The organism is Streptomyces sp. NPDC107546 (assembly GCF_055639175.1).
Genome location: NZ_JBVKBA010000020.1, coordinates 1 through 54,850, shown reverse-complemented (window position 1 = coordinate 54,850; position 54,850 = coordinate 1). Strand labels below are relative to the sequence as shown.

Here is a 54,850-nt window from a genome sequence, read left to right as displayed (position 1 = left end):
AGCAGATCACTGTGGACCTGGCCACCGAGTGGACGTCCCTGCACCGGAGCGGCGCGCCCGACCTCTACCCGGAGCGGCTGCGCGACGAGATCGACGACGTGATGAGCCTCGTGTACAAGGACGTCAACAACGGGGTGTACCGGGCCGGTTTCGCCCACCAGCAGAAGGAGTACGAGGAGGCGTGCACGGACGTGTTCGGCCGGCTGGAGTGGCTGTCCGAGCGCCTGGCCGGACAGCGCTACCTGGTCGGTGACACGATCACCGAGGCCGACATCCGGCTGTTCACGACGCTGGTCCGTTTCGACGCCGTCTACCACGGTCACTTCAAGTGCAACCGCTGGAAGCTGGCGGAGGACCCGGTGCTGTGGGCGTACGCCCGCGATCTGTTCCAGACGCCCGGTTTCGGAGACACCGTCGACTTCGACCACATCAAGCGGCACTACTACCAGGTGCACACGGGCATCAATCCCACCGGGATCGTGCCGCTCGGACCGGACCTGGCCGGTTGGCTCACGCCGCACGGCCGGGAGGACCTCGGCGGGCGTCCGTTCGGTGACGGGACACCGCCGGGACCGGTACCCGCGGCCGAGCGGGTTCCGGCCGAGGGGCGGCCCTGAAGGCGCCTGGACACGTACGCACAAGGCAGGGACACACAAGGAGGGAAACGTGGCCCACGACAAGAAGAAACCGAAGCTTCCGCTCGTCTACCGGCCTGTCGGGTTCGCCCTCGGCTGGGCGAGCGGGGCCCTCGCGGGATACGCCTTCCGGGCGACGTGGAAGGCGATACGTCACGAGGACGACGCGCCCGACGCGCTGGACCGGGACCGCGGCTGGGGCGAGGTGCTGCTCGCCGCGGCGCTTCAGGGCGCCCTGTTCGCGGTCGCGCGCAGCCTGGCGGACCGCACGGGGGCGAAGGCGATCGAACGGTCGACGGGCGTGTGGCCGGGCGGGGACAAGGGCGGCCGGGACTGAGTCTGCACGCACGGCCCAACCACCTCGCTCCGGCGCCGGGGCCGAGCGTCGCACGCCCGGTTCCCGGCGCCGGGGCCGAGCGTCGCACGCCCGGTTCCCGGGGCCGGGGCAGCGCTCCCGTCTCCGAGCGCCGGGACCGAGCACCGTTCCCCGGCCCCCGGCGCCGGTCCTGTGCGTCGCCCCGGTGAGGCCGGCCCGGCCTCACCGGGGCGCGGAAGTCGTCGGCTCACCCCTGCTTCGGCGCCGTGGCCCTCGTGCGCCGCACGGTGAAGGAGTGGCCGGCGGGGTCCGCGTAGCCGCGTTCCTCGAACGGGCCCGGCGCCTCCTTGGCCTCCAGCGGGCGCCCGCCCAGGGAGACCACCCTGCGCTCGGCCTCGTCGAGGTCCTGCGCCAGGAAGTCGAGGTGGACCTGGAGGGAGTTCTCGGGGCGGGGCCAGCTGGGCGGGGTGGCGTTGACATCGCGGCGGAACGCCATCCGGAACCCGTCGGCGCTGCGGATCTCCACCCGGTTCGCGGTGGCGTCGGTCTCCTCGGCGCCGAGCAGGTCCTTGTAGAACGCGGCGAGTTTCTCGGGCTCGGCGCAGTCCAGGACCACGACGCCCGCCAGTACCGTGGGCATGCTTCCTCCTTCGGGCGCGGGCCGGCGCTGTCCCGCCCGCATACGCTCCCGGGTATCCGCCGCCCCCGTTTTCAGTCCGTCACGACCCGCTCACCGCCCGGCGCCGGTGGGCCTCCCGAGCTCCGCCAGCCGCGCCGCCGCGGCGGACAGCAACAGGCCGAGCGCGACCGGATAGGAGCCGTGACCCATGTCGGCGACGAGATGGCGGGCCGTCGCCGCGATGTTCGGGTGCGTCTCGGCGGGCAGCCGGGCGTAGGTGGTGCGCCACACCTCCGTCTCCGCCTCGCGGGCCGTGCGCGGAAGCGACGCGTTCGCCGCGTCGAGGGCGGCGAAGGCCAGGGCCTGGTCGACGAACGCGTGGTAGATCCGTACGGCCTCGCGGTCCGGGAACCCGGCCCCGCGCAGTACCCCGAGGATCGTCTCCACGGCCTCGATCTCGTGCACCCGTCCGGTCACCCGGTAGGCGCTCAGGACGGACGCCTGTGGATGGGCGAGAGCCCCCGCGTGCATGCGCAGTCCCAGGTCCCACAGGTCGGCGCGCCACTGTCCGGTGGGGCGCCACACGCGCAGCGTCCGGCCGATGAGTTCGTCGGCGATGGCGAGCAGCAGGTCGTCGGTGTCCCGGAAGTACCGGTACAGCGCGGTGGGGTCGGCGCCGAGGGCGCGGCCGAGGCGGCGCACGGTGAGGGCGTCGGCGCCGTGTTCCTTCAGCAGCCGCATCGCGGTGTCGACGATGAGTTCCTCGGTCAGGACGACACCGGTCTTGGTGGGACGCCTGCGCCGGCGCGCGGCGGGTGGGACCACTCGGTCGGTCATGGGCTCTCCCGACTGCTGTCCAGGGGCGTCCGGCGGCCCGCAGGGGCCCGGCGGCGGCCCTTCGTTCCGGGTGCGGGCACCTTATGTCAACAGCGTTGACCTGTTAAGGGCCCGAGCAGTTTCATTTCCGGTCACCGGGGCTCATCCGGGCCCCCCGGTGCGATCGGAGCCCGTCATGACACGGACCCCCTACGGCGCGGACCCGCCCGCGCATCCCTCTCTCCGCAAGTCTCTGGGCGTGGTGGACGGCGTCGCCATCGCCGCCTCCAGCACGGCGGCCACCACCAGCATCGGCATCGGGCTCGGGGTGACGGCCGGTGTGGTCGGGCTGCATCTGCCGGCCATCATGCTGCTCGCCTTCCTGCCGATCCTCGGCATCGCGGGCGCCTACTCCCGGCTGAACCGGGTGGAGCCCAACGCCGGCAACGGCTATGTGTGGGTGGGCCGTTCACTCACGCCCTGGCTGGGGTTCCTGGTCGGCTGGGTGAACATCGTGGCCACGGTGGCGTTCCTCGCCTACACCACGGCCGTCACCGGTTCGGCGGTGCTGCAACTGGCCGGAGAGGCCGGGCTGCACCGGGTCGCCGGGCTGGCGCTCGACCCGGGTTCGACCGCGCAGACGACGGCGGTGGGCCTGCTGCTCCTGGTCGCGGTCACCCTGACCGCCGTCACCGGTGTCCGCACCGCGGCCCGGCTGCAGAGCGGGCTGCTCGTCTTCGAGTACGCGGTGCTGCTGGGCTTCTGCGGCTACGGCATCGTCACCGGCCCGCACCCGTTCCGGCTGAGCTGGTTCGACCCGTTCGCCATCCCGTCGGCGTCGGCACTCGCCCAGGGGTTGCTGCTGTCGGTGTTCTGCTACTGGGGCTTCGAGGCGGCGTTCAGTGTGACCGAGGAGGTGCGCGATGCGCGGGACGCCTCCCGCGCCGGCATCACCACGCTGCTGACCATGCTCGCCTTGTTCCTGCTGGGCTCGGTCGCCTTCCAACGAGTGCTCTCGCAACAGGAGTTGGCCGGTCACGGCGCGCAGGGCCTGGCGTACTTCGGGGACCGGCTGGCCTCCCAGCCGCTGGCCGCGCTGCCACTGGTGGCGCTGATGTTCTCGGCGGTGGCCTCGCTGCAGGCGGGGGTGATCCCGACGGCGCGTGCCATGTTCGCGATGAGCCGGGACCGGACACTGGGGACCGTGTGGGCGAAGGTCAGTCCACGGTACGGGACGCCGGCCGCCGGAACGCTGCTGATCGGTGGCCTGGCCGCCGCGGTCGCCGCGCTGTCGCTGGTCATCCCCCGCCTCTCCGACATGATCATGGCGACGGTCAACGCGGTGGGCATCGTGGTCTCGCTCTCCTACGCTCTCACCGCGCTGGCGGCGGCCGCCCGCTTCCGGGGGCTGCTGCGACAGGACTGGCGGCAGGGGGTTCGGGCCGTGGTGCTGCCCGCGCTGAGCGCCCTCGCGCTGCTCGGGCTCGGCGGCTACCTCGGCTGGTCCTTCTACACCTCCACCGATCACCTCGCGCTCCGCGCGGACAACGGCTGGTTCCTGCTGCTGATGCCCACGCTGATGGTGGCCTCCGGCTTCGCGGCGGCCGCCTGGGCCAAGTGGGTGCGCAGATCGCCGTACTTCCGCACCGGGCACGGCACGGACGCCGACGCGCCCCAACTCCTCGTCACACACAGCTGATCACCGTCCCCTCGTCAAGAAACGGACATCATGCAGGCCGATCTCCTCTTCACCGGCGGTCCCGTCCTCACCTCCGACGGGCCCGTCACCACCTCGGTCGCGGTCGTGGGTGACCGGATCGCCGCCGTCGGCGACCCCGCGGCGCGGGAACTGACCGGTCCGAGGACCGAGGTCGTCGACCTCGCCGGACGACTGCTGCTGCCCGGCTTCCAGGACGCGCACATCCATCCGGTGCCCGCCGGCCTGGAGATGGCCCAGTGCGATCTCACCGGGACGAAGACCGCCGAGGAGACCCTCGCCGCGGTACGGGCGTACGCCGAGGCGCACCCCGACCGCGAGTGGATCACCGGCGGGGGCTGGTCCATGGAGGCCTTCGAGGGCGGTGCCCCGACCCGCGAGCTGCTCGACGCGGTGGTTTCGGACCGGCCGGTGTACCTGCCCAACCGGGACCATCACGGCGCCTGGGTCAACAGCCGGGCCCTGGAACGTGCGGGCGTCACCCGGGACACTCCGGATCCGGCCGACGGGCGGATCGAGCGCGACGCGTCCGGGGAGCCGACGGGCGTGCTCCAGGAAGGGGCGATGCGGCTTGTCGGCCGGCTCACGCCCGCGGCCACGGCGGCCGACCGGCTCGCCGCGCTGCTGCACGCCCAGCGGCATCTGCACGCGCTCGGCGTCACCGCCTGGCAGGACGCGCTGGTCGGGGACTTCCTGGGGATGGACGACCCCTCGGATGCCTATGTGACGGCAGCACGGGAGGGTTCGCTGACCGCGCGGGTCGTCGGTGCCCTGTGGTGGGACCGCGGGCGCGGCGCCGAGCAGATACCCGAACTCCTCGAGCGGCGGGCCGCGTCGAGCCAGGGCAGGTTCCGCGCAGGAAGCGTCAAGCTGATGCTGGACGGGGTCGCCGAGACCGGCACGGCGGCGCTCCTCGACCCGTACCTGGACGCGTGCGGCTGCGCCACCGCCAACCGCGGTACCAGCTTCGTCGACCCCGGCCGGCTGCCGGAGTACGTCACCGAGCTGGACGCGCTGGGCTTCCAGTGCCACTTCCACGCACTCGGCGACCGCGCCGTACGGAACGCGCTGGACGCCGTCGAGGCGGCCCGCAAGGCCAACGGGCCGAGCGACACGCGGCCGCATCTGGCGCATCTGCAGATCGTGCACCCCGACGACGTGCCCCGCTTCGCGCAGCTCGGCGCGACGGCGAACATCCAGCCGCTGTGGGCGGCGCACGAGCCGCAGATGGACGAGCTGACGATCCCGTTCCTCGGGCCCGAACGGGCCGGCCGGCAGTATCCGTTCGGCGCGTTGCTGCGGGCCGGGGCGACCCTGGCGGCGGGCAGTGACTGGCCGGTGAGCAGTCCCGATCCGATGCAGGGCGTCCATGTCGCCGTCAACCGGGTGCTTCCGGGCGGCTCGCGTCCGGCGTTCCTGCCCGAGGAGCGGATCGGCCTCACGGACGCGCTGACGGCGTACACGGCGGGGTCGGCGTACGTGAACCACCTGGACGACACCGGGACCGTGCGCCCGGGCGCGCTGGCGGACCTGGTGGTGCTGGACCGCGACCCGTACGCCGGGCCGCCCGAGGCGATCGGCGAGACACGCGTGGCGCTCACCTATGTCGGGGGTGCGCGCGTGTACGCGGCGCCGGACGCCTGAGGGCCGCCGGGGCTTCGAGTGTCAGCGGGCCGCCCGGAACGTCCGCCGTGGACGTTCCGGGCGGCCGGTCCTGCTGGTGGACCGACCGCGCGCTCAGAAGATGAGCACGGGCTTGATCGTCTTGCCCGCGCTCATGTCCCGCACCGCCTGGTCGATCTCCGCGAACGGATAGGTGCCGATCAGGCGGTCCAGCGGGAGCCGCCCCTCCTTGACCAGCTGGACGAGGGCCGGGATGAGCGTCTGGGTCTCGCTGTCCCCCAGGGTGATGCCCACGATCTGCTTGCCGGGCAGCAAGCCGTTGACGTCCATGGCTACTTCGGTGCCGAAGGGCGGGGCGCCGACGACGACCAGAGTGCCGCGCGCGGCCAGCGCGTCGGCGCCCTGGCGCAGCACGGCCACGCTGCCGGTGGTCTCGACGACACCGTCGGCCCGCGCAACCGCCGGGAACTGCTGATCCTGCTGACCGACACCGGACGCGAGCTGCTGGCGAGGGTCGCCTCTCCGGTGCGGGAGCTTGAGGAGCGGATGGTCCGCGACCTCACGTCGCACCAGGCCGACCAGTTCCGTCAGGCACTGTCGAAGGCCTGGCACGCGTTGTCGTAGGTCCGCCGCGGCCGAACGAGAGTCCGCCGCGACCTTCACCCGCGACTCGCCCTCAATTCGAAGACATATGTCAATCGAACATGCTCAAATTCACTCTACCGAGGGTAAGTTGCGGGCTGGTGCGAGGAGTTGGCGGGGGGAGGCGATGTCGACGTGGGGCAGGATCCCGCACCGCTGACCCGGCATCTGCGCATCCACCGGGACCGCGGTCACACGGTGCTGGAGTTCCACGGTGAGATCGACATCCTCGCCGCGGTGGAGATCATCCCGTTCCTGGACTCCGCGACCATCCGGCGCGCCCCGCGCATCGTCATCGACCTGCGTCCGGTGGAGTTCTTCGACTGCTCCGGGCTGCGCCTGCTGTACCGGGCCCGGCGCCGCGTGCTCGCACAGGGCGGCACACTGCATCTGGTGTGCACCCATCCGCTGACCCTGCACATCCTGCGCCTGACCGGGCTCGCGGCCGTGCTGCCGCCCGCGGCGTCGCTCGAGGAGGTGCTGGGCGAGTCGGAGTCCACCGGATCCTTCTAGCCCCGTTCGGGACGCGGCGGAAACGGAGAGCGGCGGGACCTGTCCGATCCGGGCAGGCCCCGCCGCTCTTCCACGCGGCGCGAAAGCGCCTCAGAAGGACCTGCGTGCGCTCCTGCGCAGCACCACCAGACCCGCGATCACCAGGACCGCTCCGGCCGCGGCCGGCCACAGGTGCGCACCGGTCTCCGCCAGGCCGCCACCCGAGACCGACTGAGGCGCGATCCCCGGCGCGGTGGTGGAGGGGGCAGCGGCCGGGTCCGTGGAGGAGGCGGTGGACGGAGCGGCTGAGGTCGCATCCCCGATGGCGGCCGAGGTCTCCGCGGGACGCGTGGCAGCGCCGGTGGGGTGCCCTTCCGAGGCGCTGCGCGGCTCGGCGACCGCGCCGCCGCCGACCACCGACGGGGACGCGGGGACCCCAGGGGTCGCACCGCCGTCGGCGCCACCCGCGCCTGCGGCCGGCGCCGTGGAGCCCGGCGCGGCCGTCCAGGGCTGCGCCGACTGCGGGCCGGTGGTGCCGGAGCCGTTTCCGGCACCGCCACCGGGTGTGGCGGCCGGGGTGGATGCCGTCCCGCCGCCGGGCGCGGTGGTCGAGCCGGACCCGGCGTTGCCGCCGCCGGACGGGGCGTCGGCGGACGGTGACGGCGTGTTCTGCGGCTGGTCACCGGCGTCGCCACCGCACCGCCTGCCCGTGTTGACGCAGTCGACCACCTGGTTCATCAGCTCGTCCGTCATGACATTGATGAAGTCGTCGTGGTCGGTGATCGGCTTGTGCAGCTGCTCGGGGAAGCCGTCCACCGCGTAGGCGTTCCTCACCTGGCCGTTCTCGACGACCGGCTGCGGCACGTCGTACACCAGACGCATCGTCAGCTGCGGGATCGCCTTGAAGCCGTTCGGGCAGGTGCCCCTCCCGTCGGCGAAGGCGACATGGGTACGGTGGTTGGCGCTGTCGATGTTCTGGCCGTCCCAGCAGCTCTGGAACGCGAACGACCGCACCACCTCGCTGCCCTGCGGGCAGATCGGGTACTTGTCCGTCAGCTGCACCTTGTCCTCGAAGCCGGTGCAGCTCCAGTGCGCGTTGGCGTTCTTGGGCCCGTTGGTGAAGGCCTTGGCGTCACCGGTGATGATCCGCAGGAACCGGGGCATGGCCACGACCTTGCTCGTCGGGCTGCCGGCGAACCTGATCTCGGCCTGCCGGGCCACCAGGATCCGGCCGACGTTGCCTTCCTTGCCGCCGCCGTCGGCGTTCTGGTCGAAGTCCTGCGTGCCGTCCTGCACACGGAGCACCGGCCAGTAGTACGACGACTTGTCCTGCTGGTTCTGACAGCTGGTCTGCGCCGCTGCGAAAGCGTCGTTGGTGGCGAAGGCGTCGTTCGACTGGTTGCCGACGTAGTCGTGAAGATGGTGCGCGCCGTTCTTCACGCCGGGCGCCACGATCACGTTGTCGGTGTTGTGGTTCTTGTTCTCATTGACACCGCACTTGGTCTCGAACGAACCGGTGGCGCCACCGGCCTGCTGCACGGGCTTGACGACGTTCGGCTGCACGGTCCGGATGTCCACGAAGTCGGAGGCGACGGGCCCGCTCGTGCCCGTCTGACCGCCGTTGCCCTGCTGCCCGCCGTCGTTCTGACCGTTGCCGCTCTGCTGGCCGCCGCCGTTCTGCGCGTTGCCGTCGTTGTTCTGCTGTCCGCCGTTCTCGCTCTGGCCACCGGCCGAGGGCTGCGCCTGGTCGGCCGGTACGCCCGTGCACGCGGTCATGCCGTCGATCGCGCCGGGGGCGGTGCCGCCCGCCCGCTGGTAGTCGGTCTTGATCCGGTCGATCACCGCGGCGCGCTGGTCCTTGAGCGGGCCGAGGATGGAGTTCTGGACGTAGTTCGTGTCGTCCGCCTGCGCCTGGCGCGTCGCCCCCAGCCGGTCGTAGGCCTCCGTGATCTGCTGGTCCAGGGTCGCCAGTTCCGTGTCGACCTGCGGCTTCACCGCGGCCGGCACGTCGGTGAGCTTCTGGCCGACGTCCGGGCAGTCGATGGTGACGGTTCCGGCGGCAAGGACCCGGTCGCCGCCGCCCTGTTCCGAGCCGCCCCAGCCGCCCTCGGTCGCCGAGGCGTAGACGTTCGCCGCTACCAGCCCCCCTCCGCCCAGTATCAGCGCGACAGCTGCAAACGTCGCCCGTCGTGCGCCCGTTGGACGTCTACGCGAATTGCGTCTCAAGGCAGTGCTCCTACACGTCTTGGCCGGCTCGGCATGGTAAGCCCCCTCCCGGTACGTGGCGAAACCCGGCTGTGTTCAACCGCATCGGAAATTCACAGCGACCTCATGGCCGCGCCGTCCGCTTCCCCAACCGCGCAACCCCGCGTTCGACCAAGGCACCTGGCGGGCAACCGCTTGTCAGAAGGGAGGACTGTCGAGATGACGACGTCCACGAAGCAGGCACCCTCATCGGTGGCCGCGAGGCGGCGGATGCCCGGCTGGGGCAAGGCCGTCGTCGCGCTCGTCGCCCTGCTCGCGGTGTTCTTCGCCGGGCTGCGGCTGAGCGTGTTCCCGGGGCTGCGTGACCTGTTCGGCACGGACACGCACGACCGGTCCGGACCCGCACTGCTGAAGTCCATCCAGGACATGAGCCGTTACCAGTCCGCCTCAGGCAACTTCCAGGTGGTCGTGGACCTGGAGAAGGACTCCAGGTTCCTGCCGTCGGCGATCCGCGGCACCCGCACCCTGTACGTCGGCGCGGGCACCGTCGACGCCTACGTCGACCTGGGCAAGGTCGGCGAGCAGGACATCCGGGTCAACGGCGACCGCACGTCCGCCACCATTCGGCTGCCTCACGCCGCCCTGGGCAAACCCGCGCTCGACGCCGACCGCTCGTACGCCGTCTCCAAACAGCGCGGCCTGCTCGACCGCATCGGTGACTTCTTCTCGGACAACCCCGGCAGTGAGCAGGCCGTGCAGAAACTGGCCGTCCAGCACATCGCCGAGGCCGCGAAGGAGAGCGAACTGATCGGCCGCGCGGAGACGAACACCACCAGCATGCTCGACGGACTGCTCAAGTCCCTCGGCTTCAAGGAGGTGAAGGTCTCCTACGGCACCTGAGCCCCCGTCCTGTGTTCGGGGCTCTCAGCCGGTCAGGATGGCCGGCAGGGCGAGCACCCCGAGCAGGGCCGTGCCCATCAGGACCCATGCCACGTAGTCCCCGACGTGCCCGGACTGCAGCCGGCGCAGTGGCAGCGTCCACGCCCGGAGGGCGAGCAGTCCGGGGCGGGTGACGGCGAGTGCGGCCAGGGCGAGGGCGAGGACCGTGGAGACGAGCCCCAGCAGGACGCCGGCCGCCGTCCAATGGACCGCGACGGCCGCACCGCCCGAGCCGGCCTCGTTCACGGAGCGCGCCACTGTCTGCGCGAAGCCCGGGACGACGCCCACCGCGAGCGACGCGGCGAGGAGCACGGCGGGCACGGCCGTCATGGTGTCCGGGATGCGGCGCAGCCGGTGCCGGGTCTCGGGTTCCTCCCCGGTGCCGGTGGTCTCGTACGACGAATCGACCTGTGGCTGAGGCCCGAGCCCATAGAAGACGCGCGCCGCGACCCGCAGGACCGCGCCGCCCGTCACCGCGGACACGGCGACGTAGAGCACGGTCAGCGGCCCGCCCGCCTCCTCCAGGACCGCCTTGCCGAGGGAGGTGCCGAACGGGGGCAGTCCGGCGAGCGCGAGTCCGCCGAGCACGAACATCACCGCGACGCCGCGCAGCGGACGGCCGCTGCCGTGCAGCGCCGCCTCGTCGACACAGCCGAACCGGTCGAGCAGGAGGCCGGTGCAGGCGAACAGGGCGGCCTTGGCTCCGGCGTGGCCCAGGATGTACAGGGCGACCCCGTCGTCCGCCTCGGGCACGAGGGTGCCGACACCGACGAGGAACAACCCCATGTGGGCGATGGTCGAGCAGGCGAGGAGCCGTTTGATGTGCCGCTGTTGCCAACACATGACGGCGCCGACGACGCCGGTCAGGATGCCGAGGACGACCAGGGCCCGCTCAAGGTCGGCCGCCGGAATCCCGCCGGGCCCCGAGAAGACGGTGGTGCAGACGCGCCAGACCCCGTACAGGCCGAGTTCGACCATGACGCCGGACAGCAGCATGCACACCGGGGTGGGTGCGACGGCGTGCGCGTCGGGCAGCCAGAAGTGGAACGGCACCGCGGCGGCCTTGACCAGCAGCCCCGTCAGGACGAGGACGAAGGCGGCGAGGGTCAGCGCGTCGGGTCCACCGTGGGCATCCAGCCCGCGGCCCAGCTTGGTCATGGCGAGTTCACCGGTGCGCGCGTAGAGCAGTCCGATGCCCATGAGCATGGCGTAGGCACCGAGGGAGTTGACGATGCCGAAGGTCAGGCCGCCCTGGACGGCCTTGGCCTCCTCGACCCGGTAGCCGGTCAGGGCGTAGGCCGCCGTGCCCATCAACTCGAAGAACACGAACGCGTTGAACAGGTCGCCGGTGCTCGCGAAGCCGCACATGCCGCCCTGGAACAGCAGCAACAGGGCGGGGTAGGAACCGGCGTGCCCACGGGGCGGCTCCTCGAAGTAGCGCCAGGAGTAGACGAGGGCGGCCAGCGTCAGCACGGAGGCGAGAGAGGCCATCCCGAGCCCGGGGCCGTCCCCGACGAGGACGATGCCGACGCTCTCGCCGCCCACGGGCGTCCAGGCACCGACCCATTCGGTCAGCGGTGGCGAGGAGTTGAGGAGCAGCCAGATGGCGAGTGAGGCGGTGCCGGCCGAGATGACGCACCCGGCGCTCTCAGCGACGACGCGCGGCAGCCGGCGTCCACAGGCGACCAGCAGTCCCGCACCGAGCAGCGGGACGGCGACGAGCAGCGGCAGCAGGTGGTTCATCAGCCGCGCAACTCCCGCAGTTCGTCGGGGTCGACCGTGCCGTGGCGCTTGGCGACCTGCATGACGAGGGCGAGCAGCAGGGCGGTGACGGTGGCGCCGACGACGATGTCGGTGAGGGTGAGCGCCTGTACGACCGGGTCCACGACGGGCCGTGAGCCGGGTTTGACGTCGGAGAAGACGGGCGCGGTGCCGCCGTCGCGGAAGCCGACGGCGAGCAGCAGGACGTAGGTGGCGGACTGGCAGACGGCGAGGCAGCCGACCGCGTGGATCAGGTTGCGGCTGGTCGCGAGGCCGTAGCAGCCGGTCAGAAAGATCCAGACGGCCACGAGGTACGGCAGTACGCTCATCGGTTCCCGTCCTCCTCCTCGATTTCGACGGCCTGGTCCAGGAAGCGTGCGAGCAGGACGACGATCGCGCAGGTCACCTCCATGCCGATGGCGGCGTTCAGCACCGGTACGGTGCCGCCGGACGACAGCGTGTTGAACGTGCCGTACGGCAGGAGGGTGTTGGCGAGGAACGCCGTGCCGGCGAGGACGCCCGCGAGCCCCGTGACGAGGTAGCCGGAGGCGGAGAGCGCGTCACCGATCTCGTACACGTCGATCGGCCGGATGCGTTCCAGGGCGCGGTAGTCGGCGCCGAGGTAGAGCAGGTGCAGGCCGGTCGCGGCGACGACTCCGCCCTGGAAGCCGCCGCCGGGGCTGAGCTGGCCGTGCGCGATGACGTACAGGCCGGTGAGGACGGCGACCGGCAGCACGATCAGCGCGTAACGGCGGACGGATGGCGCGACCGCCTCCGGTTTCGGCGTGGCGCGCTTCTCGTCGCGGGTCTGGCGCAGCAGGACGACCGTGCCGAGGACGGACGCGAACAGGATGCTCATCTCTCCGAGCGTGTCGAAGGCGCGCAGGTCGAAGTTGACGGAGGCGATGGTGTTGGCGGTCTGCCGGGACAGGGAGGCGTGGACGGCCCGGTCGCCGTAGGGGTGCCAGGAGCCGCCGAAGGAGGGCAGGCCGAGGCAGGCGGCGACGAGGAGGGCCGCGAGGCAGGCGCCGCCGAGAACCAGCACGATCATGCGGGCGCGCCGCGTCACCGCTCCTCCCCCTTCCCGTCCTTGGGTCTCCTCCTGACCTTGCGCACCGAGAGCATGATCAGCAGCGGGGTGACCGCGGACCCCACCGCAAGCTGCGACAGGCCCACGTCGGGGGCCTGCACCACCGTGAACAGCACGGCCAGACACAGGCCGAGCAGCGCGAGGACGAGCGCCTGGCGGGCGGGGTCGCGGGTGGCGACGGCCGCGGTCGCCGATGCGGCGACGAGCAGCAGGGCGACGACGATCAGCGGGTCATCCACGGCGGCTCCCGAATCCGCCCGCGAGCGCCCGGGAGGCGATGAGGTTGCCGCTGATCAGCAGTGCCCCGACGACCAGCAGCTTGACCATCGCCCGCCCGGGCCCGGTGACGGCGCACAGCACCAGCACCACCACGGCCCCGTATCCCGCGACGGCGAGGGTGATGCCCCAGGCCTGCGGCGGGTCCTCGGCCAGTTCGTCGGCGAGCAGCCGGGCGAAGACGAGGGTGCCGACCGGCCCCAGCAGGGCCAGCAGGAGCGCGAGGTCGACGTACGACGTGCGCCCGAACCCCTGGGACAGCAGCAGCAGTCCCGGGCAGGCGACGGCGCTGGACAGGTTCTGGGCGACGACCCGGCGGCGCAGCGGTCCGGTCGAGACACCCCACACCGTGGCGCCGACGCCCGCGCCGAGTGCGATCGTGGCCGTGAGCGTCCAGCCGTTCACCGGGCGCCCACCGCCCGTCGTGCGGCGCGTGCGACAACGGCGCTCAGGAGTGCGGCCGCCGCGCCGACGGCCCACTCCAGGGTGTCGACGGAGCTGATGAGAACGATCCAGAGCATGGTGAGGCCGCCCCACCAGAGGACGATCTCGAGGGCGGCCCGGAATGTCGTACGCGCGTTCATGCACCGCCTCCGTCCACCGTCGCCATGGAATGTCCGGAATGTCATCCAAGCACCGTGCGGGCCCCGGGAGGTGGCGGCGCGCGCGGGTGGCTGCTGCTCGGAGTGCCCCGCCTACGGGCGGGGAAACCGACGGCTGTACGCCTCAGGCTCATCAGTGGTGAACGGCTGTCCCGGCTTGCACACCGCCGGGCTTCGATGCCGCCGCAGTGGGTAACCAGCTTCGCTTGGAGGGAAGTTGACACCGGGAGGACGCGATGGCACATCCGGCGTTGCGCGCACTGGCCGCCAGGTCCGGTCTCCGCCGGGCACAGACGGCCCCTGAGCGGGAACGGCGGCCGCTGCCGCTTCCGCTGCGGCTGCTGGCCATGGCCCTGGCCTTCGTGGCGATGGTGGCGTTCGCCGCCGCGCTGGCCCGGCTCACGCTGGAGCCGTCGCCCGCGTCGCGGGCGCTGGTCCACAGCAATCTGCATCCGGGGCGCTCCCTGCGCGCCTATCTTGAGCAGCCCGGGGCGCGCGACGCCGTGCGGCAGATCGGCGGGAACATACTGCTCGGTGTTCCGTTCGGGATCCTGCTGCCGGTACTGGCACCCGGGGCGCGGGGCATCCTGCGCGTGGGCTTCGTCACCGCGTGCGTGATGCTGCTGGTCGAACTGGTGCAGGGCGCGGTCGTCACGGGGCGGGCCTTCGACATCGACGACGTCATCCTCAACACCGCGGGCGCGCTGCTCGGCCATCTGCTGGTGGGGCGCCGACTGGGGCGGGCCGTGCACGCGCGCAAGCCGCGCAAGGCCTGAGGCGACGGCGGCCTCGCGCCGAGTCGTCGCACCAGGTCGTCGTACCGGCTAGTGCTGTGGCCGGAAAGGTTTGCCGGAAAGTTCGCGGCGTCCGGTGCGGTGCATCGCAAGGCGGAGCGTCGCCCGCGTACTGGATGCATTCGGGCGATGCGACAACGCGGCGAGGTGCCGTGCCGAGCGTCGCGAGCCGGTGAACCTTTCCGGCCACAGCACTAGCGCGGCGTCCAGTGGAACTTGCCGCCGCCCACCCAGCGGACCAGGTCCGGGTCGTCGCAGTCGTGGACCAGGACGCCCGCCTCCGCGGCGAGCGCCAGCACGTCGGTGAGCGAGCGCGCCGCGCCGACCACCTCGCCGTCGACCTCCACGATCCGGAACGGCGGGTCGCCCGGCTGGACCCCGAGCACCACGATCCGCGGACGGGAGATGTGGGGACTCGCGATTTCGGTCATGCAATCGAGGGTAGAGCGGTCCGGGCGCCGAGGCGGCCGGACGCGCCCGTCGTGCGCGCCGCACCCGGCTGGGCAACGCTTGAGGAGGGAGGTGCCGATGGACCCCGTGACAGCGCTGGACCGGATCGCGTTCCTGCTGGAGCGGGCCCAGGCCCCCACCTATCGCGTACGGGCCTTCCGCACCGCGGCCGCCGTGGTGGCCGCTCTGCCCGGGGACGAGGTCGCCGAGCGCGCGGCCGCCGGGACGCTGGAGTCGCTCAAGGGCATCGGCCCCACCACCGCCCAGGTGGTGCGGGAGGCGGTGGCCGGGCAGGTCCCCGGCTACCTGGAGAAGCTGGAGCAGGAGGGCGGGGCCGCGCCGAAGCGGGGCGGCGAGCGGCTGCGGGCGCTGTTGCGCGGCGACTGCCATCTGCACTCGGACTGGTCGGACGGCGGCAGCCCGATCGAGGAGATGGGCCGCACGGCGGCGCGGCTCGGACACGAGTGGGCGGCGCTCACCGACCACTCCCCCAGGCTCACCGTCGCCCGCGGGCTGTCCACGGAGCGGCTGCGCCGGCAACTGGACGTGGTCGCGGCGCTGAACGAGGAGTGGACGCCCTTCCGGCTGCTGACCGGCATCGAGTGCGACATCCTCGAGGACGGCTCACTGGACCAGGACCCAGAACTCCTGGACCGGCTCGACGTCGTGGTCGTGTCGGTGCACTCCAAGCTGCGCATGGACGCGCGCGCGATGACCCGCCGCATGATCGCGGCCGTCCGCAATCCGCTGGCCGACGTGCTCGGCCACTGCACCGGAAGGCTGGTCACCGGGCGCGGGCGCCCGGAGTCGGAGTTCGACGCGGACGCGGTGTTCGCCGCGTGCGCCGAGTCCGGTACGGCCGTGGAGATCAACAGCCGGCCCGAGCGGCTGGACCCGCCGCGGCGACTGCTGCGCCGGGCGGTCGAGGCGGGAACGCTGTTCGCGATCGACACCGACGCCCACGCGCCCGGGCAACTGGACTGGCAGATCAACGGCTGCGCCCGGGCCGAGGAGTGCCAGGTGCCCGCGGACCGTGTGGTCACCACCTGGACCGCCGAGGAGCTGCTGGCCTGGACCCGTGAGCGGCGGGTACCCGCGCGTGTGGCCGGCGCGGCGCGTGGTACCCGGCCCGGTACGTGAGGGAGGAGAGGACTGAACATGGGACGGGCGGCCGTGTTCGACGTGGACGGCACCCTCGTCGACACGAATCATCTGCATGTCACGACGTGGTGGGAGGCGTTCCGGCAAGCGGGTCACCAGGTGCCGATGCACGCCATCCACCGGGCGGTGGGGCTGGGCTCCGAGGACCTGATCGCCCATCTGCTGGGCGGGCGGGACCGGGACGAGATCGACATGCTGGTGGCCGCGCACACGACGCTGTACGGCACGTACTTCGACCGTCTGCCGCCGTTCAAGGACGCCGGGCGGCTGCTGCGGCGGCTCGACCACGACGGCTGGAACGTCGTGCTCGCCACCTCGGCGAGCGGGCGCGAGCTGTCGGCGCTGAGGCAGGCGATCGGGGCGGACGACGCGATCGCGGCGACGGCGAGCGCGGACGACGTGGCGGCGGGCAAGCCGTCGCCTGAACCCGTGGAGCACGCCCTGGAACTGGCCGGGGTGCCGCCCGAGCAGGCGGTGTTCGTGGGCGACACGGTGTGGGACATGCGGGCCGGGACACGGGCCGGAGTGACGTGCGTCGGCCTGTTGTCCGGGGGCATTCCGAGCGCGGACCTCCAGGAGGCCGGGGCGCGCGCCATCTACCGGGATCCGGCTCATCTGCTGGCCATGCTGGGGGACAGCCCGCTGGCCCCGGATACGTAGTCGGTGGACCGCACGCATCGCACAGTGACGCACATCACCCCGGGCGGCTGGATTTTCCGGAAGACCGACCGGTAGTTTTCTGTTGAACAAGCCGTGGGAGCGCACGGGACAGTGTCCCCGGGCCTCACCTTCCGCCCACAGGGACGATCGTCCGGCTGAAGCCCTGTGGAGCATCTCGCCGAGAGGCGACCACCGTGCGCGCCCACCACAGACTGCCCCGACCGGCATTCCCCCGTCCGGTCGGGGCTTCTCCTTCCCCGCGCACGCCCGGTTTCCCGCACGCCCCGTGACGGCAACCGACGTCCCGCCCCGTGACGGCAACCGACGTCCCGCAGGGACGGCACCGGCTTGACTTCGAGCGCACTCCAATTCGTAGCGTCCTCGCATGAGCACTGCACAGCACAGGATCGGTTCGGGTTTCGACGCCAAGAGCACCGCCGACGACGTACTTCGGGGCATCGACCTCAGCGGCAAGCTCGCGGTGGTGACGGGCGGCTACTCCGGGCTCGGCCTGGAGACGACTCGGGCGCTCGTGAAGGCGGGCGCCCAGGTGGTGGTCCCGGCGCGGCGCCGGGACGTGGCTCAGGAGGCTCTGGCGGGGCTCGACCGGGTGGAGGTGGACGAGCTCGACCTCGGTGACCTTCAGAGCGTGCGCGGGTTCGCCGAGCGGTTCCTCGCGTCGGACCGCATCATCGACATCATGATCAACAACGCCGGGATCATGGCCACCCCTCAGACGCGGGTGGGACCCGGCTGGGAGGCGCAGTTCGCCACGAACCACCTCGGCCACTACGCGCTCGTGAACCGGCTGTGGCCGGCGATCGCACCGGGCGGGGCACGAGTCGTGTCCGTGTCGTCGACCGGCCACCACAGGTCCGGGATCCGCTGGGACGACCTGCACTTCAAGCAGGGGTACGACAAGTGGGAGGCGTACGGCCAGGCGAAGAGCGCGAACGTCCTGTTCGCCGTGCATCTGGACCGGCTGGGCCGCGAGCAGGGGGTCCGCGCCTTCTCGCTGCACCCCGGCGGGATCCTCACCCCGCTGCAGCGTCACCTCGCCAAGGAGGAGATGGTCGAGCGCGGCTGGATCGACGAGAGGGGCGCCCTGGTGGACCCGGACGCCTTCAAGACACCCGAGCAGGGCGCGGCCACCCAGGTGTGGGCGGCGACCTCACCCCGACTGGCAGGCATGGGCGGGGTGTACTGCGAGGACTGCGACATCGCGGAGCCCGCACCGGCGGACGGCGGCCGCAGCGGGGTGAAGGACTGGGCGATCGATCCGGAGCAGGCGGCGCGCCTGTGGGAGGTGTCCGCGGAGCTCACGGGCGTCGACGCGTTCGCGTCCGGCTCCTGAGAAGGAGGAGTCGGGCCGCTCGGCACCCGCGGACCTGACCGCGCCGCCGACCCGTGGAGCCCTTTTTCGCTCCGGGGTCGGCGGCGCGGCCGGTACGTCGGGGACGAGGCGGTCAGTCCGGGGACTCGTCCGGTACGGGGCCCTCGGGGTGGACGGAACCCGCGTGCGGGGCGCCCTGCCTGCCGGTGCCCGCCTCGTCCGTGTCGGGGACGTCCGGGGCATCGGCGCCGCCCTGTGCGGGACGGGCGTCCCACCGGTCCTCACCCTCATGGGCCTGCTGGTCCGGCATGTCCCGCGGAACCGGCTCCACGGTCTCGCCGGGACCCTCATACCCGTGCTCGGTCACGGCGATCACTCCATTCCTCTCATTGCCGGCACGGCGGGCCCCGCGCGGAGCGGGGCCCTTCCGGGCGAGGCGTCGAGTACCGCGGGGAGGGTCCGCGAAACCGGCGGTGCGGGGTTGACCAGGGGAACCGGCGGAGGGTTGAGGGGCGGCCGTGACCGACGGGCATCCCTCCGGGCGGGGCCACGGCAGCCCCACGGCGGCCACCCGTCGGCGCCGTCACCCGGCCGCGTACACGTCCTCGGCATAACGCCCCGACGCGATCAGCTCGTCCAGCCACCGTCCGGAGTCCCCGCGCGGCACCCGCTCTGCGTGGAGCGCCCGGAACGCCTCGCGCACGCCCGGAGCCATACGGGAGCCGTCCCCGCACACGTACACGCGGGCCCCGGCATCGAGCAGCCGCCACACCTCGTCGGCCTCGGCGGCGATGCGGTGCTGCACGAAGGCCACCCCGTCGACGGGCGCCGCACTGAACGCGGGGCGCAGCGCGACCGCACCGGCGGCCTCGGCGGCCCGCAACTCCTCGGCGTGCAGGAAGTCCGCGTCCGGCGCGTCACAGCCGAAGTAGCAGACGGCCGGGGCGAGCCGGGCCCCGTCGGCCAGCGCCCGCACCCGGTCAGCGATCGCACCGCGGAACGGGGCGAGTCCGGTACCGGCCGCGATCATGACGACCGGACCCGAGTGGTCGACACGGAAGGCCTCACGGCAGGGCTGGAGGCGTGCCAGGACGGTGTCGCCGGGCTCGACCGTGGCGAGGTGCCCGGAGCCGACACCCCGGTAGGTGCCGTTCCCGGAACGGGCCGGGGCGTTGAGGAGCGAGACCATGAGGTCGATGTGGCCGGGGTCGACCGCGGGCGAGGAGGACACCGAGTAGTGCCGCGGACGCAGCGGCGTGAGCAGGTCCAGCAGCGTCGGCCAGTCGAGGGCACCGTGCAGGGCCGGGTACGCCTCGATGACCTCGACGAGTGTGCGCGGGTCGTCGGTGAGGGCCGCCAGCGCGGCACGTTCGGGAGGGCACGGGTTCGCGGCGGTGAGCGCGGCCAGCTGGTCGGCGTTCGGGCGCTCCAGCAATTCCACGTGGTGAGCGAGGAGCTGGCGTACCGTCAGTGGACGGTCCACGGCCAGGCCGTCACGGCGCGGTCGGGCCGCGCGGATGTCCAGGACCGTGTCCAGGTCCACGCCGAGCGCGGTGGCGGCCCGCTCGACGAGCGCCTTGTCGTTGACGGGCAGCACGGCCACATGATCGCCGGTGCGGTAGGTCGTGCCGTCGGGCAGTGCGAGGCGCACGAACCGCTTGCGCCGGGGGTGGCCGGGCGCGGTCAGGTCGTAGGCCTCGGTGACCGTCATGGGAACCAGGTCGTGCCGCGCGGCGAGCGCGTGCAGGGGGCCGCCGGTGAGGGTCCGGACCTCGTAGGCCCGCGTCGGCTCCGCGGCGGCGGTGGCGTCCGGGTCGCCGTAGCGCTCCAGGAGGGCGGTGCGCAGGCGCGCCGTGAAGGCGCGGACGGTGCCGCCGAGGTCGCCCGAGGCGTCGGCCGCCGCGCGGTCCAGCAGGCGGGTGCCGCCGAGTTCGGCCAGGCGTTCGTCGATGCGGGTCGGGACGTGCTGGTAGGTGGCGGCCCAGGTGCGGTCGCCGACGCCGAGGACGGCGTAGGTGACGTCCGTGGCGTCGGCCGCGTTCTCGGACAGCCAGGTGGCGAAGGCGGTGGCGTCGTCCGTGGGCTGCCCGTTGTAGGAGGCGGCGGTGATCACGACGGGACGGTCGGTGGGCAGCCCACCGGCGTACGCGTCGAGGGGTGCGACCTCCGTCTCACAGCCGACGGCGGCGGCCTCGTAGGCGAGTTGGCCTGCGAAGTCACGGCAGGTGCCGTAGTTGCTGCCGTGCAGGAAGAGTGCGCGGGTGCCGGGGCGTACGCGGGCGGGCAGGGGGGTGTCGTCGGGCGCGGACTCCGTACGGGGCCGGTGGGCGCCCGGCAGGGGCGGGTGCGTCCGGTCGGCGGCGGTGCGCGGCGACAGGGTGAGGGTGAAGCCCTCGGGCTTGAGGGTGAGGGTCTCCTTGACCGTGAGCCGGTAGTCGGCGTGGTCGTGGAGGCGGTAGCGGTGCACCAGCATCGCCAGCAGCATGGTCGCCTCGTGCAGCGCGAACTGGCGGCCGATACAGGCCCGTTCACCGGTGCCGAACGGCTTGTAGGCGTGCGGTGAGCGGGCGGCCTCGGCCTCGGGTGTGAAGCGGGAGGGGTCGAACAGTTCGGGGTTGTCGCCCCACACCGGCTGCCGGTGCAGCACAGGGGTGAGGACGGTGACGGACTGCCCGGCGCGCAGCGGGATGCGGCCGCCGAGCAGGGTGTCCTCGCGGGCGTGCCGGCCGAAAGCGGCGGCGGTCGGCCACAGTCGCAGTGCCTCGTTGAGAACCTGGCGGGTGTAGGTGAGCCGTCCGATGTCGTCGTACTCCGGTTCCGGGTCGGCGGCGTCGCCCCACAGGGCGTCGACCTCCCGCTGGACGAGCTGGAGCACGGCCGGGCTCTTGGCGAGGTGGTACAGGGCGAACGACATCGCGCCGGACGTGGTCTCGTGGCCGGCGATCAGGAAGGTGATCACCTGGTTGCGGATGTTCGCGGCGTCCAGGGTGGTGCCGTCGCCCGGGTGCCGCGCCGTGAGCATGAGGCCGAGCAGGTCCTCGGCCTCGCCCTGCTGGCCCCCCGCCCTGCGTGCGGCGATGACGTCGTCGACGACCCGAGCGAGGTGGGCGGCGTCGTCGCGGAAGGCCGCGTCCGCCGCCGTGTCGTCGTCGCCGGGCAGCCGACCGAGCCGGGTCATGCTCCACTCCAGGCAGCGGACCATCGACTCGACGAAGGGGTGCGGCTCGTCGCGTTCGAAGGAGCCGAAGTCGTAGCCGAAGCCGGCGAGCCCGATGGTGTCGAGGGTCATGCGCGTCATGTCGTCAGGGACGTTCACCGGCCGGCCGTCGCGGCCGGCCCGGTCCCAGGACTCGATCAGCCGTCGCGCCACGCGCAGCATCACCGGGTGATAGGTGCGCATCGAGCCGAGGGCGAAGGCGGGCATCAGGATGTCGTGGGCCCTTGCCCAGTTGGACTCGTCGTTGTACGCGGTGAACAGGCCGTCCCCGGCGAACTCGCGGACGTTCTCCAGGGCGGGGCCGACGGCCTTGGCGAAGCGGGCCTCGTCGGCGAGGTCGGTGACCAGGTCGAGGTCGGCCACGAACAGAACGTCGCGCCCGTGCAGCCGGCGCACCAGCACGGGACCGTACCGGCGCATCAGCTCCATGGCCTGCTGGATCGGCGTGCGACCGGGGCCGATGTCGGAGATGTCGGCCACGGGGACGCCGTGCGGGGCGCCGATGGTGGTCTGCTGGTGCGTTGTGTGTGGCATGGCGCGACAACTGCCTTTCGCGGTGCGGAACTCCTGCCACCAGCTTGGTCGCCGGCCGCCGGGGGGCCGTGCCGTGCGACTACATGAATCCGCAGTGGAAAGAGCCGGCCGGGCCTTGCCAAGCCGGCCGTGGTGCGCAAGACGGCGTTGCCGGACACCGCCTAGGGCCGACCGGTCGATCTCGGACCTCTCATGCGGGTCGCGGGTCCCGGCCCCTCGTGCGCGCGCCTAGGATCCGGGGCCGTGGCGAAGACGTTTGAGGAAATCGTGGAGATGCAGCGCGCGGCGAAGGAGGCCCAGGTGCGGACCGCCGGACTGCGCGAGAAGTACGGCCCGCCCACCGCCACGCCGTGGACCAAGCAGCAGACCGACACCTACGAGACCGCGTGGCGCGCCTGGCGCGACCTCGACCGGGACCTTCAGGCCGAGCTCACCGAGTACGCGAAGTCCCACGGCCGGACGCGCGCCGATGTCGAGGCGGAGGTGGTGGCACAGGCGGAGGAACCGCCTGAGAGCGCCTAGAACAGGCCACGGCGGCCCGGCCTGCTGTCATGTGCGAGCGAGGTCTGCCCGCCAGTCGTTGGATCCGGCCCACTGCCCCTTGGGGTACTCGAAGTCGACCTGTCCGAGCAGCTCGAAGCCGGCCTTGCGGCAGACCGCGTTGGAGGCTGGGTGGTCCACGCGCGGGAACGCGTGCAGATACCGGTGGGCCCCGGTGGCTCGCGCCGCCTCGACCACCGCGCGGGCCGCCCGGACGGCCAGGCCCCGTCCCTGGAACTCGGGCAGCACGCCCCACCCGGTCTCCCACACCGTCGCGTCACGCCACGACCGCTCCCAGAAGCCGATCGACCCCGCCGTCTCGCCGCTGTCCGCCAGCGTGATCCGGTACATCCGGCCCGCTTCGAGAGCGAGATAGCGCCGGTGCCGCGCGGCGAGTCGCTCCTCGGTCTCGGGGCCGCCCAAGTGCTCCGTCATCTCCGGGCTGTTGGTCCTGCGCAGCAGCCAGAAGTCGTCCTCGGCCCAGGGCTCGAGCCGCACCTGTAGCGCGTCCGTGGTGTCCATGGCGCTCACCTTAGGGCCAGGGTCTGACAACGGCCCCGCACTACCCGGGGTCACGCCTGTGACCTGGGCGTCTATCGTTGATCGCGGAACGTGGTGAGGGGGCGTGATGGACTCGGAACCTCAGGCCTCGGTCGTGTGGCGGAACCGGGCGCTGACGCTCTTCGACCGGATCCCGATGCCGGTCGCGGTGTGCGACGTGCACGGGGCGATCGTGCTGGCCAATCCGGCGATGGCCACCGAGTGGGGTGCGACACCGGGAGGTCTGCGCGGGCGGAACGTGCTGGACCGGTTCCGGCCGCGGGAGCCGACCCAGATCGAGCGCATCGCGCAGGCCCTGCGGTTACGGCACCGTTCGCGCTACCCGGTGTCGGTGTGCTGGGACGCCGCCGACGGGGTGCGGCGCCACGGTGAACTGACCGCCGACCCGGTCAGCGACTCGGTCGAGGCGATGCCCGCGCTGCTGGTCCTGGTACGCGTGCTGGGCGAGTGCCCGGAGCCGGACCGGGCGGCCGCCGCCCCGCCCGCCAGCCCCGTCGAGGCCCGCATCCTGGCGCTGCTGGCGGGGGGCGCAACCACGGCCCGGGCGGCGCGCGAGACCGGGCTCACGGTGGACGGCGTCACCTACCATCTGCGGCGCCTGTCGCAGCGGTGGGGCGCGGCGAACCGTACGGAGCTGGTGGCGCGCGCCTATGCGCTGGGCGTGCTCATGCCCGGCGTGTGGCCGCCGGAGGCGGCCGGCTGCTGAGCCGCGGGTCGCGCCGCACCGCCGTCCGTACCGGCCGTCCGGGCCGTCCCCGCCCCCTCCGGCGCGCCGAAGCGCGCCAGGCAGTGCCACACCATCTTCAGGTCCTGCGGCTCGTACCGGCCCCTGCGCACCGCATCACCGATGATCCTCGGATCGAGGTACCCGCTCTCGGCGATCCGCTCCCCCAACTCGACGTACCGAGGGCCGCGGTAGTCCGCGTGCCGGCGCAGCTCCGCCACGGAGAGCCGGTACCCGGGGTGCCACTCCACGGCGCACGGCAGCCGGCGGGCAGCGGCCTCGACGGAGGTGTTGCGGTAGCTCGCGTCCAGGACCAGCGCCTCCACGTCCCGCTCCAGCAGGACCGGGCCGTGCACATGGGCCTCGATGTAGTCGTTGAGGGCGTCCTGGCGGTCGGCCTCGGCCAGCTCGACGAGGTGCATGCCCGCGGCCACCCCGAAGTGGCACGGCTCGGCCGCACTGTCGGGGTAGCAGAACGTGGCCCGCTCCAGCGTGGCGGTCGTCAGCCGGAAGTGCGAGGAGCCGAAACGGGGCGCCGCCCCGACCACCTGGTGGCGGAAATTCAGCGCGCCGTACACCGGCCTCTGGTGGGCGGGTCCGGTGTCGTAGGCGCCGCCGAAGATCCGGCTCTCCCAGCGCTGACGGTCACCGCCGGGGTGCGCGGTGAGCCCCCCGTTGCTGGTGCCCGTGACGAACTGCGAGCGGTACGCGCCGTCCACGGCCAGTGCTCGAAGGATCGGCCGGCCGTCACGCGCGAGCCGGTCGGGATGGAAGTTGAGGGTCAGCCGCAGGTCCCGGGGTACCGGGGGACCCGAGGAGAGAGCCGCGACGTGCCGCAGCGCCCGTTCGGCCGCCGTACCGGCATCGGATACGGCTCGCTCGTCTCCCCTGAAATCCATTGGCCACCCCCCATGGAACCGACTACTTTAGGCGGAAACCTAGGACCTCTAGGCTTCCAGGCTTCTGTTACCCGAGCAAGGACTCCTCATGAGATCGCTCACCGAGCAGGACATCCGCAACTCCTTTATCAACTGCTCGAAGGGGGAGGCGAAACGCCTGGCGATACCCCGCGACCTCGACGAACGCCCCTGGGACGACCTGGACTTCCTGGGCTGGCGGGATCCGGGGGCACCGGATCGCAGCTATCTGGTCGTCGAACGCGCCGACCGGCTCGTCGGCGTCGCTCTGCGCTTCCCGTCCTCGCAGCGTGGCTTCCTGCACCGCAGCATGTGCTCGCTGTGCCTGACCACCCACCCGGGCAGCGGCGTGTCCCTGATGACGGCCCGGAAGGCGGGCACGGCGGGCCGGGAGGGCAACTCGGTCGGCGTGTACATGTGTACCGACCTCGCCTGTTCCCTGTACGTGCGCGGAAAGAAGGTGCCCGAGGCCGGGGGCCGCTTCCAGGAGAGCCTCACGGCGGAGGAGCAGATCGCCCGGATGATGGCCAACCTGTCCGCGTTCCTGGACAAACTGGGCACCTGACCGCGCACCGAGTCGCCCCCCGGGCGACGCCCGCCGTGCCTGTTGTGTACGTTCGATGCCTGGGTGCCAAGGGAAAGGCGTTGGGGATGCGGCATGTCCATGATGCCTGGGCGCAGGTCGCCGCCCGGATGGCCAGGTGGCGGCGGGAGCCCGAGGTCGTCCAGGCGGTGCGTTCGACCGCGGCGGCGACCGTCGCGTACGTCGTCGCCCTGCGCCTGAGCCCGGAGCCGGCTCCCCTGACCGCGCCCCTGACCGCGCTCCTCGTCGTGCAGGTGACGCTGTACGCGACACTCACCACCGGTGTGCGCCGGGTGAACTCCGTGGTGGCCGGAGTCGTCATCGCGATCGCCTTCAGCATCCTGGTGGGCCTGACCTGGTGGAGCCTCGCCCTGATCATCCTGGCCTCGCTGGCCGTGGGGCATCTCGTACGGGTCAGGGAGTTCGTGCAGGAGGTCGCGATCAGCGGCATGCTGGTCCTCGGGGTGACCCAGGTCGGCAGCACCGCCTGGGCCCGGGTCGTGGAGACGCTCATCGGCGCGGCGGTCGGCCTCGCCACCAATCTGTTCATCGCTCCCCCGGTGTGGGTCGGGGTCGCCGGCGAGTCCATCGACGGGCTCGCGCGCCGGATCCGCCAGCTCATGCTGCGCGTCGGGGAGGAGGCCGCGGGCCACACGCCGGCCGCGCAGGCGACCGCCCGGCTGCACGAGGCGCGCCGGCTGGACCATGACATCGTCCTGGTGGATGCCGCGCTGCGGCAGGCCGAGGACAGTCTGAAGCTCAACCCGCGGGTCCGCGAGGGCCTGCTGCACCGGATCGTGCTGCGCACCGGACTCGACACGCTGGAGATCGTCACGGTGGTGCTGCGGGTGATCTCCCGCACCCTCGCCGACCTGGCGAAGGAGCGGGAACCCGATCCGCTGTTCGAGTCGGAGATCGGGGCGACGCTGGACCGGCTGCTGTCGGAGATCGGCGACGCGGTGGTCAGCTTCGCGGTGCTCGTCACCACCGATGTCAGCCGCAGCGCCGAGTCCGCGGAGGCCCGGCTCGCCGAGGAGCTGGTCACGGCGGGCGCGACCCGGGACAAGCTCGCCCAGCTGCTGCTGGAGGAGGTGCAACGCGACAGCCGTCAGTGGCAGTTCCACGGCGCGGTGCTGACCGAGGTCAACCGCATCCTGGACGAGCTGGACATCGAGCACCGAACCCGGCGCCTGCTGGAGGAGCTGGACCGCGGCACCCGGGAGCAGCGCGAGCGCAACCCGCGTCTGGCCAGGCTGTGGGACCTCGTGCGCGAGCCCCGGTTCACCCGGATGCGTGATCGGCGCCGGCGCCGGAACCGCACGGGGCCGCCCCGGCGTTCCAGGTAGGACGGGCCACCGGACGCGAAGAGGGGCGGGGCGCATGGGCGCTGTGCGGATCGACGGGAACCAGCTGCGGCTACCGAGGGGTGTGCGGGTTCGCTTCATGCGGACGCTGCGGCTGCCGGAGAAGGGCAGCGTGCGGGGCCGGATCGCTGCGCCTGCCGAGTGCCCGCTCGGCGAGCGCACCCCGAGGCCGGTGTCTTCCCCGTCGACGGCGTGAGCGGGAACTGCGGCTTGCCGGCGACCCCTTCCCCTCACCGGTCGCGGTCTGTGCGCTGCCGCAGCGGTGCGCGCGGGCAGGTCCGGGCAGCCTGCGCGAGCAGGGCGTGCATGCGTTCGGCGAGCTGCGGGACCGTGCCCACGGGCTCGGGGAAGGGCAGGCGTACGTCGCCGTGGTCGCGGGCCCGCTCGATGCGCAGCGTCAGCCCGTGCCGGTCGACGGCGAGCGGCTGGACGCGTACGGCGCCGTGCAGGCTGCCCGGATCGACGAGCCGGGTCAGCCGCTGGACGGCGTCCGGGTGGGCGTCGGCGAGGTGGGTGAGCAGCCGGGCCTCGGCGGCGACGAGCGGGTCGGGCTCGGCACTCGCGTACTCGTCGAGGTCGACGACGACCACGCCGTTCGCCCGTCGCAGCGCGATCCGGGTCGGCCGCAGGGCGAGCTGGTCCCCCTCTGGCTCGACCTCGCCCGCGAGCCAGAGCCGGGCGCGGATCCGGGACCGCACGGGGACGGGCGCGACATCCGCGAACTCCAGCACCACCGAGGGCTCTCCCCGGGGGGCGCACAGGGCGGCCGTGAGCAGTGCGCTTCCCTCGGGCGGGCGGAGCAGCACCCGGCCGTCGGCAACGACGGAGTGTGCGCCGGTGAACTCCTCCCGTCCGTCCCGCGCGGTCACGGCGCAGGACCATGCGGCGGCGAGCACCGAGCGGGCACGCTCCGCCGCGACCGGCGCGGCCGTCCAGGCGTGACGGTGACCCATCCCCAACCTCCTTAGGTAAGCCTTGCCTAACCTATCGGAGATCAGGGTGTGCGCCAACCAGGCCCCGGGGTCCCCACGGAACCGTCAACGGTGCGCCGTCCAGTGGGCGGGGCGTGTGACGGACGCCGGGAGCCTGGTGCCCGCGCTCCCCCGCGCCGCGTTGATCTGCGGCTGGGTCAGAAAGAAGGCGCCGGTCAGATCGGCGTCCGTGAGGTCCGCGTCCCGCAGATCGGCGCCGATCAGATCCGCGTGGCGCAGGTCGGCGCCCGTGAGGTCGGCGGCTATCAGACAGGCGCCCCGCAGACTGGCCCCGCGCAGGTCGGCTCCCTTCAGACGAGCGCCGATGAGATCCGCGCCCCGCCGGTCCTTCGCACGGCGGCCGGTCCCGGCGCGGACCAGCTCACTGGTGCGCAGCAGCAGCACGTTGACCTCCTGCCGGTGCGCGCCCACATCCAACTCGCCCAGTTCCTCGGGGGTCCGGCGGGTCAGCCGCTCGGTCTCCTCCAGCATGCGGCGCAGATCGGCGTGGACCGGGCGGGCCGCGGGAAGGGTGAGCGCCTCGGTCAGGTACCAGAGCAGCTCGTGGAGTTGCCGCACGACGGGGAACACGCCGAACATCTGCCGGGCGTGCTCCCGGTCGCCCGAGCGCCAGTCCCGCCCGCCGAAGGTGATCTGCGAGACCTTCTGCCCGGCACCGAAGCAGTCGTAGACCGTGCAGCCGGAGAAGCCGCGCGGCCGCAGCTCGGAGTGGACACCGCAGCGGAAGTCGCCCTGGAGGTTGCGGCACGGCGTTCCGGCGTCCTTGTCGACCGCGAAGTCGGCGGAGCGGGAGAAGGGCAGCGCGACACAGCACAGGGCGAAGCAGGAGCCGCAGTCGCCGCGCAGGTCGGAACGGTCGGTGGAGGGTGCGTGCATGACGTCACCCTAATCGGGGGTTCCCGTGCCGGGACGGCACCCGCCCGGCGGCCGGTGAGTGGCCCTGGGGACACGGCGCACGTACGGTCGCCTCATGGACAGCACGGCAACGGAGCATCGCGGAGCCGGAAAAGCTCACCGTTGAGTTTCCTGGCCCGTGGGGGTCCTCTCACTCGTACGAAAACAAACTCCGCTACCACAGAGGCAGACCTCGTACGACCCCTGGAGAGACGTCATGTGCACGCACCGGCCCGAATGCCCATCGGCCGACCGCCCCGACCACGACGCGGCGGTCATCGTCTCCGCCCACCCCGAACAGGGGTGGTACCGGCTGTGCAACGGCACCATCGTCTTCGACGACACCGGCGAACTGCTGCCGGACGGACGGTCGGTGGCACCGCTGCGCACGACCGGCAGAGTGGACGGTGCGAACGCCTGAGTGGCCGCGGCCAACAGCTGAACGGTCGACCAACGGCTGAACGGCTCCAAGGCCACGGCCGGTATCCCGCCGAACCGCTCCCCCGCGGCCTCGGTCCGGGCCGTGAGGAAGGACCGGGCGTAGGGCTCCGGGTCCTCGTCGGTCAACGCCTCTATGCAGGGTGTCGGAGGGGTGACCTCATGACCTCGGTCCACGTCACCCACTACGTCGTCGACGGCCCTGTTTCGTGGCCGATCACCGGGCTGGCGCCGAGGGCGCGCACAAGGGGTGACGCGGCCTCGCAGGCCGAGCCGCCGCAGGAGGGGGCGACGGCCGCCACGCGGGGGTGCGGATGCGGCGGGCATCCGTGACCGGTGCGGCCGGACGCCCCAGGGCGGCGTCAGACCTCGTCCCGCGCCAGCGCCAGCAGGCGGTCCAGGACGTGCGGGCCGCCCGCCCGGACACCGTCGTGTTCGAACTCGTCCGTCACCCAGGTGCGCAGGCCGCGGATCGCGCGGGCGGTGTCCAGCGCGTGGGCGGTGTCGACGTACATGTCGTCGTGGTAGATCGCCGCCGCCACCGGCACCTCGTTGGCGGCGAGGCGGGCGCGGTCGTACAGCGGTGTCCAGTCGGTGCGTTCGGCGAGCAGGTGGGCGGTCTCGCGCAGGGGGCGCAGCGCCGGGTCGGTGTCGAACATCCAGGGGTGCACGGACTCGCCCGTGAACAGCACCGGCCCGTCGCCCGTGAGCGTCTTCGCCGCGTCGAACTGCGGGAACTCGGCCCGCACCCGCTCCGCCGACCAGGCGGTGGGGCGCTCGTCCTGGCCGTAGATCGCCTCATGGACCAGTGCGTACAGGGGGTGGCCCGCGAACGACAGCAGGTGGTGCACCTCCTCCTGGAAGGCGTCGGAGAGCGCGAGGCCCTGCGGGGTGCGGACGAAGGCGTCCTCGAGGAGGAAGTGCAGGCGGTGGCTGCCCTCGCCGCCGCCGAGCAGGATGCCGAGTGACTGGAACGCCTCCACGGTGAGCCGGTAGCCGCCGTTCAGGACCGGCTCGTGCCGCAGCAGGTACTCGGCGATGCGGCGGGCGCGCTCGACGTCCTGCGGGTAGCGGGCGTAATGGGCGGCGACCTTGCGTTCGATGCGCGGGTAGGCGGCCCGGTAGACGTCGTCGGCGTGCGCGTCGAGGGCGGGCAGTCCGCCGGTGATCAGTGCGGCGCGCAGGCCTTGGGGGGCCGTCGACAGATAGGTGACGGTGCAGAAACCGCCGAAGCTCTGCCCGAGGACCGTCCAGGGAGCGCCGCCGGTGACCTGGGGGCGGATGGTCTCGCAGTCGCGGACGATGGAGTCGGCGCGGAAGTGGGTGAGGTAGTCGGCTTGTTCGCGGGGGCCGCCGCGCAACGGGAGGGTCTGCCGGTTGGCAGGCGTGGAGGCACCGGTGCCGCGCTGGTCGAGCAGCAGGACGCGGAACTCCTGAAGGGCGCGGCCGAGCCAGGCCTGCTTGCCGATGAAGCGGTGCGCGCCGAAGCCGGGTCCGCCCTGGAGGTAGAGCAGCCAGGGCAGGTCGTCGTCCGCCTTGTCGCTCGCCACCACCTCCCGCGCGTACAACTCGATCGTCTCGCCGTCGGAGTCGTCGTGGTCCAGGGGCACGGTGAAGCGGCGGTCGGCGAGGACGATGCCGGGCTGGCGGTAGCTGTGGTTCAAGGGGGCTCTCCGGGACGGACGGATTCCAGGCCGGGTCCCAGTCCAGCACATGCTCGCCGGGCGCGGGCGTCCGGGATCAAGAAATCCGTACCGACCGGTCGTTCAGCCGGTTTCCCGGGGGCGCCGGGTGCCGCTCAGCGCGCGGACAGACTGGAGTTGCGCACCACCAGTTCCGGCTGGAGCACGACCCGCCGGTGTTCGTGCGGGCGAGTCCCCCTCTCGGCCGCCTCGGCCTCGGTCTCCTCCAGGAGGAGTTCCGCGGCGAGGGCGCCCATGGTGACGGCAGGCTGCCGTACGGAGGTGAGCGGCACGGCGGCGGCCGCGGCGAACTCGATGTCGTCGTAGCCGACGATCGCGAGGTCGTCGGGGACACTGACGCCGGCCGCGAACATGGCCTGCAGGACGCCGAGGGCGAGTAGGTCGTTGGCGCAGAACACGGCAGTCGGGCGGTCGGCGAGCCCGAGGAGCCGGGCACCGGCGTCCCGGCCCGCGGCGACGTCGAGGCGCTCGGTCGGCAGTTCCCGCAGCGCCTCGGGGCCGAGCCCGGCCTCGGCCAGCGCGTTGAGGGCGCCGGTGCGGCGGTCCCTGACCTGGTTGAGGCCGGGCGGCCCACTGACGTAGGCGATGAAGCGGTGCCCGGCGTCCACGAGGTGCCGCACGGCCAGGGCGCCGCCCGCCACGTCGTCGACCGACACCGAGCACTCGGTGGTGCCCTCGGCGACCCGGTCCACGAGCACGAACGGGATGCCGTGGCGACGGAACGTCTCGATGTTGCGTCCGGTCGCGTCGGCGGGGGTGAGCAGCACGCCGCGCACCCGTTGCTCGGCGAAGAGCGACAGGTACTCGGCCTCCTCGGCGGCGCTCTGCGCACTGTTGCAGACCATCACGCCGAGCCCGGCGTCCCGGGCGGCCCGCTCGGCGCCGCGGGCGACGTCCACGAAGAACGGGTTGCCCATGTCCAGGACGAGCAGGCCCATGATCCGGCTGCGCCCGGCCCGCAGCTGCCGCGCCGACTCGCTGCGGACGTAGCCGAGGCGGTCTATCACGGACAGCACGCGGGCGCGCGTCTCGGAGGCGACGGTCTCGGGACGGTTGATGACGTTCGAGACCGTGCCCACAGACACTCCGGCGGCGCGGGCGACGTCCTTGATACCCACCGACTGGGCCATCAGGCGGGAACCTCCAGGGAGACGAGGGGCGGCGGGGCGGGCTTCACACTATCGTCACCGCCCCGCGCGGCGGATCCGGTCACGAGGGCAGGGAGAAGTCGACGACGTGGAGCGGCGAGGGCGTCGTGCCGCTGGACTTCTCCTGGTACATGAAGGACAGGGTGTTGTCCGCCTTCACCCGCATCTCGTCGATCACTACCTCGCCGAAGGCGTTCAGGCCGCTGCCGTCGTACAGCAGCGTCCAGTCCGAGTGGCCGGAGGACTTCGACGCGCCGGCGATGCGCCCGTAGGGGAAGACCGCGTAGGCGTTGTCGTACGTGTCGAGGACCAGTTTGGTGCGTTGGCTGGAGTTCAGGGGGGCCGGGATCTCGGTCTTCTGCCAGGTGCCGGATGCGTTCTTGCGGACGTGGAAGGCGCGCCCGCCCGCGGTGCGCTCGGCGACGTAGTCGGTCGTGCACTGGCCGAAGCGGCCGGGGACGTAGCTGATGATCGCGTGCGGCAGGCCGGCCGAGTCGGTGAACTGGCTCTCCTGGTTCATCAGGGAGTGGTCGGGGTTGAGGGGGTCCACGACGAGCCCCGCGTCCGTTACGGCGACCGTGTCGGAGGTTCCGGTGGTGGCGACGAGGGCGCCGGCGTCGTTGCGCCAGGTGCGGCCGCGGTCGGTGGAGTAGACGTAGCCGGTGTCGTGGTTGGTGATGCCCCCGCTGGAGCACATCACGGCGGCGTTCTGCTCGCGCCAGGTGAAGAAGGAGTGCAGGCGGCCGCCCGCGTCGTAGTCGATGCCGTGCAGGTACATGTTGCGGGCGGTGCTGGAGCCGTGGGAGCTGGTGTAGGTGCCGGTCGAGCCGGTCCACTCCCCGAGCGCCTTCCAGGACGAACCGTCGTACTCCGCGAGGGCGTTGCGGCCGTTGCCGGAGATCCCGACCCGGTGGCTGAGCTGCAGCTTGCCCTCGGGGGTGGAGATGAACTGCGGGTAGGTGAACTGCGAGGTGAGCGCGAGTCCGTCGAGGGAGGTCTGGATCGCGCCGAAGACGGACGAGGTCCAGGCGGTGGTGGCGGGGGTGTCCATCAGCCCGGCGACGGACTTCACGTAGAAGTAGCCGTCGCTGTGCGAGTCCATGTTGACGTGCAGGCGGCCGTCGATCCTGGAGACGCCCAGGGAGATGACGTTGTGCGAGTCGTCGCTCTTGAGCTGGTGGGAGAGGGTGACCGTGGACCAGGTGCTCGACCCGAGCCTGCGGCGGGCGACCACGGCGTTGCGGGTGGAGGTGTACCAGGCGGCGTACTGGTAGCCCTGGTAGGTGAGCAGGCCGTTCTTCTGGAAGGAGTTGTTGTTGACCAGGCCGTCGTACGACACGAAGTAGATCGCCTGGCTGTCGAGCGTGGTGGTGCCGGTCCTGGTGACCGAGGGGCCGGGGGTCGCCGCCTGTGCCCTCCCCGGAGCCACCACGGCGCTCAGCAGGGCGGTCGCCGGCACGGTGCGTCGTCTCATGGGTAGGTCTCCCGGGTTCAGGCGAGGTGGAACACTTCGGTGAGGGGCTTCATGGCCTCGTCGGGCCGGGCGCCGTCCAGCGACTCGAAGAACGGCGCCATCTCGGCCTGCCACCGGGCGTTGACCTCGGTCGCCTCCATGCCGGCCAGGGCGGCTTCGAAGTCCTCGGTCTCCAGGTAGCCGACGAGAAGGCCGTCGTCCCGCAGGAAGAGGGAGTAGTTGTGCCAGCCGGTGGCCGAGAGCGCCTGAAGCATCTGCGGCCACACGACGGCGTGGCGTTCGCGGTACTCGGCGATCCGGTCCTCACGGACCTTGAGCAGGAAACAGACGCGCTGCATGAAGTACCGCTCCCGCTGTCAGAAGTTGAACTGGTCGATGTTCTTGCTGTCGAACACGGTCGGCTTGCCGAGGTTGATCACGCCGTCCTTGCCGATGGTGTACGTGGTGTCGCCGGCCTTGAAGGTCTCGCCCTCCTTGCCGGTGATCTGCCCGGACGCCAGGGCGATCGCGATGCGGGCGGCCAGGTCGCCGAGCTCGGCCGGGTCCCACAGCTCGAACGCCTCGACGGTGCCGTTCTTGACGTACTGGCGCATGTCGTTCGGGGTGCCGAGGCCGGTCAGCTTGACCTTGCCCTTGTACTTGGAGCCGGACAGGTACTGGGCGGCAGCCTTGATGCCGACGGTGGTCGGGGAGATGATCCCCTTCAGGTTCGGGTACTGCTGGAGCAGGCCCTGGGTCTGTTGGAAGGACTGCTGGGCGTCGTCGTTGCCGTAGGCGATCTTGACGAGCTTGACGTCCTTGTACTTGGGGTCCTTCAGCTCGTCCTTCATGTAGCCGATCCAGGTGTTCTGGTTCGTCGCGGTCTGTGCGGCGGACAGGATCGCGATCTCGCCCTTGTAGCCGATCTGCTGGGCGAGCAGCTGCACCTCGGTGCGGCCCAGGTCCTCGGCGGAGGCCTGCGAGACGAAGGCGTTGCGGCAGTCGGGCTTGGTGTCGGAGTCGTAGGTGACGACCTTGATGCCGTTGCTCATGGCCTGCTTGAGCGCGGTGCACAGGGCGCCCGGGTCCTGCGCGGACACGGCCATCGCGTTGACCTGCTGCTGGGTGAGCGTGTTGACGTAGGACACCTGGCCGCTGGTGTCGGTGGCGCTGGACGGGCCGACCTCCTTGTACTTCGAGCCCAGTTCCTCCAGGGCCTTCTTGCCTCCGTTGTCTGCGGAGGTGAAGTACGGGTTGTTGACCTGCTTGGGCAGGAAGCCGACGGTCAGGCCCTTCTTGGTGGCGGCGTTCGGGTTCGCCCTGGCACCCGAGTCGGCGGGGGCGGCGCTCTCGCTCGCGACGTCCTTCTTCGTGGTGCCGCCGCAGGCGGTCACGGCGAGCGCGAGGGAGGTGACGGCGGCGAGGGCGGCGCAGGTGCGGCGGATCGAGGACTTGCGCATGACGGAGGGTCCTTTACGAGGGTGGGTGGAGGTTACGAGGCCGGAGTCGAGGCGGCTCGGCGGCCCGCCCTCGCTACGGATATCTGGCGTGCGACCCGGGGGCCGAGCACGGAGACGACGAGCAGGACGCCGGTGACGACGATCTGCGACTGTGCGGAGACGTTGACGAGGCTCATCACGTTCTGCAGGGCGCCCAGCAGGAACACTCCCGCGATGGCGCCGCCGAGCGTGCCCTTGCCGCCGTCGAAGTCGATGCCGCCGAGCAGGACGGCCGCGACGACGGACAGTTCGAGTCCGGTGGCGTTGTCGTAGCGGGCGCTGGCGTAGTGCAGCGCCCAGAAGATGCCGGTGAGGGAGGCCATGAAGCCGGTCGCGGTGAGAAGGATCAACTTCGCACGCTTGACCCGGATGCCGGCGAACCGTGCCGCCTCCTCGCTGGCACCGACGGCGAACAGCGAGCGGCCGAACGGGGTGGCGTGCAGGACGACCACGGCGATCGCGAGCAGCACCACGAACGGCAGGAACGCCTGCGGGAGGAAGCTGTCGCCGATGCGTCCGGCCGCGAAGTTCAGGTACTGGGTGGGGAAGTCGGTCACCGCGTCAGAGCCGAGCACGATCTGTGCGATACCCCGGTAGGCGGCGAGGGTGCCGATGGTGACGGCCAGGGAGGGCAGCCCGAGGCGGGTCACCAGCAGGCCGTTGACCAGCCCGCACACCACGCCGAGGAGGAGGCAGAGCGGGATGATCGTCTCGATCGCCATGCCGTCGTTCCACAGCTTGCCCATCACCGCGCCCGACAGCCCGGCAGTGGAGGCGACGGACAAGTCGATCTCACCCGCGACCACGAGCAGGGTCATGGGCAGCGCGATGAGCGCGATCGGCAGGGTGTTGCCGATCAGGAACGACAGGTTGAGGGCGTTGCCGAAGCCGTCGACGAGGCCGAACGACAGCAGCAGGAGGACGACGAGGAGGGCGCCGACGACCGTGTCCCAGCGGATCGCGCGCGTCAAGGAGTCAGGCATGGCGGGCGTTCCCCTTCTTCAGGGCCGTCTTCTTCGCGGTCGTCTTCTTCAGGGCGGAGGCCACCCGCAGCGCGACGATCCGGTCGACCGCGATGGCGAGCAGGAGCAGGACGCCGTTGATGGCGAGCACCCAGACGGAGCTGACTCCGAGGGCGGGCAGCACGCTGTTGATGGAGGTCAGCAGCAGGGCGCCGAGAGCCGCGCCGTAGACGCTGCCGGAGCCGCCGGTGAAGACCACGCCGCCGACCACGACCGCGCTGACGACGGTGAGTTCGTAGCCGTTGCCGGTGCCGGAGTCGACGTTGCCGAACCGGGCCAGGTACAGCGCGCCCGCGAGCCCGGCCAGGCCGCCGCAGAAGGTGTACGCGGCCAGGATCCGCCTGCGCACCGGGATGCCGGCGAGGCGGGCGGCCTCCGGGTTGGAGCCGAGGGCGTACAGCTCGCGACCGCTGCCGTAGTGCCTGAGGTAGCACGCGGTCGCGACCAGGACGACCAGGGCGATGAGGGCCAGCCAGGGGACGGCGGAGATGCCGCCGGACCCGAAGTCGACGAACCCGCCGGGCAGGTCGGCCGCCGTGATCTGCCGCGAGCCGACCCAGATGGAGTCGATGCCGCGGATGATGTAGAGGGTGCCGAGGGTGACGACGAGGGCGGGCACCTGGCCGAGGCTGACGAGCAGCCCGTTGAGGAGACCGAAGCCGACGCCGAGCAGGATCGCCAGCACCACCCCCACGACGGGGTCGCCGCCGCCGTGCAGATACGTGCCGGCCGCGAAGGCGCTGATGCCGAGGGTGGAGCCGACCGACAGGTCGACGTTGCGGGTGATGACGACCGGGGACTGGCCGGTCGCGACCAGCACCAGGATGGTCGCGTTCAGCAGCAGGTCCTTGATGCCCTGCTCGGAGAGGAAGTCGCTGTTGCCGAGTTGGGCGACGGTGATCATCACCAGGAAGACGACCAGGATGGCGAGTTCCCGCATCTTGAACACGCGGTCGACCAGCCGGGTTCCGCTGGATTTCGGCATATCGGTCACGGGGGCCTGATCGGGGGCAGTCACCGTCATGCCGACCGCCTTTCGTTCGCCTCTCCGCCCCAGCGGCGCAGAGGTGCGGGCATCGTGGTCATCTGCGGCCCGGCGGCCGCGCGTGCGACGCTCACGCGGCCCTCCCGGTGGCTGCGGCCATCACGGTTTCCTCGGTGGCTTCGGAGCGCGGGATCTCGGCGGTGAGCCGGCCCTCGTGCATCACGAGCACGCGGTCGGCCATACCGAGGATCTCGGGCAGGTCGGAGGAGATCATCAGGACGGCCACGCCGTCTGCGGCCAGCTCGCTGAGCAACCGGTGCACCTCGGCCTTCGTGCCGACGTCGATGCCGCGGGTCGGCTCGTCGACGATCAGCACCTTCGGGCCGGTGGCGAGCCACTTGGCGAGGACCACCTTCTGCTGGTTGCCGCCGGACAGCGTGGAGACGGCGTCCGCGATCCGGGCGTACTTCACCTGGAGCTTGACGGCCCAGTCGAGGGATCGGCTGCGTTCGGCGCCGCGGTCCACGAGCCCGGCCTTCACGGTCGTGCGCAGGCCGGTCAGGCCGATGTTGCGTTCGATGGACATGTCCATCACCAGGCCCTGGGCGCGCCGGTCCTCGGGGACCAGGGCGAGCCCGGCGGCCATCGCGGTGGAGGGTGCGCCGTTGGTGAGTGTCCTGCCGTCGACCTCGACCTCGCCCGCGTCCCAGCGGTCGATGCCGAAGACGGCGCGTGCGACCTCGGTCCGGCCGGCGCCGACGAGCCCGGCGAGACCGACGATCTCACCGCGCCGCACGTCGAAGGACACGTCCGTGAAGACGCCTTCCCTGGTCAGCCGCCGTACGCTCAGTGCGACCTCCCCCGGCGCCACGTCCTGCTTGGGGTACAGCTCGTCGAGGTCGCGGCCGACCATGCGGCGCACGAGGTCGTCCTCGGTCATCCCCTCCAGCGGTTCGCTCGCGATCCAGGCGCCGTCGCGCAGGGTGGTCACCCGCTGGCAGATCTCGAAGATCTCCGCCAGCCGGTGGGAGATGAACAGCACCGCCGCGCCCTGCTCGCGCAGGGTGCGGACGACGCCGAAGAGCCGGGCCACCTCGCTGCCGGTGAGGGCCGCGGTCGGCTCGTCCATGATCAGGACGCGGGCGTCGAAGGAGAGCGCCTTGGCGATCTCCACGATCTGCTGGTCCGCGATGGACAGGCCGCGTGCCGGGCGCTCGGGGTCGAGGTCGACGCCCAGGCGTCGCATCAGGGCCGCGGTGGCCGCGTTCGTGGCCTTGTGGTCGATCCGGCCGAGGGCCTTGCGGGGCTGGCGGCCCATGAAGATGTTCTCGGCGATCGACAGGTCGGGGAAGAGGGTCGGTTCCTGGTAGATCACGGCGATACCGGCGTCCCGGGCGTCGGCCGGGCCGTGGAAGACGGTCGGCTCACCGTCGAGCAGCACCTGACCGGCGTCCGGTCGGTGCACACCGGCGAGCGTCTTGATGAGGGTCGACTTGCCCGCGCCGTTCTCACCGGCGAGGGCGTGCACCTCGCCGGGGAACAGTTCCAGGGACACGTCTCTCAGGGCGCGCACCGCGCCGAAGGACTTGGAGATGTCCCTGAGCGCCAGCACCGGGGCCGGACCCGTGTCGGACGGGTGGGTCATGGGGGCTCCTCGACGACGCCGGCAGGTTGTCCTCACGGCGTCGTGAAAGGTTTCAACTTGGTTGCCGGGACGTTAGGCGGGGCAGCCATGTCACGTCAATGGGGTCGCCTCGAAAAAATTTCGATAGCCAAGGGTCACAACGTGGTCACGGCAAGATCGACCCGCCGCAAGCCTTGACACCCCAGGTGGAGGCTCTTAGCTTCCCATCCTGAATCGTTTCACGGACGGTGTCCCCCACCGCTGCCCACCGATGCCACAGGAGCCCCCAAGTGACCGAGCTCGCCGCGGTGAAGGCCGCTCTGAAGTCCCAGGCCGTCGAGACGCCGTCATGGGCGTACGGGAACTCGGGCACGCGCTTCAAGGTGTTCGCGCAAGCCGGCGTCCCCCGCGATCCGCGCGAGAAGCTGGAGGACGCGGCGAAGGTCCACGAGTTCACGGGTGTCGCGCCGACCGTGGCGCTGCACATCCCGTGGGACAAGGTGGACGACTACGCGGCGCTGGCCAAGTACGCGCAGGAGCGCGGCGTGAGGCTCGGCGCGATCAACTCCAACACCTTCCAGGACGACGACTACAAGCTGGGCAGCATCTGCCATCCGGACGCGGCGGTGCGGCGCAAGGCCGTCGACCATCTGCTGGAGTGCGTCGACATCATGGACGCCACCGGGTCGAGGGACCTGAAGCTGTGGTTCGCGGACGGGACGAACTACCCCGGGCAGGACGACATCCGTGAGCGGCAGGACCGGCTCGCGCAGGGCCTCGCCGAGGTCTACGAGCGGCTGGGCGACGGGCAGCGGATGCTGCTGGAGTACAAGTTCTTCGAGCCGGCCTTCTACACGACGGACGTGCCGGACTGGGGGACGGCGTACGCGCACTGCCTGAAGCTGGGACCGAAGGCGCAGGTGGTGGTGGACACGGGGCATCACGCACCGGGCACCAACATCGAGTTCATCGTGGCGACGCTGCTGCGGGAGGGCAAGCTCGGCGGGTTCGACTTCAACTCGCGGTTCTACGCCGACGACGACCTGATGGTCGGGGCTGCGGATCCGTTCCAGCTGTTCCGGATCATGTACGAGGTGGTGCGCGGGGGCGGGTTCACCTCCGAGGTCGCCTTCATGCTCGACCAGTGCCACAACATCGAGGCCAAGATCCCGGCGATCATCCGCTCGGTGATGAACGTCCAGGAGGCCACGGCCAAGGCGCTGCTGGTGGACGGGGACGCGCTGGCTGCGGCGCAGCGGGTCGGGGATGTGCTCGGGGCCAACGCCGTGCTGATGGACGCGTACAACACGGACGTTCGCCCGCTGCTGGCGGAGGTGCGGGAGGAGATGGGGCTGGAACCCGACCCCATGCGTGCGTATGCGCGGTCCGGGTGGGCTCAGAAGATCGTTGAGGAGCGCGTGGGCGGTCAGCAGGCCGGTTGGGGTGCTTGATTTCTGGTCGCGTCTTCCGGGTGCGCCCGGTTCCAGGCCGTCTGCCGTGTGTGGCTTGTCGCGCCCACGCGGCAGAGCCGCACATTGATACAGCCCCGCGCCCCTGACGGGGCGCTCCACCACTCTCTTTCAGTTAAGGACCGAATCCTCATGGCAACCCATCCCGAAGCCGCCGCTCTCCTCGCCCGTGCCCATCGGCTCGGCTCCGATCCCCGTAACACCAACTACGCCGGCGGCAACGCGTCCGCCAAAGGCACCGACACCGATCCCGTGACCGGGGGTGATGTGGAGCTGATGTGGGTCAAGGGGTCCGGGGGTGATCTCGGGACCCTGACCGAGGCCGGGCTGGCCGTGTTGCGGCTCGACCGGCTGCGGGCCCTCGTCGACGTCTACCCCGGTGTCGAGCGGGAGGACGAGATGGTCGCCGCGTTCGACTACTGTCTGCACGGCAAGGGCGGGGCCGCCCCCTCCATCGACACCGCCATGCACGGTCTCGTGGACGCGCCCCACGTCGACCACCTCCACCCCGACTCCGGGATCGCGCTCGCCTGCGCGGCCGACGGGGAGAAGCTGACCGCCGAGTGCTTCGGCGACACCGTGGTGTGGGTGCCGTGGCGGCGGCCAGGGTTCCAGCTCGGGCTGGACATCGCCGCCATCAAGGAGGCCAACCCGCAGGCCATCGGCTGCATCCTGGGCGGTCACGGGACCACTGCCTGGGGAGCCACCTCGCAGGAGTGCGAGCGCAACTCGCTGTACATCATCCGCACCGCCGAGGCCTTCCTCACCGAGCGGGGCAGGCCCGAGCCGTTCGGGCCGGTGATCGAGGGATACGAGGCCCTGCCCGAGACCGAGCGCCGGGAGCGGGCCGCGGCCCTCGCGCCGTACGTCCGGGCGATCGCGTCCCAGGACAAGCCGCAGGTCGGGCACTTCACCGACTCCGAGGTCGTCCTCGACTTCGTGGCGCGAGCCGAGCACCCTCGGCTCGCCGCGCTCGGCACCTCCTGCCCGGACCACTTCCTGCGCACCAAGGTCCGTCCGCTGGTCCTCGACCTGCCGCCCACGGCGCCGCTGGAGGAGGCCGTCGCCCGGCTGAAGGAACTGCACGCCGCCTACCGCGAGGAGTATGCCGCCTACTACGAGAGGCATGCTCTGCCCGACTCCCCCGCCATGCGGGGGGCCGACCCGACGATCGTGCTCGTGCCCGGCGTCGGCATGTTCTCCTTCGGCAAGGACAAGCAGACCGCCCGCGTGGCCGGCGAGTTCTACGTCAACGCGATCAACGTGATGCGCGGCGCCGAGGCCGTGTCGACGTACGCGCCGATCGAGGAGTCCGAGAAGTTCCGCATCGAGTACTGGGCGCTGGAGGAGGCCAAGCTCCAGCGGATGCCGAAGCCCAAGCCGCTCGCCACGCGGGTGGCGCTGGTGACGGGGGCCGGCAGCGGGATCGGCAAGGCGATCGCGCAACGGCTGGTGGCCGAGGGCGCCTGCGTCGTCGTCGCCGACCTCGACGCCGAGAACGCCGCCGCCGTGGCCGAGGAGCTCGGCGGGCCGGACAAGGCCGTCGCCGTGACGGTCGACGTCACCTCCGAGGAGCAGATCACGGACGCCTTCAAGGCCGCCGTGCTGGCCTTCGGCGGCATCGACCTCGTGGTCAACAACGCCGGCATCTCCATCTCCAAGCCGCTGCTCGAGACCTCGGTGAAGGACTGGGACCTCCAGCACGACATCATGGCCCGCGGCTCCTTCCTCGTCTCCCGCGAGGCCGCGCGCGTGATGATCGCCCAGGAGCTGGGCGGAGACATCGTCTACATCGCCTCCAAGAACGCCGTCTTCGCCGGGCCCAACAACATCGCCTACTCCGCGACAAAGGCCGACCAGGCGCACCAGGTGCGACTGCTGGCCGCCGAGCTGGGCGAGCACGGCATCCGCGTGAACGGGGTCAACCCGGACGGGGTGGTGCGCGGCTCGGGCATCTTCGCGGGCGGCTGGGGCGCGCAGCGCGCGGCCGTGTACGGGGTGCCGGAGGAGAAGCTCGGCGAGTTCTACGCCCAGCGGACCATCCTCAAGCGGGAGGTGCTGCCGGAGCACGTAGCGAACGCCGTGTTCGCGCTGACCGGCGGGGACCTCACCCACACCACGGGACTGCACGTCCCGGTCGACGCCGGCGTCGCGGCCGCCTTCCTGCGGTGAGCGCCGTGCAGTCGTACGCCGCGGTCGACCTCGGCGCGTCCAGCGGGCGCGTCATGGTCGGCCGCGTGGGCACCGGCACCCTGGAGCTGTCCGAGGCGCACCGCTTCCCGAACCGGCCCGTGCGGGTCCCCGAGGGGCTGCGCTGGGACATCCTGTCGCTGTACGCGGGCGTCATCGAAGGGCTGCGCGCGGCCGGCCGGGTCGACTCGGTCGGCATCGACAGCTGGGCCGTGGACTACGGCCTGCTGGACGCGGACGGAGCCCTGCTCGGCAACCCGGTGCACTACCGGGACTCCCGCACGGAGGGGATCGCGGGGAAGGTCTGGGCGACCGTCCCCGCGGACGAGTTGTACGCCGCGACCGGCTTGCAGTACGCGCCTTTCAACACGCTGTACCAGCTCACCTCGGCCCGATCCACCGCCCAACTCGCCCAGGCCCGGCGCCTGTTGCTCATCCCGGACCTGCTGACGTACTGGCTGACGGGCGAGCAGGGCACCGAGCTGACCAACGCCTCCACCACCCAGCTCATCGACCCCCGCACGCGCGACTGGGCGTACCGCGTCGCGGCCCGGCTGGACATCGACCTCAGCCTGTTCGCACCGCTGCGCCGGCCCGGCGACCCGGCCGGTGTGCTGCGGCCCGAGGTGCTGGACGAGACGGGGCTGCAGGGTCCCGTGCCGGTCACCACCGTGGGCTCGCACGACACGGCGTCCGCGGTGGCCGCCGTACCCGCCGTCGGTGAGCGGTTCGCCTACATCTGCACCGGCACCTGGTCGCTGGCCGGCCTGGAGCTCCAGGCACCCGTGCTGACCGAGGAGAGCCGGGCCGCCAACTTCACCAACGAGCTCGGCCTGGACGGAACGGTCCGCTATCTGCGGAACATCATGGGGCTGTGGCTGCTCCAGGAGTGCGTACGGGAGTGGGGCGACCCGGACCTGCCCGGGCTGCTGTCGGCCGCCGCCGAGGTCCCGGCGCTGCGCTCCGTCGTGGACGCCGGTGACGCGGCGTTCCTGGCGCCCGGGCGGATGCCGGCGCGCATCGCCGAGGCGTGCCGGGCCTCGGGGCAGCCGGTGCCGGACTCCCCCGCCGAGGTCACGCGGTGCATCCTCGACTCCCTCGCACTCGCCCACCGCCGGGCCGTGTCCGAGGCCCAGCGGCTCGCCGACCACCCGGTGGACGTGGTTCACATCGTCGGAGGCGGCACCCGCAACGCCCTGCTGTGCCAGCTGACCGCCGACGCCTGCGGACTCCCGGTGGTGGCCGGTCCGACGGAGGCGGCCGCCCTCGGGAACGTCCTCGTCCAGGCCCGCGCCCACGGACTCGTCGGCGACCGGGCCGAGATGCGCCGGCTGCTCGCCGCCACCCAGCCTCTCACCCGGTACCAACCGCGCGGCGACACGGCCGCGTGGCGCACGGCGGATTCCCGGCTCGCCACGCCCTGAGCCGGGGTCTCCCCCAGGCCGCGTCCGCCGACTACCCTGCACTCATCCGATGATCGACCCCAAGGAGCCGCGATGCGTGTCGCCCTCTTCCTGACCTGCGTCAACGACACGCTCTATCCGGACACCGGCCGCGCGGTGGTGAAACTGCTGACCAGACTGGGCGTCGAGGTCGACTTCCCGATGGCGCAGACGTGTTGCGGACAGGCCCACTACAACACCGGATACCGGCATGAGGCCGAGCCGCTCGCCGTGAAGTTCTCCGATGTCTTCCGGGACTACGAAGCGATCGTGACGCCGTCGGGATCGTGCGGGGCGATGGTGCGGGAGCTGTATCCGCGGATGGGCGAGCGGGCACGGGCCGAGGGCCGCGGGGACGCACTCGCGGCCACCCTGGCACCCGTGGTCCCGAAGACGTACGAGCTGACGGAGTTCCTGGTGGACGTGCTGGGAGTGAGCGATGTCGGCGCGTACTACCCGCACAAAGTGACCTACCACCCGACCTGCCACGGTCTGCGGAGCCTGGGCCTCGGCGACCGTCCCAGGCGGCTGCTCCAGGCCGTGAAGGGCCTGGAGTTGGTCGAGCTGCCGGGGGCCGAGGAGTGCTGCGGCTTCGGCGGCACGTTCGCCCTGAAGAACTCCGATGTCTCGGCTGCGATGGGCGTCGACAAGGTGCGCAACGCCGAGTCGACGGGGGCTGAGGTGCTGTGCGCGGCCGACAACTCCTGTCTGATGCACATCGGCGGAACGATGGCTCGCCTGAGGGTCGGGATGCGGCCGGTGCACATCGCGGAGATCCTGGCGAGCACGGAAGAGGAGCCGCTGGTATGAGCGGAACGTATCTCGGTATGCCCGCCTTCCCGGCAGCGGCGCACGAGGCGGTGCGTGACCGGACCCTGCGCGGCAATCTGCGCCACGCCACCCACACCATCCGCGCCAAGCGCGCCAAGGCGGTCGCGGAGGTGTCCGACTGGGCGGAGCTGCGGGAGGCGGGCCGGCAGATCAAGGACCACACGCTGCGCCATCTGGACCGGTATCTGGTCCAGATGGAGGAGTCGGTCACGGCGGCGGGCGGCGTGGTGCACTGGGCCGCCGACGCGGAGGAGGCCAACCGGATCGTGGCCGAACTGGTCAGGGCTACCGGCGAGTCCGAAGTCGTCAAGGTCAAGTCGATGGCCACCCAGGAGATCGGGCTCAACGAGGCCCTGGAGGCGGAGGGCATCCGCGCCTACGAGACCGATCTCGCCGAACTGATAGTCCAGTTGGGCAAGGACCGCCCCTCGCACATCCTCGTCCCGGCGATCCACCGTAACCGCGGCGAGATCCGGGACATCTTCCGCTCGGAGATGGCCGCGTGGGGCCGCCCCGCCCCCGAGGGGCTGACCGACTCGCCCGCCGAACTCGCCGAGGCGGCCCGGCTGCACCTGCGGGAGAAGTTCCTGCGCGCCAAGGTCGGGATCTCCGGCGCGAACTTCATGGTCGCCGAGACCGGCACGCTGGTCGTGGTGGAGTCCGAGGGCAACGGGCGGATGTGCGTCACCCTCCCCGAGACGCTGATCTCGGTCGTCGGCATCGAGAAGATCGTGCCGACCTGGCGGGACCTGGAGGTGTTCCTGCAGACCCTGCCGCGCTCCTCCACGGCCGAGCGCATGAACCCGTACACCAGCACGTGGACCGGCACCACCGCCGAGGACGGACCGAGGACCTTCCACCTGGTACTGCTCGACAACGGGCGCACCGACACGCTCGCCGACCAGGTGGGCCGCCAGGCGCTGCGCTGCATCCGCTGCTCGGCGTGTCTCAATGTGTGCCCGGTGTACGAGCGGGCGGGCGGCCACGCCTACGGCTCGGTGTACCCGGGCCCGATCGGCGCGATCCTCAGCCCCCAGCTGCGGGGCACCCAGAGCGAGATCGACGCCTCCCTGCCGTACGCGTCCTCGCTGTGCGGCGCCTGCTACGAGGTGTGTCCGGTCGCCATCGACATTCCCGAGGTGCTGGTGCATCTGCGGGAACGGGTCGTGCAGGGCGGACCGGTGACACAGGGCGGCAACAAGGTCGTGCTGAGGCCCGCGAAGGGGCATGCCGCCGAGCGGGCGGCGATGCGGGCGGCACGCTGGGCGTTCGGCCACGCCGGGGCGCTGCGGACGGGTCAGCGGCTGGCGTCGCGCTCGCGCCGCTTCCTTCCGCGGACGCTACCGGGCCCCGGCCGGGCGTGGAGCGCTAGCCGGGACCTGCCGCAGGTGCCGGCGGAGCCGTTCCGCGACTGGTGGCAGCGGACCCGGGGCGGCAAGGACGGAGGCGATGGAAAGTGAACAGCAGAGAGCAGATCCTGGGCCGGGTGCGGCGCGCGCTGGCGGACGTACCGAAGGACGACACGGCGTACGACCAGGCCGTTTCCCGGGCCTATCTCAGGGAGCACGGCGAGCTCGGCGTCGAGGAGACGGTCGATCTGCTGGCGGAGAACCTGGCGGACTACCGGGCGATCGTGCACCGGGCCGATGCCGCCGCGCTGCCGTCGGTGCTGGCCGGTCTGCTCGCCGCGCGCGGCGCGCGCACCGTTCTGGTGCCGCCCGGACTGCCGTCACACTGGCTCACCGGCGTCGAGCAGGTCCCCGACCGGGTGGAGAGCACGTCGCACGAGCTGGACCGCGTCGACAGCGTGGTCACCGGCTGCGCCCTCGCCATCGCCGAGACCGGCACCATCGTGCTGGACGGCGCACCGGACCAGGGCCGCCGCCGTATCACCCTGGTCCCCGACCACCACATCTGTGTGGTGCGCTTCCCCGACCAGGTGGTCTCCTCCGTCCCCCAGGCCCTGGAACGGCTCGACCCGGCACGTCCGCTGACATGGATCTCCGGGCCGTCCGCGACGAGCGACATCGAGCTGGACCGGGTCGAGGGGGTGCACGGACCGCGCACCCTGGAGGTGGTGCTGGTGAGCGGTGAGTGACCGGCGCGGTTAGCGTGAGGGAATGATCCGGTTCGAGCAGGTCACCAAGCGGTATCCGGACGGCACGATCGCCGTGCGCGACCTGTCGTTCGAGGTCGCCGAGGGTGAACTGGTCACGCTCGTCGGGCCGTCCGGCTGCGGCAAGACGACCACGATGATGCTGGTCAACCGGCTGGTGGAACCGACTTCCGGGCGTGTCGTAGTGGGCGGTGAGGACGTCGCGGCCGTCGATCCGGTGCGACTGCGGCGCCGGATCGGCTACGTCATCCAGCAGGTGGGGCTGTTCCCGCACCGCACCGTGCTCGACAACACGGCTACCGTCCCGCTGCTGCTCGGCTGGACGAAGGCGAGGGCACGGGCGCGCGCCGCCGAGCTGCTGGAGCTGGTGGGCCTGGACCCGAGGACCTACGGGCCGCGCTACCCGGACCAGTTGTCGGGCGGTCAGCGGCAGCGGGTCGGAGTGGCGCGGGCGCTCGCCGCCGATCCGCCCGTGCTGCTGATGGACGAGCCGTTCGGTGCGGTCGACCCGGTGGTGCGGAAGCAGTTGCAGGACGAGTTCCTGCGGATGCAGGCGGCCGTGCGCAAGACGGTGCTGCTGGTCACGCACGACATCGAGGAAGCGGTGCGGCTGGGCGACCGGATCGCGGTGTACGGACAGGGGCGCGTCGAGCAGTTCGACACACCGGGGGCGGTGCTGGGCCGGCCGGCCACGCCGTATGTCGCCGCGTTCGTGGGCGCGGACCGTGGGCTGAAGCGCCTGTCGGTGACGGAGGTCCAGCCGGGCGACCTCGAACAGCCGCCGGTCACCCGCCTCGACGAGCCCGCCCGGCGGGCCGAGGCCCGGTTGCGCGCCGAGGGCGCACTCCAGGCGGTCGTCCTGGACGCGGAAGGCGATCTGCACGGCTGCGTCGGCACCGAGGAGCTGGCCGACGGCGGCCTGGTCCGCGACCACGCCCACCGGATGGACTGCTGGGTCCCGGTGGGCGCTTCGCTGAAGGAGGCGTTCGAGGTGATGCTCCAGTACGACGCCGGCTGGGTGGCTGTTCTGGACGGAAGGCACTTCCTCGGCGTCCTGACCCCGGCCGGGCTCCACACGGCCCTTCGCTGCTCGGCGGACGCGTTCACTCCGTGACGAAGTCGGCCGTCATCGCCATGTCCCTCGTGCATCGGCTTCCGAAGCCGGCAGGAGGCCCACCCGCCACGTCACTTCAGGAGCCCCTTGTCCTCGAGGTAGGCGCGGGCCACGTCCTGCGGCAGCCGCCGCCAGCTGTCCACCCGCTGGTTCAGGGACGTCAGGTCCTCAGTCGTCAGGACCGGGTTGAGAGCGCTCAGGGCCTTGATGACACGGACGCCGCCCGCCCGGGCGCGGTTGACGACCGGGACGACGTAGTCCGCGTTCTGCAGGTGTCTGTCGTCCGCGAGCAGGACGAGCCCGAACGTGTCGAGGGTGGCGTCCGTCGTGGTGGTCAGCACCATCTGGTCCCGACCGTCCTGGACGGCCCGCTTGGCCTGTGTGGTGCCGACACCCTTGGGGTCGATACCGGTGATGTCGATGCCGTACGTCTTTCTCAACCCGGGTGCGCAGTACGGCCGGCGCACACATTCGTCCCCTGCCGCGAGCCGCACCTTCAGGCCCGAGCGGCCGAGGTCGCTCAGGGTCTGAAGGTGGTGGTCGCGGGCGTAGGCGCGGGTCACCGCGAAGGCGTTTCGATCGACCGCGCGGCCCGGGTCGAGCACCGTCAGTCCGCGGGGCGCGGTCAGTCTCCGCAGCGCGCTCATGGTGGCGGCGAGGTCCGGCGAGCCGACGGGCGCGGCCCCGGCGCCGTGGGTCCTTGCCTGGAGCCAGTCCGCGAAGGTGGCCGCATACTCCGGGATCACGTCGATCTGCCCGGACTCCAGGGCGGGTTCGTACAGTTCGCGGTTGGCGACGGTGATGAGGGAGGTCGTGTAGCCGGCCCGGTTCAGCAGCAGGGCGTACATGTGGGCGAGCAGGTCGCTCTCGGTGAAGCCGGCCGAGCCGACGGTCAGGTGCCTGCTGTCGCCGGGCGGCGCGGTGACCCGGCCCCGGGTCTCCAGGGAGGGGCCCGTCATACAGCCGGCGACCAGCAGGACGGACGCGAACGCCGCGTACCGTCTCATCGCCGGTCCCTCGCCCGGCGCGGCGCCAGCCGCTCGAAGGCCTCGAAGATCCCCTCAACCACCAGTGCGAACGCGGCCACGAGGGCGGCCCCGGCGACGACCTGGGGCGTACTGGCCAGGTTGAAGCCCGCGGTGATGACGCGGCCGAGTCCACCGCCGCCGGCCAGCGCGGCGATCGTGGCGGTGGCGACGAGCTGGACGGCGGCGATGCGCACCCCACCCAGCACCATGGGGAGCGACAGGGGCAGTTCCACGCGAAGGAGCACCTGGCGGCCGGTCATGCCCATCCCCCGCGCCGCTCGCACCACGTCGGGGTCGACCCCCCGTATGCCGACGTACGCGTTGGTCAGCAGCGGCGGCACCGCGAACAGCACGAGAGCGACGACGGTCGGGCCGTCGCCCCAAGCGCCGATCGGGGTGAGCAGCAGGAGCACCAGTACGGCGAAGGTGGGGACGGCACGGCCGACGTTGGAGAGGTTGACGGCGAGTGCGCCGCCCTTGCCGAGGTGACCGAGGACGAGGGCGACGGGCAGTGCGATCAGGCAGCTGACGAGGAGACAGACGGCGGTCAGGACGAGGTGCTGCTGCAGTCGGTGCCCGATGCCGTCGTCGCCCGCCCAGTGCGCCGGGTCGGTGAGCCAGTGCCAGGTGTCGCCGAGGGTCCTCATCGGCTTCTCGCCCTCGCCCAGGGGGTGGCGAGCCTTTGCACACCGAGCAGCAGCACGTCGGCGGCCACCGCGATCAGCACGCACAGCACGGACGCGGTCAGCACCTGTGCCTTGAAGTAGGTGTTCATGCCCGCGTAGACGAGGTTGCCGAGACCGCCGAAGCCGACGATCGCCCCGACCGTGACCAGGGACACCGCCGAGACGGTGGCGATGCGCAGGCCGGCCATGGCGGCGGGCAGGGCGAGCGGCAGTTCCACGGTGAGCAGCAGCCGGATCGGCCCGTAGCCCATGCCGAGGGCGGCCTGCCGGGTCTCCTTTGGAACGGCGCGCAACCCGGCGAGGATGTTCCGGACGAGCAGGGTGAGCGAGTACAGGGCGAGCCCGGTGACGACCAGGGTCGCCGACAGCCCGTACAGGGGCAGGAGCAGCGAGAACATGGCCAGCGACGGAATCGTGTAGAGGACCGTGGTGACGCCGAGGACGGGTGCGGCGGCCCGGCGCAGGCGGCGCGCCAGGACCGCGAGCGGCACCGCGATGAGCAGGGCGATGGCGACGGAGGCCGTGACCAGCTGCAGATGCTGGAGCACCGCGTCGAGGAGGATGTGGCGGCGGGTGCGCAGGTAGGCGCCGCAGATCCACTCGTTGCGGGCGAGGCAGTCGTCCGGGGGGGTGGTCACACGTCCATGGGACCGGCCGGCGAGGGGCCGCGCTCGTTGTGGTGACCCGTCGGGGTGTCGCCGTCCGCAGCGTGGTGATGACGGAGGCGCTGTCCGTGCGGGGCGGGGACACCCGGGCCCGCGTGAGGTACCTACGAGCCGAGGGGCGGCCCGCAACGGGGCCGCCCCTGGTACGGGTGCGGAGAGGTCAGCGGCACACGCTGATGGTGTGCAGCTCGGGGTCGTCGGCGTCGGGGAGGTTCATGCCCGAATCCAGGCCCGTACGCAGATAGCGCAGCACCGGCTCGGTGAGGCGTTCGCCCGGCAGGACGGCCGGGATGCCCGGCGGATAGGGCGTGATCATCTCGGCGGCGGTCCGGCCTGCCGCCTGCCCCAGGGGCACGGACTCCTTGGGCCCGAAGTACGCGTCGCGCGGCAGTCGCACCTGCTCGAGGCGCATCTCGTCTCCCGTCGGCACCTCGGGGTGCGGCAGACCGGCCGCGAGCTCGTCGGCGCGCCCGGCGAGGTCGCGCAGGGCCTGAAGCAGGGGCCGGGTGGTGTCGGGCGAGTCGGCGAAGGTGAGCTGAGCGCTGATCCGGCGGTGGTCGGAGAGGTGCATGTCGATGTGGTGTTCGGCGCGCAGCCAGTCGGCGGCGCGGTAGCCGCTCGTGCCGAGGCCGCTGACGTCGATGGTGATGGGCAGCGGGTCGTAGTCCGCGGACAGGCCCGGGCCCACCAGGTCGTCGCGTCCGAGGACCTCCAGGCCCGGGATCTCCTCGACGGCGGCCCGGACCTGCTCGGCCAGGTGCAGCGCGTCGTCCAGCAGGTCCTTGCCGCGCAGGGCCATCTGGCGACGCCAGGCGTCGAGTCCCGCGAAGATGAGGACCGAGGGGCTGGTGGTCCCCAACAGGTCCGCACGCGACTTCAGGGTCGTGGGATCGATCAAAGAGCCCCGCAGATGGAAGACAGAGCCCTGTTCGAAGCCGCTGCCCATCTTGTGGATGCTGGTCACGCAGACGTCCGCGCCGGCGTCCATCGCCCAGGACGGCAGATCCGGATGGAAGGGCAGGTGCGCGCCCCACGCCTCGTCGACGATGAGTGGCAGTCCGCGCGCGTGGCAGATCTCGGCGATCGCGGCCAGATCCGCGCATCCGCCGTACGGGGTCGGGCTGGTGACCAGGGCGCCGCGCGCCTCGGGATGGCGGTCGAGGGCCTCGGCGAAGGCCTCCGGTGAGGGTGCGTGCGCGAAGCGCTGCCGTTCGTCCCACTGGGGGTCGACCCAGACGGGCTCGATGCCGGCCAGGATCAGCCCGGAGACCACCGACTTGTGGGCGTCACGCCCCACGACCAGCTGCTCGTGCGGACCGGCCACGGCTAGCATCGCGGCCTTCACGGACAGCGAGCTGCCGCAGGTGGTGAAGAAGGTGTGCTCGGCATGGACGGCGTCCGCCATCAGTTTCTCGGCCCGCACCAGGACCTCACCGGTCATGCGGCGGTCGTCGAGACCGCCCGAGGCGAGCACATCGGAGCGGAAGACGTCGCTCAGCAGCTCTCTGGCTTCCGGGTCGGCACCGCGGGCCTGTTTGTGCCCGGGCGGGGTGAAGGCGAGTTCCCCGCGCTCGTGGTAGCGGCGCAGGGCTTCGAGAATCGGCACTCGGGTGTGGTCCACGGGTGTTCCCTCCTTCGTCGAGCGGTCGGTCACGGCTCTCGGTCGGAGGGGCGTCCCTCGGCGGTCTTCCGGTTGGCCTTCAGGCTCGGGGTGATCGGGTCACCCGTGCCGCCCCCGGTGCCCCCGCCGGTGTCGGTGTCGTCCTCGTGGCCCTGCTCCTTCACCTCCTCAAGAACCTCCTCGGTGGCGGTACGGGTCGGCTTCTTGCGCCACGGCAGGCGCGACAGGATCGTGCTCATGGCGGGCCGGGTACCCGCGGATCGCCGGATCAGGCGGGCCGGAGCCGCCGCTCACGCGTTCGGCGCCCGTACCGCCGCCTTCAGCTCAGGCCCGCCCGTTCAGCGCCCGCGCCGCCACCTTCAGGTCGGACACGAGCCCGGCGTACGCCGCCTCCCGGTCGTCGGCGCGGAGGATCGCCGAGGGGTGCACCGTCGCGACGACGTACCGCTCGTCCTCGGAGCCGGGCAGCGGGAGCAGGCTCCCGCGGTCCTTGCTCACCCGGAAGGAGCCGCCCAGCAGCGACTTGGCGGCGGTCGCACCCAGGGCCACCACCACATCGGGCCGGATCAGGTCCAATTCGGCGCGCAACCAGGGCTTGCAGGCGCCCGTCTCGCGGAGGCTGGGCGCCTTGTGGATGCGCCGCTTGCCGCGTTCGGGGACGACGGTGAACTTGAAGTGCTTGACCGCGTTGGTGACGTACGCGGTGCCGCGATCGATGCCGGCCTCGGTCAGCGCCTTGTCCAGCAGGCGTCCGGCCGGGCCCACGAAGGGTTCGCCCCGGCGGTCCTCCTGGTCGCCCGGCTGCTCGCCGACCAGCACGACCCGCGCCGAGGTCTCCCCCCGGCCGAACACGGTCTGGGTGGCGTTCTCGTACAGGGGGCAGCCGTGGCAGTCGGCGGCGGCACGCCGGTATACGGCGAGGTCACCGCCGTCCGGCAGGAACGGGGTCGCGTCGTACGCGCTCGCCCGGGGGTCCTCGGTACGGCTCATGACGTTCTTCACCTCCCCGGCCCACGGTTCTGACCCGGTTCCCCGCAGTACCCCTTCTCCCGGCTCGCACACCCCTGGCGCGGTGGGGACGATGGAGGGAGCCCGACATCGGCGAAGACCACAGCAGCCCGGAGGGGACGATGACCTCGAAAGCCCGTCCGGGAGACGACGAGCCGGACACCACCTCCCAGGCGGAACGGATCTTCCAGCTGGAGGAGGAGATCTGCCAACTGAAGGAGGCCGTCACCTCGCACGCGACGGTGGACCAGGCCATCGGCATGCTCGTCGCCCTCGGCCATGTGACGCCCGGCCAGGGATGGGAGGTGCTGCGGGAGGTCTCGCAGCACGCGAACATCAAACTGCGCAATGTCGCGGAGATGATACTGATCTGGGGCCGCGACGGGGATCTGCCGGACGACCTGCGCGTCCTTCTGGAGGACACGCTCGACCGCTACGGCCCCACGCAGTTGCCGGAGGGTCCGCCGCAGCACTGACGCCGCGTGTGCCGACGTCGTGTTTCAAACACCCTCTCGCGGATAGTCCGGAAGGTGTCGGCGCACTGGCCAACCGGTCCCGGGAGGGTTCGGCAGTGAGCCCACCGCAAACGGCCGTCCGGTCGACAAGCGGCTCGGGCGGCCGAATGCGATGCGAACCGATGCCGCGGCGGACCGGCAGGGCGGGCCGGCAGGGCGGATCGGCAGAGCGGAACGGGCAGGACGGATCGGCCGGGTCCGGGCATCAGGCGCTGTCGGAAAGGGCCTCCTCACGCACACGCGCACAGCATCCGCTGAGCAAGCGCGAGACGTGCATCTGGGAGATGCCGAGCTGGCTGGCGATCCGGCTCTGGGTCATCCCCCGGAAGTAACGCAGATAGAGGATGGTGCGCTCACGTTCGGGCAGCGAGCGCAGACACGGTTTGACGGCCTCCCGGTCGACGATCAGGTCGTAGCCGGCGTCGGAGTCGCCGAGGGCGTCGCCGAGCGCGTAGCCGTCGTCGCTGCCGGCGACCTCCGCGTCCAGGGAGAGCGCGGTGAAGCTGTCCATGGCTTCCAGCCCCACCCGCACATCGTCCTCGCTGAGATGCGCGTGCTCGGCGATCTCGGCGACGGTCGGGCCGTGCCCCGGGGTCTCCTGTCCGATCTCCTTGACGGCCGCCCGCACCCGGTTGCGCAGGTCCTGGACACGCCGCGGCACGTGCAGGACCCACATGTGGTCCCGGAAGTGCCGCTTGATCTCACCGGTGATGGTGGGAATGGCATAACTCTCGAACGCGTAGCCGCGCGCCGGCTCATAGCGGTCGACCGCCTTGACCAACCCGAGGGCGGCCACCTGGCACAGATCCTCGACGGACTCGCCCCTGCCTCTGTAACGCCGGGCGATACGCTCGGCCATCGGCAGCCACGACCGGACGATCTCGTCGCGCAGCGCCTGCCGCTCGGGGCCGTCGGGCAGCCCACGCATCTGAGCGAAGGCGTCAGTGGTGTCAGGGGCGTCGTCGTGCGGGTGTTGCTTGGCCTTGACCGTGATGCGCATGTGCTTTTCAACTCCCTCGAGGGGCTGATTGGACAGTCACCATGGGAGGGCGCACTCACGGAACAGCGCGGGGAACACACCCGGGGCTGGTGAGCCAGCTCCCACGGACGTGCCTCCTGTCCGAAGCACTAATCAGCCCATTCCCGACTTTCTGGACGGCAAACAATTTTCTCGGACATAGTGACGGTCGGCGCTCACCCGACTGCGGGAAGCAGCCATACGGTGGCCAGGGGCGGAAGGGTCAGACGGACGCCGTGTCCGGGACCCGGTTCGGGGGCGAGGGGGTGCCGGTTGCGGACGTCGCTGCCCCCGTACGCCGCCGCGTCCGTGTTCAGCACCTCGTGCCAGGCCGGGACGTCGTCCGGGACGCCCAGGCGGTAGTCGTGGCGGACGACAGGGGAGAAGTTCGACACGGCCAGCAGGGGTCTGCCGTCCGCGTCGTGGCGCAGGAACGCGAACACGTTGTCGTCGGCGGCGTCCGAGACGACCCAGCGGAACCCGGACGGGTCGGTGTCGCGCTGCCACAGGGCCGGGGTGCGGAGGTAGACCCTGTTGAGGTCGCGGACCAGGTCCCGCACGCCCCGGTGGTCGGGTTCCGCCCCGTACTCCGGATCCAGCAGCCACCAGTCGAGGCCCTGGGCCTGTGACCACTCGCCGCCCTGGGCGAACTCCTGTCCCATGAAGAGGAGTTGCTTGCCCGGGTGGGCCCACATGAAGCCCAGGTAGGCGCGGTGGTTGGCGCGCTGCTGCCACCAGTCGCCCGGCATCTTCGACACCAGCGACCGCTTCCCGTGCACCACCTCGTCGTGGGAGATCGGCAGGACGTAGTTCTCGCT

55 protein-coding genes and 2 pseudogenes (1 of these 57 cut by a window edge) are annotated in these 54,850 nt (G+C 71.7%); 24 read left to right on the top strand and 33 right to left on the bottom strand.

Annotation, left to right across the window (positions count from 1 at the left end; translation table 11 throughout):
* Both ACZ7L1_RS26435 and ACZ7L1_RS26430 read left to right on the top strand, forming a co-directional pair.
* Positions 1–617, top strand: the 3' portion of a protein-coding gene (locus tag ACZ7L1_RS26435; protein ID WP_471440500.1) for a glutathione S-transferase family protein. It extends 409 nt beyond the left edge of the window; the window shows 617 of its 1,026 coding nt (coding positions 410–1,026); its start codon lies beyond the left edge, outside the window; the stop codon is at positions 615–617.
* Positions 618–666: 49 nt separating this feature from the next.
* Positions 667–972 carry a DUF4235 domain-containing protein gene (locus tag ACZ7L1_RS26430; protein WP_103843591.1) on the top strand — a complete coding sequence of 102 codons (306 nt, stop codon included), beginning with the start codon at positions 667–669 and terminating at the stop codon, positions 970–972.
* Between the two features lie 226 nt (positions 973–1,198).
* Here the strand turns inward: ACZ7L1_RS26430 and ACZ7L1_RS26425 are convergent, their stop codons facing one another.
* Both ACZ7L1_RS26425 and ACZ7L1_RS26420 read right to left on the bottom strand, forming a co-directional pair.
* A complete protein-coding gene (locus tag ACZ7L1_RS26425; RefSeq protein WP_471440499.1) occupies positions 1,199–1,591 on the bottom strand; it encodes a VOC family protein in 393 nt (130 codons plus the stop codon).
* Positions 1,592–1,681: 90 nt separating this feature from the next.
* Positions 1,682–2,407: a TetR/AcrR family transcriptional regulator gene (locus ACZ7L1_RS26420; RefSeq protein WP_471440498.1), complete on the bottom strand. Its 726-nt coding sequence runs from the start codon at positions 2,405–2,407 to the stop codon at positions 1,682–1,684.
* 175 nt (positions 2,408–2,582) lie between these two features.
* Between ACZ7L1_RS26420 and ACZ7L1_RS26415 the strand changes: the two genes are divergently transcribed.
* A complete protein-coding gene (locus ACZ7L1_RS26415) occupies positions 2,583–4,085 on the top strand; it encodes an APC family permease (protein WP_471440497.1) in 1,503 nt (500 codons plus the stop codon).
* Positions 4,086–4,115: 30 nt separating this feature from the next.
* A complete protein-coding gene (locus ACZ7L1_RS26410; protein ID WP_471440496.1) occupies positions 4,116–5,747 on the top strand; it encodes an amidohydrolase in 1,632 nt (543 codons plus the stop codon).
* Positions 5,748–5,840: 93 nt separating this feature from the next.
* Here the strand turns inward: ACZ7L1_RS26410 and ACZ7L1_RS26405 are convergent.
* Positions 5,841–6,176, bottom strand: a pseudogene (locus ACZ7L1_RS26405) (zinc-binding dehydrogenase); the annotation flags it as partial.
* Between ACZ7L1_RS26405 and ACZ7L1_RS26400 the strand changes: the two are divergent.
* A pseudogene (locus tag ACZ7L1_RS26400) lies at positions 6,177–6,350 on the top strand (MarR family transcriptional regulator); the annotation flags it as partial.
* A gap of 153 nt (positions 6,351–6,503) precedes the next feature.
* Positions 6,504–6,881: an anti-sigma factor antagonist gene (locus ACZ7L1_RS26395; RefSeq protein ID WP_471440495.1), complete on the top strand. Its 378-nt coding sequence runs from the start codon at positions 6,504–6,506 to the stop codon at positions 6,879–6,881.
* Between the two features lie 90 nt (positions 6,882–6,971).
* Here the strand turns inward: ACZ7L1_RS26395 and ACZ7L1_RS26390 are convergent, their stop codons facing one another.
* The gene (locus ACZ7L1_RS26390; protein ID WP_471440494.1) at positions 6,972–9,086 is read right to left on the bottom strand and encodes a DUF1996 domain-containing protein; all 2,115 of its coding nucleotides are present in this window, start codon (positions 9,084–9,086) and stop codon (positions 6,972–6,974) included.
* Positions 9,087–9,284: 198 nt separating this feature from the next.
* Here ACZ7L1_RS26390 and ACZ7L1_RS26385 point away from each other — a divergent pair, with 198 nt between their 5' ends.
* The gene (locus ACZ7L1_RS26385; RefSeq protein WP_471440493.1) at positions 9,285–9,965 is read left to right on the top strand and encodes a DUF4230 domain-containing protein; all 681 of its coding nucleotides are present in this window, start codon (positions 9,285–9,287) and stop codon (positions 9,963–9,965) included.
* Positions 9,966–9,989: 24 nt separating this feature from the next.
* Here ACZ7L1_RS26385 and ACZ7L1_RS26380 read toward each other — a convergent pair whose 3' ends face one another.
* From ACZ7L1_RS26380 to ACZ7L1_RS26355, 6 genes are read right to left on the bottom strand one after another with little or no spacing between them, the layout of a single operon-like run.
* Complete coding sequence (locus ACZ7L1_RS26380) at positions 9,990–11,747, bottom strand: complex I subunit 5 family protein (protein ID WP_471440492.1); 1,758 nt, start codon at positions 11,745–11,747, stop codon at positions 9,990–9,992.
* Positions 11,747–12,094: a sodium:proton antiporter gene (locus ACZ7L1_RS26375; RefSeq protein WP_471440491.1), complete on the bottom strand. Its 348-nt coding sequence runs from the start codon at positions 12,092–12,094 to the stop codon at positions 11,747–11,749. Before ACZ7L1_RS26375 ends, ACZ7L1_RS26380 begins: the two co-directional genes overlap by 1 nt.
* Positions 12,091–12,834: an MnhB domain-containing protein gene (locus ACZ7L1_RS26370; protein ID WP_471440490.1), complete on the bottom strand. Its 744-nt coding sequence runs from the start codon at positions 12,832–12,834 to the stop codon at positions 12,091–12,093. The genes ACZ7L1_RS26375 and ACZ7L1_RS26370 overlap by 4 nt, the downstream gene beginning before the upstream one ends.
* Entirely contained in the window at positions 12,831–13,094 is a 264-nt protein-coding gene (locus tag ACZ7L1_RS26365; protein ID WP_471440489.1) for a Na(+)/H(+) antiporter subunit B, read from the bottom strand. The genes ACZ7L1_RS26370 and ACZ7L1_RS26365 overlap by 4 nt, the downstream gene beginning before the upstream one ends.
* Positions 13,087–13,536 carry an MrpF/PhaF family protein gene (locus ACZ7L1_RS26360; protein ID WP_471440488.1) on the bottom strand — a complete coding sequence of 150 codons (450 nt, stop codon included), beginning with the start codon at positions 13,534–13,536 and terminating at the stop codon, positions 13,087–13,089. The genes ACZ7L1_RS26365 and ACZ7L1_RS26360 overlap by 8 nt, the downstream gene beginning before the upstream one ends.
* Positions 13,533–13,715 carry a hypothetical protein gene (locus ACZ7L1_RS26355; protein ID WP_471440487.1) on the bottom strand — a complete coding sequence of 61 codons (183 nt, stop codon included), beginning with the start codon at positions 13,713–13,715 and terminating at the stop codon, positions 13,533–13,535. The genes ACZ7L1_RS26360 and ACZ7L1_RS26355 overlap by 4 nt, the downstream gene beginning before the upstream one ends.
* Positions 13,716–13,969: 254 nt before the next feature.
* On the opposite strand from ACZ7L1_RS26355, the gene ACZ7L1_RS26350 reads away from it, so the two are divergent.
* Positions 13,970–14,509, top strand: a complete 540-nt coding sequence (locus tag ACZ7L1_RS26350) for a VanZ family protein (RefSeq protein ID WP_471440486.1) — start codon at positions 13,970–13,972, stop codon at positions 14,507–14,509.
* A 212-nt stretch (positions 14,510–14,721) separates the two neighbouring features.
* Here the strand turns inward: ACZ7L1_RS26350 and ACZ7L1_RS26345 are convergent, their stop codons facing one another.
* Positions 14,722–14,958, bottom strand: a complete 237-nt coding sequence (locus ACZ7L1_RS26345) for a hypothetical protein (RefSeq protein ID WP_471440485.1) — start codon at positions 14,956–14,958, stop codon at positions 14,722–14,724.
* A 97-nt stretch (positions 14,959–15,055) separates the two neighbouring features.
* Here ACZ7L1_RS26345 and ACZ7L1_RS26340 point away from each other — a divergent pair, with 97 nt between their 5' ends.
* The 3 genes from ACZ7L1_RS26340 (at position 15,056) to ACZ7L1_RS26330 (ending at position 18,152) form a co-directional block, all read left to right on the top strand.
* A complete protein-coding gene (locus tag ACZ7L1_RS26340; protein WP_471440484.1) occupies positions 15,056–16,117 on the top strand; it encodes a PHP domain-containing protein in 1,062 nt (353 codons plus the stop codon).
* A gap of 18 nt (positions 16,118–16,135) precedes the next feature.
* Positions 16,136–16,798, top strand: coding sequence for an HAD family hydrolase (locus ACZ7L1_RS26335; protein WP_471440483.1), 663 nt, complete (start codon positions 16,136–16,138; stop codon positions 16,796–16,798).
* 385 nt (positions 16,799–17,183) lie between these two features.
* Positions 17,184–18,152 (top strand): SDR family NAD(P)-dependent oxidoreductase, encoded by a 969-nt coding sequence (locus tag ACZ7L1_RS26330; RefSeq protein ID WP_471440482.1) that lies wholly within the window; start codon positions 17,184–17,186, stop codon positions 18,150–18,152.
* A gap of 112 nt (positions 18,153–18,264) precedes the next feature.
* Here ACZ7L1_RS26330 and ACZ7L1_RS26325 read toward each other — a convergent pair whose 3' ends face one another.
* Together ACZ7L1_RS26325 and ACZ7L1_RS26320 are read right to left on the bottom strand one after the other, a co-directional pair.
* A complete protein-coding gene (locus tag ACZ7L1_RS26325; protein WP_471440481.1) occupies positions 18,265–18,498 on the bottom strand; it encodes a hypothetical protein in 234 nt (77 codons plus the stop codon).
* Positions 18,499–18,714: 216 nt separating this feature from the next.
* Entirely contained in the window at positions 18,715–21,882 is a 3,168-nt protein-coding gene (locus tag ACZ7L1_RS26320) for a cytochrome P450 (protein WP_471440480.1), read from the bottom strand.
* A 243-nt stretch (positions 21,883–22,125) separates the two neighbouring features.
* On the opposite strand from ACZ7L1_RS26320, the gene ACZ7L1_RS26315 reads away from it, so the two are divergent.
* A complete protein-coding gene (locus tag ACZ7L1_RS26315) occupies positions 22,126–22,404 on the top strand; it encodes a hypothetical protein (RefSeq protein WP_471440479.1) in 279 nt (92 codons plus the stop codon).
* A gap of 27 nt (positions 22,405–22,431) precedes the next feature.
* On the opposite strand, the gene ACZ7L1_RS26310 is transcribed toward ACZ7L1_RS26315, so the two are convergent.
* On the bottom strand, positions 22,432–22,944 hold the full coding sequence (locus ACZ7L1_RS26310; protein ID WP_471440478.1) for a GNAT family N-acetyltransferase: 513 nt from the start codon (positions 22,942–22,944) through the stop codon (positions 22,432–22,434).
* A 106-nt stretch (positions 22,945–23,050) separates the two neighbouring features.
* Here ACZ7L1_RS26310 and ACZ7L1_RS26305 point away from each other — a divergent pair, with 106 nt between their 5' ends.
* Positions 23,051–23,689, top strand: a complete 639-nt coding sequence (locus tag ACZ7L1_RS26305; protein WP_471440477.1) for a PAS domain S-box protein — start codon at positions 23,051–23,053, stop codon at positions 23,687–23,689.
* On the opposite strand, the gene ACZ7L1_RS26300 is transcribed toward ACZ7L1_RS26305, so the two are convergent.
* Positions 23,632–24,606: a DUF3626 domain-containing protein gene (locus ACZ7L1_RS26300; RefSeq protein ID WP_471440476.1), complete on the bottom strand. Its 975-nt coding sequence runs from the start codon at positions 24,604–24,606 to the stop codon at positions 23,632–23,634. The genes ACZ7L1_RS26305 and ACZ7L1_RS26300 overlap by 58 nt on opposite strands.
* 88 nt (positions 24,607–24,694) lie before the next feature.
* Here ACZ7L1_RS26300 and ACZ7L1_RS26295 point away from each other — a divergent pair, with 88 nt between their 5' ends.
* Positions 24,695–25,189, top strand: a complete 495-nt coding sequence (locus tag ACZ7L1_RS26295) for an FBP domain-containing protein (protein WP_471440475.1) — start codon at positions 24,695–24,697, stop codon at positions 25,187–25,189.
* 86 nt (positions 25,190–25,275) lie between these two features.
* On the top strand, positions 25,276–26,553 hold the full coding sequence (locus tag ACZ7L1_RS26290; protein WP_471440474.1) for an FUSC family protein: 1,278 nt from the start codon (positions 25,276–25,278) through the stop codon (positions 26,551–26,553).
* Positions 26,554–26,801: 248 nt separating this feature from the next.
* On the opposite strand, the gene ACZ7L1_RS26285 is transcribed toward ACZ7L1_RS26290, so the two are convergent.
* Positions 26,802–27,524, bottom strand: coding sequence for a DUF2470 domain-containing protein (locus ACZ7L1_RS26285; RefSeq protein WP_471440473.1), 723 nt, complete (start codon positions 27,522–27,524; stop codon positions 26,802–26,804).
* A gap of 84 nt (positions 27,525–27,608) precedes the next feature.
* Positions 27,609–28,439, bottom strand: a complete 831-nt coding sequence (locus tag ACZ7L1_RS26280) for a pentapeptide repeat-containing protein (RefSeq protein ID WP_471440472.1) — start codon at positions 28,437–28,439, stop codon at positions 27,609–27,611.
* 235 nt (positions 28,440–28,674) lie between these two features.
* Between ACZ7L1_RS26280 and ACZ7L1_RS26275 the strand changes: the two genes are divergently transcribed.
* Entirely contained in the window at positions 28,675–28,878 is a 204-nt protein-coding gene (locus tag ACZ7L1_RS26275; protein ID WP_471440471.1) for a DUF5999 family protein, read from the top strand.
* A 379-nt stretch (positions 28,879–29,257) separates the two neighbouring features.
* Here the strand turns inward: ACZ7L1_RS26275 and ACZ7L1_RS26270 are convergent, their stop codons facing one another.
* From ACZ7L1_RS26270 to ACZ7L1_RS26235, 8 genes are all read right to left on the bottom strand, one after another.
* A complete protein-coding gene (locus ACZ7L1_RS26270) occupies positions 29,258–30,559 on the bottom strand; it encodes an alpha/beta fold hydrolase (protein WP_471440470.1) in 1,302 nt (433 codons plus the stop codon).
* A 134-nt stretch (positions 30,560–30,693) separates the two neighbouring features.
* Positions 30,694–31,728, bottom strand: a complete 1,035-nt coding sequence (locus ACZ7L1_RS26265; RefSeq protein ID WP_471440469.1) for a LacI family DNA-binding transcriptional regulator — start codon at positions 31,726–31,728, stop codon at positions 30,694–30,696.
* 79 nt (positions 31,729–31,807) lie between these two features.
* A complete protein-coding gene (locus ACZ7L1_RS26260) occupies positions 31,808–33,220 on the bottom strand; it encodes a BNR repeat-containing protein (RefSeq protein WP_471440468.1) in 1,413 nt (470 codons plus the stop codon).
* Between the two features lie 17 nt (positions 33,221–33,237).
* Positions 33,238–33,558 (bottom strand): L-rhamnose mutarotase, encoded by a 321-nt coding sequence (locus ACZ7L1_RS26255; protein WP_471440467.1) that lies wholly within the window; start codon positions 33,556–33,558, stop codon positions 33,238–33,240.
* 18 nt (positions 33,559–33,576) lie between these two features.
* Positions 33,577–34,659 (bottom strand): rhamnose ABC transporter substrate-binding protein, encoded by a 1,083-nt coding sequence (gene rhaS, locus ACZ7L1_RS26250; protein WP_471440466.1) that lies wholly within the window; start codon positions 34,657–34,659, stop codon positions 33,577–33,579.
* A gap of 32 nt (positions 34,660–34,691) precedes the next feature.
* Positions 34,692–35,681, bottom strand: coding sequence for an ABC transporter permease (locus tag ACZ7L1_RS26245; RefSeq protein WP_471440465.1), 990 nt, complete (start codon positions 35,679–35,681; stop codon positions 34,692–34,694).
* Positions 35,674–36,744: an ABC transporter permease gene (locus tag ACZ7L1_RS26240; RefSeq protein ID WP_471440464.1), complete on the bottom strand. Its 1,071-nt coding sequence runs from the start codon at positions 36,742–36,744 to the stop codon at positions 35,674–35,676. The genes ACZ7L1_RS26245 and ACZ7L1_RS26240 overlap by 8 nt, the downstream gene beginning before the upstream one ends.
* Before the next feature lie 91 nt (positions 36,745–36,835).
* Positions 36,836–38,350 (bottom strand): sugar ABC transporter ATP-binding protein, encoded by a 1,515-nt coding sequence (locus tag ACZ7L1_RS26235; RefSeq protein WP_471440463.1) that lies wholly within the window; start codon positions 38,348–38,350, stop codon positions 36,836–36,838.
* A gap of 269 nt (positions 38,351–38,619) precedes the next feature.
* Between ACZ7L1_RS26235 and rhaI the strand changes: the two genes are divergently transcribed.
* The 7 genes from rhaI to ACZ7L1_RS26200 all read left to right on the top strand — a co-directional run bounded on the left by rhaI (position 38,620) and on the right by ACZ7L1_RS26200 (position 47,491).
* Entirely contained in the window at positions 38,620–39,780 is a 1,161-nt protein-coding gene (rhaI, locus tag ACZ7L1_RS26230) for an L-rhamnose isomerase (protein ID WP_471440462.1), read from the top strand.
* 150 nt (positions 39,781–39,930) lie between these two features.
* Positions 39,931–41,970 carry a bifunctional aldolase/short-chain dehydrogenase gene (locus ACZ7L1_RS26225; protein WP_471440461.1) on the top strand — a complete coding sequence of 680 codons (2,040 nt, stop codon included), beginning with the start codon at positions 39,931–39,933 and terminating at the stop codon, positions 41,968–41,970.
* A gap of 5 nt (positions 41,971–41,975) precedes the next feature.
* Positions 41,976–43,412 carry a rhamnulokinase gene (locus ACZ7L1_RS26220; protein ID WP_471440574.1) on the top strand — a complete coding sequence of 479 codons (1,437 nt, stop codon included), beginning with the start codon at positions 41,976–41,978 and terminating at the stop codon, positions 43,410–43,412.
* Between the two features lie 72 nt (positions 43,413–43,484).
* The gene (locus ACZ7L1_RS26215; RefSeq protein ID WP_471440460.1) at positions 43,485–44,240 is read left to right on the top strand and encodes a (Fe-S)-binding protein; all 756 of its coding nucleotides are present in this window, start codon (positions 43,485–43,487) and stop codon (positions 44,238–44,240) included.
* Positions 44,237–45,721, top strand: coding sequence for a LutB/LldF family L-lactate oxidation iron-sulfur protein (locus tag ACZ7L1_RS26210; protein ID WP_471440459.1), 1,485 nt, complete (start codon positions 44,237–44,239; stop codon positions 45,719–45,721). The genes ACZ7L1_RS26215 and ACZ7L1_RS26210 overlap by 4 nt, the downstream gene beginning before the upstream one ends.
* Entirely contained in the window at positions 45,718–46,359 is a 642-nt protein-coding gene (locus ACZ7L1_RS26205; protein WP_471440458.1) for a LutC/YkgG family protein, read from the top strand. Before ACZ7L1_RS26210 ends, ACZ7L1_RS26205 begins: the two co-directional genes overlap by 4 nt.
* A 22-nt stretch (positions 46,360–46,381) precedes the next feature.
* Positions 46,382–47,491: an ABC transporter ATP-binding protein gene (locus tag ACZ7L1_RS26200; protein ID WP_471440457.1), complete on the top strand. Its 1,110-nt coding sequence runs from the start codon at positions 46,382–46,384 to the stop codon at positions 47,489–47,491.
* A gap of 71 nt (positions 47,492–47,562) precedes the next feature.
* Here the strand turns inward: ACZ7L1_RS26200 and ACZ7L1_RS26195 are convergent, their stop codons facing one another.
* The 6 genes from ACZ7L1_RS26195 to ACZ7L1_RS26170 all read right to left on the bottom strand — a co-directional run bounded on the left by ACZ7L1_RS26195 (position 47,563) and on the right by ACZ7L1_RS26170 (position 52,481).
* Positions 47,563–48,498: an ABC transporter substrate-binding protein gene (locus ACZ7L1_RS26195; protein WP_471440456.1), complete on the bottom strand. Its 936-nt coding sequence runs from the start codon at positions 48,496–48,498 to the stop codon at positions 47,563–47,565.
* Positions 48,495–49,166, bottom strand: a complete 672-nt coding sequence (locus ACZ7L1_RS26190) for an ABC transporter permease (RefSeq protein WP_471440455.1) — start codon at positions 49,164–49,166, stop codon at positions 48,495–48,497. Before ACZ7L1_RS26190 ends, ACZ7L1_RS26195 begins: the two co-directional genes overlap by 4 nt.
* Positions 49,163–49,843, bottom strand: coding sequence for an ABC transporter permease (locus ACZ7L1_RS26185; RefSeq protein WP_471440454.1), 681 nt, complete (start codon positions 49,841–49,843; stop codon positions 49,163–49,165). Before ACZ7L1_RS26185 ends, ACZ7L1_RS26190 begins: the two co-directional genes overlap by 4 nt.
* A gap of 187 nt (positions 49,844–50,030) precedes the next feature.
* Positions 50,031–51,491 carry an aminotransferase class I/II-fold pyridoxal phosphate-dependent enzyme gene (locus ACZ7L1_RS26180; RefSeq protein ID WP_471440453.1) on the bottom strand — a complete coding sequence of 487 codons (1,461 nt, stop codon included), beginning with the start codon at positions 51,489–51,491 and terminating at the stop codon, positions 50,031–50,033.
* A gap of 29 nt (positions 51,492–51,520) precedes the next feature.
* Positions 51,521–51,730 (bottom strand): hypothetical protein, encoded by a 210-nt coding sequence (locus tag ACZ7L1_RS26175; protein WP_471440452.1) that lies wholly within the window; start codon positions 51,728–51,730, stop codon positions 51,521–51,523.
* A gap of 85 nt (positions 51,731–51,815) precedes the next feature.
* Positions 51,816–52,481 (bottom strand): UdgX family uracil-DNA binding protein, encoded by a 666-nt coding sequence (locus ACZ7L1_RS26170; RefSeq protein WP_471440451.1) that lies wholly within the window; start codon positions 52,479–52,481, stop codon positions 51,816–51,818.
* A 140-nt stretch (positions 52,482–52,621) separates the two neighbouring features.
* Between ACZ7L1_RS26170 and ACZ7L1_RS26165 the strand changes: the two genes are divergently transcribed.
* Positions 52,622–52,975 (top strand): ANTAR domain-containing protein, encoded by a 354-nt coding sequence (locus ACZ7L1_RS26165; protein ID WP_263228347.1) that lies wholly within the window; start codon positions 52,622–52,624, stop codon positions 52,973–52,975.
* Positions 52,976–53,219: 244 nt separating this feature from the next.
* Here ACZ7L1_RS26165 and ACZ7L1_RS26160 read toward each other — a convergent pair whose 3' ends face one another.
* Both ACZ7L1_RS26160 and ACZ7L1_RS26155 read right to left on the bottom strand, forming a co-directional pair.
* Positions 53,220–54,014: a SigB/SigF/SigG family RNA polymerase sigma factor gene (locus ACZ7L1_RS26160; protein WP_471440450.1), complete on the bottom strand. Its 795-nt coding sequence runs from the start codon at positions 54,012–54,014 to the stop codon at positions 53,220–53,222.
* A gap of 194 nt (positions 54,015–54,208) precedes the next feature.
* Positions 54,209–54,850 (bottom strand): alpha amylase C-terminal domain-containing protein (locus ACZ7L1_RS26155; RefSeq protein WP_471440449.1); only part of this gene is annotated, 642 nt, incomplete at its 5' end.

Excerpts from the sequence above, each read along its gene's own strand:
- ACZ7L1_RS26425 (WP_471440499.1), bottom strand. The coding sequence starts at position 1,591 with ATGCCCACGGTACTGGCGGGCGTCGTGGTCCTGGACTGCGCCGAGCCC.
- ACZ7L1_RS26420 (WP_471440498.1), bottom strand. The coding sequence starts at position 2,407 with ATGACCGACCGAGTGGTCCCACCCGCCGCGCGCCGGCGCAGGCGTCCC.
- ACZ7L1_RS26415 (WP_471440497.1), top strand. The coding sequence starts at position 2,583 with ATGACACGGACCCCCTACGGCGCGGACCCGCCCGCGCATCCCTCTCTC.
- ACZ7L1_RS26410 (WP_471440496.1), top strand. The coding sequence starts at position 4,116 with ATGCAGGCCGATCTCCTCTTCACCGGCGGTCCCGTCCTCACCTCCGAC.
- ACZ7L1_RS26385 (WP_471440493.1), top strand. The coding sequence starts at position 9,285 with ATGACGACGTCCACGAAGCAGGCACCCTCATCGGTGGCCGCGAGGCGG.
- ACZ7L1_RS26380 (WP_471440492.1), bottom strand. The coding sequence starts at position 11,747 with ATGAACCACCTGCTGCCGCTGCTCGTCGCCGTCCCGCTGCTCGGTGCG.
- ACZ7L1_RS26375 (WP_471440491.1), bottom strand. The coding sequence starts at position 12,094 with ATGAGCGTACTGCCGTACCTCGTGGCCGTCTGGATCTTTCTGACCGGC.
- ACZ7L1_RS26355 (WP_471440487.1), bottom strand. The coding sequence starts at position 13,715 with ATGAACGCGCGTACGACATTCCGGGCCGCCCTCGAGATCGTCCTCTGG.
- ACZ7L1_RS26350 (WP_471440486.1), top strand. The coding sequence starts at position 13,970 with ATGGCACATCCGGCGTTGCGCGCACTGGCCGCCAGGTCCGGTCTCCGC.
- ACZ7L1_RS26345 (WP_471440485.1), bottom strand. The coding sequence starts at position 14,958 with ATGACCGAAATCGCGAGTCCCCACATCTCCCGTCCGCGGATCGTGGTG.
- ACZ7L1_RS26340 (WP_471440484.1), top strand. The coding sequence starts at position 15,056 with ATGGACCCCGTGACAGCGCTGGACCGGATCGCGTTCCTGCTGGAGCGG.
- ACZ7L1_RS26335 (WP_471440483.1), top strand. The coding sequence starts at position 16,136 with ATGGGACGGGCGGCCGTGTTCGACGTGGACGGCACCCTCGTCGACACG.
- ACZ7L1_RS26330 (WP_471440482.1), top strand. The coding sequence starts at position 17,184 with ATGAGCACTGCACAGCACAGGATCGGTTCGGGTTTCGACGCCAAGAGC.
- ACZ7L1_RS26320 (WP_471440480.1), bottom strand. The coding sequence starts at position 21,882 with ATGCCACACACAACGCACCAGCAGACCACCATCGGCGCCCCGCACGGC.
- ACZ7L1_RS26310 (WP_471440478.1), bottom strand. The coding sequence starts at position 22,944 with ATGGACACCACGGACGCGCTACAGGTGCGGCTCGAGCCCTGGGCCGAG.
- ACZ7L1_RS26305 (WP_471440477.1), top strand. The coding sequence starts at position 23,051 with ATGGACTCGGAACCTCAGGCCTCGGTCGTGTGGCGGAACCGGGCGCTG.
- ACZ7L1_RS26300 (WP_471440476.1), bottom strand. The coding sequence starts at position 24,606 with ATGGATTTCAGGGGAGACGAGCGAGCCGTATCCGATGCCGGTACGGCG.
- ACZ7L1_RS26295 (WP_471440475.1), top strand. The coding sequence starts at position 24,695 with ATGAGATCGCTCACCGAGCAGGACATCCGCAACTCCTTTATCAACTGC.
- ACZ7L1_RS26290 (WP_471440474.1), top strand. The coding sequence starts at position 25,276 with ATGCGGCATGTCCATGATGCCTGGGCGCAGGTCGCCGCCCGGATGGCC.
- ACZ7L1_RS26285 (WP_471440473.1), bottom strand. The coding sequence starts at position 27,524 with ATGGGTCACCGTCACGCCTGGACGGCCGCGCCGGTCGCGGCGGAGCGT.
- ACZ7L1_RS26280 (WP_471440472.1), bottom strand. The coding sequence starts at position 28,439 with ATGCACGCACCCTCCACCGACCGTTCCGACCTGCGCGGCGACTGCGGC.
- ACZ7L1_RS26275 (WP_471440471.1), top strand. The coding sequence starts at position 28,675 with ATGTGCACGCACCGGCCCGAATGCCCATCGGCCGACCGCCCCGACCAC.
- ACZ7L1_RS26265 (WP_471440469.1), bottom strand. The coding sequence starts at position 31,728 with ATGGCCCAGTCGGTGGGTATCAAGGACGTCGCCCGCGCCGCCGGAGTG.
- ACZ7L1_RS26260 (WP_471440468.1), bottom strand. The coding sequence starts at position 33,220 with ATGAGACGACGCACCGTGCCGGCGACCGCCCTGCTGAGCGCCGTGGTG.
- ACZ7L1_RS26255 (WP_471440467.1), bottom strand. The coding sequence starts at position 33,558 with ATGCAGCGCGTCTGTTTCCTGCTCAAGGTCCGTGAGGACCGGATCGCC.
- rhaS (WP_471440466.1), bottom strand. The coding sequence starts at position 34,659 with ATGCGCAAGTCCTCGATCCGCCGCACCTGCGCCGCCCTCGCCGCCGTC.
- ACZ7L1_RS26245 (WP_471440465.1), bottom strand. The coding sequence starts at position 35,681 with ATGCCTGACTCCTTGACGCGCGCGATCCGCTGGGACACGGTCGTCGGC.
- ACZ7L1_RS26240 (WP_471440464.1), bottom strand. The coding sequence starts at position 36,744 with ATGACGGTGACTGCCCCCGATCAGGCCCCCGTGACCGATATGCCGAAA.
- ACZ7L1_RS26235 (WP_471440463.1), bottom strand. The coding sequence starts at position 38,350 with ATGACCCACCCGTCCGACACGGGTCCGGCCCCGGTGCTGGCGCTCAGG.
- ACZ7L1_RS26225 (WP_471440461.1), top strand. The coding sequence starts at position 39,931 with ATGGCAACCCATCCCGAAGCCGCCGCTCTCCTCGCCCGTGCCCATCGG.
- ACZ7L1_RS26215 (WP_471440460.1), top strand. The coding sequence starts at position 43,485 with ATGCGTGTCGCCCTCTTCCTGACCTGCGTCAACGACACGCTCTATCCG.
- ACZ7L1_RS26210 (WP_471440459.1), top strand. The coding sequence starts at position 44,237 with ATGAGCGGAACGTATCTCGGTATGCCCGCCTTCCCGGCAGCGGCGCAC.
- ACZ7L1_RS26200 (WP_471440457.1), top strand. The coding sequence starts at position 46,382 with ATGATCCGGTTCGAGCAGGTCACCAAGCGGTATCCGGACGGCACGATC.
- ACZ7L1_RS26195 (WP_471440456.1), bottom strand. The coding sequence starts at position 48,498 with ATGAGACGGTACGCGGCGTTCGCGTCCGTCCTGCTGGTCGCCGGCTGT.
- ACZ7L1_RS26190 (WP_471440455.1), bottom strand. The coding sequence starts at position 49,166 with ATGAGGACCCTCGGCGACACCTGGCACTGGCTCACCGACCCGGCGCAC.
- ACZ7L1_RS26175 (WP_471440452.1), bottom strand. The coding sequence starts at position 51,730 with ATGAGCACGATCCTGTCGCGCCTGCCGTGGCGCAAGAAGCCGACCCGT.
- ACZ7L1_RS26170 (WP_471440451.1), bottom strand. The coding sequence starts at position 52,481 with ATGAGCCGTACCGAGGACCCCCGGGCGAGCGCGTACGACGCGACCCCG.
- ACZ7L1_RS26165 (WP_263228347.1), top strand. The coding sequence starts at position 52,622 with ATGACCTCGAAAGCCCGTCCGGGAGACGACGAGCCGGACACCACCTCC.
- ACZ7L1_RS26160 (WP_471440450.1), bottom strand. The coding sequence starts at position 54,014 with ATGCGCATCACGGTCAAGGCCAAGCAACACCCGCACGACGACGCCCCT.